This is a genomic window from Pseudomonas sp. TYF_14, assembly GCF_043105275.1.
GTDB classification, from domain to species: domain Bacteria; phylum Pseudomonadota; class Gammaproteobacteria; order Pseudomonadales; family Pseudomonadaceae; genus Aquipseudomonas; species Aquipseudomonas alloputida.
Map to the genome: position 1 here is coordinate 166578 of NZ_JBICLK010000089.1, position 51295 is coordinate 217872.

Sequence of the window (51295 nt, forward strand, 5' to 3'; positions counted from 1 at the left end):
CTGCGGCGCGGTGGCGCGGCCGAGGAAGGCACTGACCTTACGGTTGATGCGCGTCATCAGCGGGCTACTCAGCGGGCGCTCGATGTCGCAGAACAGGATCACGCGGGTAACGTCGGTTTCGTTCTTGACCCAGTGCACGTAGGTTTCGTCGAACATCACGTCTTCGCCATCACGCCAGGCGTACTGCTCACCGTCCACGTAGATGCGGCATGCGTCGGAGTTTGGCGTGGACAGCCCCAGGTGATAACGCAGCGAGCCTGCGAACGGGTCGCGGTGCGGGTTCAGGTGGCTGCCGCCGGGCAGCAGGGCAAACATTGCGCCCTTGACATTGGGGATGCTGCTGACCAGCTCGACAGTGCGCGGGCACAGGGTTTGCGCCGAAGGCAGCGGTTTGTCGTACCACTTCAGGTAAAAGCGCTTCCAGCCTTTCTTGAAGAACGAACCGAAGCCGGCGTCGTTATCTTTCTCAGCGGCACGGATATAGCCTTCGTCGAACAGGCGCATGGCCTCTTCACGAATTTCCTGCCAGTTGTCCTTCAACACGTCCAGCTCCGGGAAGCGCTGGCGATCCAGGTAGGGCTTGGACGGCACGCCGGAAAACAGGTACATCAACGCGTTATAGGGGGCGAACAGCGCCGAATGGTTGACGAACTGGCGCAACACCGGCAGGCGGGCCTTGCCGCGCAGGTGCACGAACAGCACGCTGCCGAAAAACACCAGCAAGACACCCGCCTTGGCTGCAAAGGAAAAGGTCATGCTTTCACTCCTTGGGGAAGAGCCAGGGCTGCGCTGCCTGCTCTCCAGAAAATCATCCTGCCATCATAAACCGATCCCGCCGCGGTAAAAACAACCCGGGCGGGATCGCATTCATGAAGATTTTGCAATAAACCAGGCCGCCGATTGTTGCGCCGGATCAGCGGGAAGGCTGATTACTGCTGGTTTTCCTGCTCGCTGAACATGTCGCTGAACAGCATGCTCGACAAGTATCGCTCGCCCGAATCGGGTAGGATTACGACGATGGTCTTACCCTGCATTTCCGGTTTTTCGGCCAGGCGCACCGCTGCCGCCATTGCCGCACCGCAGGAAATACCACAAAGGATGCCCTCTTCCTGCATCAGGCGAATCGCCATGGCCTTGGACTCTTCGTCGGTCACCGTCACCACTTGGTCGACGATCGACAGGTCGAGGTTTTTCGGCACGAAGCCGGCGCCGATGCCCTGGATTTTGTGCGGGCTGGGCTTGAGTTCTTCGCCGGCCAGGGTCTGGCTGATCAGCGGCGATGCCACGGGCTCCACTGCCACCGACAGGATGGCCTTGCCCTGGGTATGTTTGATGTAACGCGACACGCCGGTGATGGTGCCGCCAGTGCCCACACCCGCCACCAGCACGTCGATGGCGCCGTCCGTGTCGTTCCAGATCTCAGGGCCGGTGGTTTTCTCGTGAATGGCCGGGTTGGCCGGGTTTTCGAACTGGCCCGGCAGGAAGTACTGCTCCGGGTCGGAGGCGACGATTTCGTTGGCCTTCTCGATCGCGCCCTTCATGCCCTTGGCCGGATCGGTCAATACCAGCTCGGCGCCCAGTGCCTTCAGCACCTTGCGGCGCTCCAGGCTCATCGAAGCGGGCATGGTCAGCATCAGCTTGTAGCCGCGGGCGGCGGCGACGAAGGCCAGGCCGATACCGGTGTTGCCCGAGGTGGGCTCGACAATGGTCATGCCCGGTTTGAGCTTGCCGCTGCTTTCGGCGTCCCAGACCATGTTCGCGCCAATGCGGCATTTGACCGAGTACCCGGGGTTGCGCCCTTCGATCTTGGCCAGGATGGTCACGCCGCGCGGGGCGATGCGATTGATCTGCACCAGCGGCGTGTTACCGATGGAGTGGGCGTTGTCTGCAAAGATACGGCTCATGGCAGGGGTCCTTGGCATGAAAAAGCAGGGAAATGCCTCAAGGGTAAGCCTGCGGCGGTGGCCCGTAAAGCCTGTTCGAACTCAGCCCGGCACGTTGCGGTCAACCGCACATCCCGCCTTGGAGACAGCCTCATGAAAGCCCGCTATCGCTGGCCGCTGGTCGGCCTGGCCAGCCTGATCGTGCTGCTGGTGGCGCTGCACCTGGCCCTGCCCTACCTGGTGCGCGACTACCTCAACGACAAGCTGGCCGACATGGGAGACTACCGCGGCCAGGTAGCCGATGTGGACCTGGCCTGGTGGCGCGGTGCCTATCAGATAAACGGGCTGAAAATCATCAAGACCACCGGCAAGGTGCCCGTACCGTTTCTCGACGCCCCACTGATCGACCTCTCGGTGAGCTGGCATTCGTTGTGGTACGACAAGGCAGTGGTGGCGGAGGTGACCTTCGTGCATCCCGAGCTGAATTTTGTCGACGGTGGTAGCAAACAGGCGTCGCAGACCGGCCAAGGTACCGACTGGCGCCAGCAGCTGGAAAAACTCCTGCCCATCACCCTCAACGAAGTGCGTATCGACAATGGCGTGCTGACGTTCCGCAACTTCAATTCCAAGCCACCGGTCGACCTCAAGGCCACCCGGTTGAACGCCAGCATCCGCAACCTGACCAACGTGCGCGACCAGAAAGGCCGTCGCGACGCAAGTTTCGAAGGCACGGCGCTCATCGCAGGGGATGCGAATGTAGAAAGCCGTGCCACCTTCGACCCTTTCAGTGATTTCGACGATTTCGAATTCAGGCTTCGCGCCACCGGCATCGAGCTGCGCAAACTGAATGACTTTGCCAGCGCTTACGGCAAATTCGACTTCAATGCCGGGCACGGTGACGTGGTCATCGAGGCCCAGGCAGAAAACGGCCGGCTGAACGGCTATATAAAACCGCTGCTGCGTGATGTCGACGTGTTCGACTGGCAACAGGACGTCGAGGAAAAGGACAAGGGTTTCTTCCGCTCGGTGTGGGAGGCCCTGGTGGGTGCGACGGAGACGGTGCTGAAGAACCAGCCGAAAAACCAGTTCGCCACCCGGGTGGAACTCAGCGGCAGTGTGCGCCAACAGGATATCAGTGCCTTCGAAGCGTTCTTGCAGATCCTGCGCAACGGGTTTGTCCAGGCATTCAATGCGCGCTATGAGCAACCAGCGCCGAAGTCTGACTGAGACAGCGTGACGGGGCATTCAGGGACTGAATACCCGGTCTGCGTTTGCAGCCGCCTGGCCCCGCGTTATAGTCGGAAACAAATCCGGATTATGTGCTGCCTGTTCGGGCCGCTTCGCGGGTAAACCCGCACCTTCAACCCTGTACCGCGAAAAGGCCCGCACAGCCCTAAACAGAGGACAACCCCCCATGAAGTTCGAAGGCACCCGCGACTACGTCGCCACAGACGACCTGAAACTGGCGGTAAACGCGGCCATTACCCTCGAACGCCCGCTGTTGGTCAAGGGCGAACCGGGCACCGGCAAAACCATGCTTGCCGAGCAGTTGGCGGCCTCGTTCGGGGCGCGCCTGATCACCTGGCACATCAAATCCACCACCAAGGCCCACCAGGGGCTCTATGAGTACGACGCGGTCAGCCGCCTGCGCGACTCGCAGCTGGGCGTGGACAAGGTGCACGATGTGCGCAACTACCTGAAAAAGGGCAAGCTCTGGGAGGCCTTCGAGGCCGACGAGCGGGTCATCCTGCTGATCGACGAAATCGACAAGGCCGATATCGAATTCCCCAATGACCTGTTGCAAGAGCTCGACAAGATGGAGTTCTACGTCTACGAAATCGACGAGACCATCAAGGCCAAACAGCGTCCGATCATCATCATTACCTCGAACAACGAAAAAGAGCTGCCGGACGCTTTCCTGCGCCGCTGCTTCTTCCACTACATCGCCTTCCCCGACCGCACTACCCTGCAGCAGATTGTCGACGTGCACTACCCGAACATCAGCCAGTCGCTGGTCAGCGAGGCGCTGGATGTGTTCTTCGACGTGCGCAAGGTGCCGGGCCTGAAGAAAAAGCCGTCCACCTCCGAGCTGGTCGACTGGCTCAAGCTGCTGATGGCCGACAACATCGGTGAAGCGGTGCTGCGCGAACGCGACCCGACCAAGGCCATCCCGCCGCTGGCCGGTGCGCTGGTAAAAAACGAGCAGGATGTACAACTGCTCGAGCGCCTGGCCTTCATGAGCCGGCGCGGCAACCGCTGACAGGAGCAGGGCCATGCTGCTCAATCTGTTCAATGAGATGCGTGCGGCCAAGGTGCCGGTTTCGGTGCGTGAACTGCTCGACCTGCACCAGGCCTTGCAAAAGCGCGTGGTGTTCGCCGACATGGACGCGTTCTACTACCTCGCCCGCGCCATCCTGGTGAAGGACGAACGCCACTTCGACAAGTTCGACCGTGCCTTCGCAGCCTACTTCAAGGGCCTGGAAAACCTCGACCGGCATATCGAGGCGCTAATCCCCGAAGACTGGCTGCGCAAGGAATTCGAGCGCTCGCTGACCGATGAAGAACGCGCACAGATCCAGTCGCTGGGCGGCCTGGACAAGCTTATCGAGGCATTCAAGCAGCGCCTCGAAGAGCAAAAGGAACGCCACGCTGGCGGCAACAAGTGGATTGGCACCGGCGGCACCAGCCCATTCGGCTCGGGTGGTTTCAACCCCGAGGGCATCCGCGTCGGTGAAGCCGGCAAGCGTCAGGGCAAGGCAGTAAAAGTCTGGGACCAACGCGAGTACAAGAACCTCGACGACCAGGTCGAGCTTGGCACCCGCAACATCAAGCTGGCCCTGCGCCGGCTACGCAAGTTCGCCCGCGAAGGCGCCGCCGAAGAGCTCGACATCGATGGCACCATCGACCACACCGCGCGTGATGCCGGGTTGTTGAACATCCAGATGCGCCCCGAGCGGCGCAACACCGTGAAGCTGCTGTTGCTGTTCGACATTGGCGGTTCGATGGACGCCCACGTCAAAGTCTGCGAAGAGCTGTTCTCGGCCTGCAAGACCGAGTTCAAGCACCTGGAGTATTACTACTTCCACAATTGCGTTTATGAGTCGGTGTGGAAGAACAACCTGCGCCGCACGTCCGAACGTTTTTCCACCTTCGACCTGCTGCACAAGTACGGCGATGACTACAAGGTGGTGTTCGTCGGTGACGCGGCCATGGCGCCCTACGAGATCACCCAGCCCGGTGGCAGCGTGGAGCACTGGAACGAAGAAGCCGGGTATGTGTGGATCCAGCGTTTCATGGAAAAATTCAGGAAGGTCATCTGGATCAACCCGTACCCCAAGCAGGCCTGGGATTACACCGCGTCGACCCATCTGGTGCGCGACCTGATCAAGGACAAGATGTATCCGCTGACCCTGCAAGGGTTGGAGGACGGGATGCGCTACCTGTCCAAGTGAGGTTGCCTGCACCGGCCCTTTCGCGGGCTCGCCCGCTCCCACAGCCCCACATTCACAACCTTCAAATGCAGTGCTATCCCTGTGGGAGCGGGCAAGCCCGCGAAAGGGCCAGCAGCCTTACGACCAACGCCCCAGGTAAAGCTGCTGCTCACGCCAGGCCTCGTCCTGCACCACCGCCCTGAACCGTACCACAGCCCCCGGCATGCACTGCGCCAGTTGCGCCAGCGCCAGCGGCGTCAGCGCGCCCAGCCGCGGGTACCCACCAATGGTCTGCCGGTCATTGAGCAACACGATCGGCTGCCCGTCCGGCGGCACCTGTACCGCACCCAGCGGGATCCCTTCGGAGATCATCGGCGCCCCTTGGTACACCAACTGCGGCCCCAACAACCGGATGCCCATGCGGTCGGCCCGACTGTCCAGCGTCCACTCCCGGTTGAATGCCTCGAACAGGCTGGTACCGCTGAATTCACCGATCTGCGCGCCCATCACCAGGTCGAGCACCGGCTTTGGGACGAACTGTGGGCACAACGCGTGCGGCACTTCGCGCAGGGGTGCACTGCTACCGGTAAAAGCCAATGCCTGGTGTTTAGCCAGCGCAGCCCCCTGGCCATCGATGCCACCCAGTGCTTCACGTACCACGGTGGCACAACTGCCCAGCACCTCCTCGCCCAGAAACCCACCCGGTGCCGCCAGATACGCCCGCACACCCACTTTGGGCTGCTTCAGGGTCAAGCGCTGCCCCTTGGCCAGGGCAAAGCTGCGCCATGGCGCCAGGGGCTGATCATCGACACACGCATCCAGGTCGGCACCGGCCAGGGCCAGCACGCAATCCTGTTCAGCCACCACGCAAAAACCACCCAGTGCCACCTCGACCACCGGCGCCCCCAACGGGTTGCCCAGCAGCCAGTTGGCCCAGTGCATCGCCACCCAGTCCAGCGCCCCGCCCTGGGTCACGCCAAGGTGGCGCACGCCGAAGCGCCCGGCATCCTGTAACTGGCACAACGGCGTACTGGCCTCGATCATCAACTGCTTCATCCCTGCGCCTCCACATCACCACCCATGGCCAGGAATTCGCTGCGCGAAACCGGCACGAAGCGCACCCGGTCACCGGGTTGCAAAAGGCTGTAACCCTCACGCTCACGGTCGAACAACCGCACCGGGGTGCGCCCGATCAGGTTCCAGCCACCCGGCGATACTGCCGGGTAGGCCGCCGTCTGGCGCTCGGCAATACCCACGCTGCCCGCCGCCACGCGCTTGCGTGGGGTACTCAGACGAGGGCTGGCCAGGCGCTCGTCGACCAGGCCCATGAAGCCGAAACCCGGTGCGAAGCCCAGGGCAAACACCGGGTAATCACGTTCGCCGTGCAAGCGAACAATCTCCGCTTCACTCAAGCCGCTGCGGGCTGCCAGCACAGGCAGCTCGGGGCCGACACTGGCGTCGTACCACACCGGGATCTCGTGTCGGCGGCCGCCACTGCCTGTGTCAGGCTGCAAGCCGTCCAGCGCCTGAGCGATTCGCGCCCTGGCCTCGGCTGGCGGCAGGGCAGACTGCACCATCAGCGTGGTATAGGACGGCACCAGGTCCAGCAGGTGCTCACCGAACGCAGCGCTCAAGCGCCGGTTGGCGGCAAGCATCCATGGCATGTTGGCCTCATCGATACGGTCGAACAGGCGGACCATCAGGCTGTCGATGGCGACCACTTCGATTCGCGGCCTCATCACGCCTCCAGCCCATCGAGAGCCTGGCGAATCTGCCGCACCGCTGCCACCGAACTGTCGTTGTCGCCATGCACGCAGAGGGTGCGGGCGGCAAGCTGCAAGGCACTGCCATCGTCAGCCAACAGCGTTTCGCCTCGGGCCAGACGCACCGCCTGCTCCACCACCCGTGCCGGGTCGTGATGCACCGCGCCCGGCAGGCGCCGCGACCGCAGATGGCCGCTGGCGGTATATGCGCGGTCTGCGAACGCCTCGAACCACAGCGGCACGCCGATATCATCGCCCAGTGCCTGGGCGGCACGGTTGTCGGCGGTGGCCATCAGCATCAACGGCAGGTTGCCGTCATAGGCCGCTACGGCCTCCAGTACGGTACGCAGCTTGAGCGGGTCGGCCATCATGTCGTTGTACAGTGCGCCATGGGGCTTCACATAGGCCACACGACCACCCAGCACCTTGCAGATACCCTCCAACGCACCGATCTGGTAATGCAGCAGGTCACGGATTTCTTCCGGGCTGCAGGCCATGGAACGGCGGCCGAAGCCGACCAGGTCCGGGTAGGCCGGATGAGCGCCGATCGTCACCCCGTGCTCCAGCGCCAACGTCACCGTGCGACGCATGATACCGGGGTCGCCAGCGTGGTAGCCGCAGGCGATATTGGCGCAATCGATGTAAGGCATGACCTCGGCGTCCAGGCCCATGCGCCAGCTGCCGAAACTCTCACCCATGTCGCAATTGAGTAGCAGGCGTTCCACCACGCGGTCTCCCTTGTCGTTGTGCATAGGCCTACCTTACCGCGCTTGCAGCTGTTTGCCGCGGGTTTCAGGCAAGCTCAAGGCCGCCACGATCACAATGCCGTAGGACACCGCAGAAAACACGCCGATACCCAGGCCCAGCGGAACATTCTGGCCGAGCATGCCGATCATCAACGGAAACAGCGCGGCAATGACCTTGCCGATGTTGTAACAGAAGCCCTGCCCCGAACCCCGAATGCGCGTGGGGAACAGTTCGGTCAGAAACGCCCCCATGCCGCTGAAGATACCCGAGGCGAAGAAGCCCAACGGGAGGCCCAGCCACAGCATCACGCCATCGCTGACCGGCATCTGCGTGTATAACAGCACAATGACGAAGGAGCCCACGGCGAACAGGATGAAGTTCTTCTTGCGCCCCAGCAGGTCGGACAGATAAGCACTGACCACATAACCCATGTACGAGCCGACGATCACCATGGCCAGATAGCCCCCCGTGCCCAGCACACTCAGGCCGCGTTCGTTCTTCAGGAAGGTTGGCAACCACGAGGTGATGGCGTAGTAACCGCCGAGTGCGCCGGTGGTCAGCAGGGATGCCCGCACGGTGGTCCAGAGCATGCCCGGCGCGAAGATTTCGTAGAAGCGCGAGGGTGCCTCGGTGTTTTCCACTGCCTTGGCCTTACGATAGACCTCAGGGTCCTTGACCAGGCGGCGAACGAAGATCACGAAGATTGCCGGTACCAGCCCCAGCAGGAACAACGCACGCCAGGCCTGCTCTGCCGGCAGCCAGGAGAACAGCAGCGCATAAAGGATGGCCGTGAGGCCCCAGCCAATTGCCCAGCCGGACTGCACCATGCCCACCGCCTTGCCGCGGTCCTGGGCGCGGATCACTTCGCCTATCAACACCGCGCCGGCGGTCCACTCGCCACCGAAGCCAAAGCCCATCAGGGTTCGGGCAATCAGCAATTGCTCGTAGTTCTGAGCGAAGCCGCACAGGAAGGTGAAGAAGGCGAACCACAACACCGTCAGTTGCAGGGTACGCACCCGGCCGATGCGGTCGGAGAGGATACCGGCCACCCAGCCTCCTACAGCCGAGGCGATCAGCGTGCTGGTGTGGATCAACCCGGCTTCGGTGGTGGTGATACCCCACAGCATGATCAGCGTAGGAATGACGAAACTGAGCATCTGTGTGTCCATGCCGTCCAGGCCATAGCCAATCTTGCAGCTCCAGAAGGTACGTCGTTGCTGTTTGTCGATGTCGCGGTACCAGGCGAAAGGCCCGGACGAACGGAGGGAACTGACCTGCTGTTGCACGCCGGTGGGGTTCATGGATGCCTCGGCTTGTTGGTATTGTTTTATGGGCGACATGAAGCGTCGCGGCCTGGGCGTCATTGTTCAGAGGCCGCCTCGCCTGCGTCCAACGAAAAAAACCGCCGGTCTGGAACAAGAAAAACTGATCATGAACCTTCGCTTCCTCGAAACCTTCGTCTGGGTCGCCCGGCTCAAGAGCTTCCGCCTGACGGCAGAAAAGCTGTTCACCACCCAGGCTTCGGTATCCAGCCGTATTGCCGCACTGGAGGCTGACCTGGGCGTGAAGCTGTTGCTGCGCGACTCCCGCGGCGTCAGCCTGACCCCGGAGGGCGGCAAGGTGCTGGAATACGCCGAACGCATGCTGGAAACCGCCAAGGCCATGAAGCAGTCGCTGGACAGCGACCGGGCCAAGGTCGGACGCATTCGCATCGGGGTAATGGACACGGTGATCCACACCTGGATGAGCGCGCTGGTGGCGGAGCTGACCGAGCGCTACCCGCAGGTGGAAATCGAACTGGTGGCCGACACCGCGCTGAACTTGCGCGAGCAGCTGCAGAAGGGCTTTCTTGACGTGATTTTGCAGACCGACTTGCTGCGCGAGCAATCGATCCGCAGCCTCGACCTGGCGCGCTACCCAATGGGCTGGGTGGTGGCCGCAGGCGCCCACCAGCACCGGGACTATGCGTCGCTGGCCGAACTTGGGCGCGAGCGCATCATCACCTTCTCGAAGAATTCACGGCCGCACCAGGAGGTGCTGAGCTTGCTGCAGGCTGCGGGGGCAGAGGCGCCGCGGTTGAATTGTGTGAATTCGGTGGCGGCGATTACCCGGCTGTTGCGCGATGGTTTTGGCATTGGCGCGCTACCGCCGGCGCTGGTGGATGCCGAGTTGGGCCGGGGCGAGCTGGTGCTGCTGGAAGGGTTGCAGCCGCCGCCGAGCCTTGAGCTGGTGGTGGCGTGGCAGACCGGGGTGGCGTTGGTCGATGAGGTGGTTGGGGTTTGCAGGCAGGTGTTGGAGCGGTATGCGCGGGATGTGGGGGGGCAGCGGATCGTGCTGGTCTGACCAACAGTCTCTGCCTGTACCGGCCCTTTCGCGGGCTTGCCCGCTCCCACAGGCACAACCTGGCCCGCCAGGCCTGTGATGATCCTGTGGGAGCGGGCAAGCCCGCGAAAGGGCCGGTACAGGTACAGCAGAACTTAGCGCCAGCTCTCTTTCACCACCCTGCGCCGCCCGCCCAGGATCAGCCAGCCAATCCCCAACAACACGCTTTCGACCACAAAGGCCAGCACAAAACCGGCCCCCACACCCCAGCCAATCGCCTCGGGCACCAGCAGAATCTGGTAGCTGTAGCCATTGAGGGTTTCTTCACGCAACTGCGGGTCGGCCTGTACCAGCACATGCCAGGTACGCTCAGCCCATGACCCTTGCAGCACCTGCCATTCGTTTTCCAGCAGTTCGTTGCGGATCATCAGGCTTTCGATGCTGTTGGCATCACTGTTGAACACCGGGTCGTCGCTGCTGCGGTAGTGCTGCAGCAGCGCCTGCAAGTCGCCCTTGAAAAAGCGCTCGGCCGTTTGCCGGAACCCATCGAGCGCCTCGCGCGATTCGAACAGGTGCGCCTCGACCCGCTGGCTATAGTCCTTGACCAGCCCCGGGACCTGGATACCGGCCAGCAGGCCGAAGGTGAACAACAGCAATCGCAGGTAACTTCTGAACATGCAGCGTCCTTAGCTCTGGCCGTGCGCCACGCACTCGCCGTGCCGCCACAGGGCCCACTGACCCGGCGCGTAGCGGTGCCAGGTCTCGTTCTCGGTCAGGGCCTCGGTGGCAATCACCGTGACCACGTCGTTGGGGGTGGTTTCGGTATGAAAATCGACGATCAGGTCGACATCCTTCAACCGTGCGGCACCAAATGGCGCACGGCGTGTAATGTGCACCAGCTTGGTCGAGCAAAAGCAGAACAGCCAGTCGCCGTCGCTGAGCATGCAGTTGAACACCCCCAGATCCCGGTAGCCGGCACAGGCTTCGACCAGCACGGGCAGCAGCTGTTCCACCGGCACCGGTTCGGGGAAGGCGCTGCGGATGCGGTTGAGCAAGTCGCAGAAGGCCGCTTCGCTGTCGGTGTCGCCCACTGGCCGGTAGAAACTGGCCAGGCCCTTGAAGTCACCCAGCTGGCCGTTGTGCGCGAAGCACCAGTTGCGGCCCCACATTTCCCGCACGAACGGGTGGGTGTTGGACAGGCATACCCTGCCGACGTTGGCCTGACGGATATGACCGATCACCACTTCACTTTTGATCGGGTAGCGCTGCACGAGGTTGGCCACTTCCGACTCGCTGCTCGCGGCCGGGTCCTGGAACAGGCGCAGGCCGCGGCCTTCGTAAAAGCCTATCCCCCAGCCGTCACGGTGCGGGCCGGTTCGCCCGCCCCGCTGCATCAGGCCGGTGAAGCTGAAAACGATGTCGGTAGGGACGTTGGCACTCATGCCCAGCAGTTCGCACATAGGCGTGTCTCCGTTTACAGACGAGGCTCGACCCGGCCTGCGCCACGCGTAGCGGCTGGCGGCAAGTCGTCACGGTAACGATCGCTGCGCTCGGCAGCCAGCGGCGCATGGGTGCCGAGCTGGTCATCCTCGGCCTGCTGACGCCTGGCGGCGGCTTCGGCCTGCTCACGGCGTGCGTGCGCGCGCTTTTCCAGCGGCCAGCGCAGCAGCACGAAGAGGAAGTACAGGCCGAAGGCGATCATGCCGTACATGGCGAAGTCGGACACAGCGCGCCAGGCGTTGTTGCCGACCTTGAAAGCGACATCCAGCGCAGTGATGGCGATTGCAGGGGCGAAGCTGTCCTTGACCGGGTCGACGATGGTCGGGGTCAGCAGCAGCACCGCCAGCACCACCCGTAGCGGTTCGCGCAGCCAGCGCCACATCCAGCCGGTGAGCTTGAAGCCCACCAGCAGGCACCCTAAGGCGGCTACTGCGTACAAGCCCCAGGCGAAGGTGTAGTCGTTCTCGGTCATGGTGTTCGTGCAAGCCAGGCAAAGAGATGCCTATGATAAACACTTTTCCGGGCGCAGACAGTGTTTGCCTGTGCCGGCCTCTTCGCGGGTAAACCCGCTCCTACCTCGGTGCGATCCCTGTTGGAGCGGGTTTACCCGCGAAGAGGCCGGCACAGGCAACTCCAATCAAGAGACCTTCAATGCCAACCAAGCCCCAACCCCCGATTGCCCAAGCCGACCAGGCCACCGACCCGTATGCCTGGCTGCAACAGCGCGACACCCCCGAGGTACTCGCTTACCTGCAAGCTGAAAACGCCTACCAGGAAGCCTGCCTGGCCGACCAGGCACCGTTGCGTGAGCGCCTGTTCGAAGAAATCAAGGGCCGCATCCTGGAGACCGACCTGTCATTGCCGGCGCCCTGGGGCCCCTACCTGTACTACACCCGTACCACCGCCGGCGACGAATATCCGCGTCACTACCGCTGCCCACGTCCGGCCGACGACTCGAACACCGTCGATGAAAGCCAGGAGCAACTGCTGCTCGACCCCAACGCCCTGGCCAACGGCGGTTTCCTCTCCCTGGGCGCGTTCAACATCAGCCCCGACCACCGCCTGCTGGCCTATAGCCTCGACACCAGCGGCGACGAAATCTATACCCTGTACGTCAAAGACCTGGATAGTGGCAGTGTCACTACCCTGCCCTTCGACGACTGCGACGGTAGCCTGACCTGGGCCAACGACAGCCAGACGCTCTTCTTCGCAGAGCTGGACGACACCCACCGCCCATGGCGCCTGCGTCGCCACACCTTGGGCACCGACGCCGCGCACACCGTGTTCGAAGAGCCAGATGGGCGTTTCTTCCTGCACTGCTACCGCACCAGCTCCGAGCGCCAGCTGGTGCTGCTGCTGAACAGCAAGACCACCAGCGAGGCCTGGGTGCTGGACGCCGAAACCCCGCAGGCGCCGTTCACCTGCCTGGCGCCGCGCGTCGAAGGCCACGAATACTTCCCCGACCATGGCCAACTCGACGGCCAGTGGCGCTGGTTCATCCGCACCAACCAGGATGGCATCAACTTCGCCCTGTACCACGCGCCAGCCGCGCCAGTGCCAAGCCGCGAACAGTGGCAGGTGCTGGTGGCGCACCGCGACGCGGTCATGCTCGAAGGCCTCAGCCTGAACGCCGGTGCCCTCACCCTGAGCCTGCGCGAAGGCGGCCTGCCGATCATCGAAGTCCGCCCGCAGGGCTTGCCGGCCTACCGCGTCGAACTGCCAGACGCAGCCTACAGCCTGTACGTGCAGGACAGCCTTGAATTTGCCAGCACTCGCATACGCTTGCGCTACGAAGCGCTCAACCGCCCGGCCCAGGTGCGCCAACTGACGTTGCCCACGGGCGCCCAGGTGGTGCTCAAGCAAACCCCGGTGCTCGGTGCATTCGATGCCGATGACTATGTCAGTGAGCGCCTGTGGGCAACCGCAGCGGACGGCACCCTGGTGCCGATCAGCCTGGTACGCCGCCGCCAGGACCTGGGCAAGACCGTGCCACTGTACCTGTACGGCTATGGTGCCTATGGCGAAAGCCTCGACCCCTGGTTCTCACATGCGCGCCTGAGCCTGCTGGAGCGCGGCGTGGCCTTTGCCATCGCCCACGTGCGAGGTGGTGGTGAACTGGGGGAAGCCTGGTACCGTGCCGGCAAGCAGGAGTACAAGCACAACACGTTCAGCGACTTCATCGCCTGCGCCGAGCACATGATCAGCCAGGGCGTGACTGCCGCCGACCGCCTGGCCATCAGTGGTGGCAGCGCTGGCGGCCTGCTGATCGGCGCGGTGCTCAACCTGCGCCCGGCGCTGTTCCGCTGCGCCATTGCCGAAGTGCCGTTCGTCGACGTGCTCAACACCATGCTCGACCCGGAGCTGCCGCTGACCGTGACCGAGTACGACGAATGGGGCAACCCTGAGGAGCCGGAGGTGTATGAACGGATCAAGGCTTATGCGCCGTACGAGAACCTGAAAGCGCAGGCCTACCCGGCGATGCTGGTGGTGGCGGGCTACAACGACAGCCGCGTGCAGTATTGGGAGGCAGCCAAATGGGTGGCGAAGTTGCGCACACTCAAGACCGACAGCAACCTGCTGCTGCTCAAGACCGAGATGGGGGCTGGGCATGGCGGGATGAGCGGGCGGTACCAGGGGTTGAAGGATGTGGCTCTGGAGTATGCGTTCGTGTTTGGCGAGCTGGGTATTCTTTGAGATAGCGGGGGGCGGGTTGCACCCCCCAGCCCCCTCAGCTCGCACCCGTCAATCATCCTCCACAACCGGCTTCGGCGGCTCCGGCCGCAACCCGGGCAATGGCTGATCCTTCGGCGGGCCGGGCACTGGCATCGGCGGCAACAGTGGCGCCCCCGGCTGGCTGTCGTAAGCCTTGGGCGGTGTACTCGGGGTTATCTGCGGGTATGGCGTGGGCGTAGGCGTACCCGGTGCACCAGGCACTGGCGTATTGAGACGAGGTGGCGTGCTGGCAGCTTCTGCCAGGGGCAGGCCAGCCATCAACAGCGCGGCGAGGATCGCGTGAAACATCAGCAACCTCCTGTCGGGAACCTTTCTACAGGCTACGCCTAAATCAACGCTTTCGCCTGTCCGCCTGACCTGCAAGCGCGCTAGACTCAATGGCATAACCGTCACCTGCCTGATCAGAACAAAGGAAACACCATGAGCTCCACCTCTTCTGCCGCCGCTACCGCGCGCCTCGACCGCATCCTGGCCGATGCCAAGCGCGACAAGGAAATGGGCTACCGCGACAAGGCCCTGAGAATGTACCCGCACGTGTGCGGTCGCTGCGCCCGCGAGTTCGCTGGCAAGCGCCTGAGCGAGCTGACCGTGCATCACCGTGACCACAACCACGACAACAATCCTCAGGACGGCTCCAACTGGGAGCTGCTGTGCCTGTACTGCCACGACAACGAGCACTCGCGCTACACCGACCAGCAGTACTTCAGCGAAGGCTCCACCAGCACCCCGAGCATTGCCAAGGCTACGCACAACCCGTTTGCCGGGCTGGCGGGCATGCTGAAGAAAGACTGACCATCGATTCGCCCCCCGCTGTTACCGGGCAGCCCGTATAATCGCGCTTTTTTCGCGAAGGGCCCCGGTACGTGGCAAACAAACGATACAGCTGCATCGGCCTGTTCAACCCCAAGTCGGCAGAAAACGTCGGCTCTGTGATGCGCGCCGCGGGCTGCTATGGCGTCAATTCGGTGTTCTACACGGGCAAACGCTATGAACGCGCGCGTGACTTCGTCACCGACACCAAGCGCGTGCACTACGACATCCCGCTGATCGGCATCGACGACCTGCAGCGCATTATTCCGTTGGGCTGCACGCCCGTGGCGGTGGAACTGGTAGAGGGTGCGCGGCCATTGCCGGACTACACCCATCCGGACCGGGCCATTTACATCTTCGGGCCAGAGGACGGCTCGTTGAGCGAAGACGTGCGGGGATGGTGTGAAGAGACTATCTACATCCCGACCGAGGGCTGCATGAACCTGGCGGCGACGGTGAATGTGGTGTTGTATGACCGCATGGCCAAAGGGCTGAATACCCGCTCAGGGCCCAAGTTCAAATAACAAGGCCATGCGGCGAAGCTTGGGCTGTCAAAGGCCGGGACAGGCGCCAGGGATGCCTTGGGCCTGTATGAAAAGCCTTGAGACGAAGGTCAGGCAAGGCTTTTCATACGGGCCTTAGTGCAACACCTTGCTCTGCAGCACATCCGAACCCCGCCCCAGCACGTTCTCGCTGATCTGCACGAAGTCTTCGGTACTGACGCTGGGCAGGCGCATCAGCCCACGTACCACATCGTCCAACGAACGTTTGGCCTGGGTGTGAATGCGGATCTCCTTGTCCAGCGCCTGCAACAGCATCACGCCGCGGGCCACCTGGGCCGGGCTTGCGCGCTCACCCTTGAGCCGGTTGACCTTGGCGCCCTGCTTGCTCAGACGCGCCTGCCAGACCTGGTAGCGGTCATCACTCATCCCGCCCGAGCGGCGTAGCAACTCGTTGGCGTAATAATCGGTCAGGCTCTCTACCAGCCAGTCACTGCCGTCACGCCCGTGAATCTGCGCGAACAGTTGCACCAATTCGCGCAGCAACGGGCTATTGCCGTTTTCGCTGACCATGGGCCGGGCACTGTTCAGGTACAACGAGCCCTGCGCAGCCATAGCCCCTCGCCACATGCCGTCACGCGCCCCGACCAACAGCAGCTTGGGCGGGTTACGCGGGAACACAGCTTGTAGTTGTGGCCAGACGAATGTGAGCAAGGTCAGGCTGTCCATGCGCCGCATGCCCTGCCCCACCGGCGCGGCCACGGTCACTTCGGTCTCGCCCAGGCGAGCGCGGCGGCTGCCCAGGTCGCCGGCAAGCATCCAGCCGGTCGGGCGATCGAACAGGCGCGACACGTTGTCGATGCGAAACTTCCCCTTGCCGATGCGCGGCCAGGACGTTTCGATGCTCTTCCAGCCCTCGGGCAGGTCGAAAGCCAGGCGCGCCACCAGCTCGGTACCATCCTGCTGGTCGAGGCGCGCAGGGGGTATCAGCTGGTCGCCGAGGAACAGGGCCCAGTGCGGGGTGATGCGTGATGAATAGGCGCCGCTGGCCAGCTTCTGGTCCAGTTGCACACGGTAGCTGAGGCTGGTCTTGCCGGCCGCTGGCTGCCAGATACCACGTTGCCCCTTCAGCTGCCATTGCCCATCAGCCTGGAAGCCGCTGTAGGCCCCAGCCTTGCCCAGGTCGAAGTCCAGGCTGCGCACGGCGCTGCCTTCGGCCAATGTCACGCGGACCTCGGCCTGGCCGCTGGCAGGCAGCAAGCGCACCTGGTAGTCGAGGTCGACCTTTTTCGCCCAGGCCGGCGAACTGGCCATCAGGCCCAACAGCAACATCAGGTGGCAACGCATACAGAAACTCCTTGTTTCCCCGAGGCAGCGGGCCGCGCCGGTCAGCTGGCGCGAAAGATCAGGTGGTCTTCCCAGTCGTCTTCGTGCACATCGTGTTCACTGAGCATACGTCCCGACTGGGAAATGCGCTGTTCATGAACCTGTTGCCGGTCGCCACAGACCAGGTGATGCCAGGCCGGCAAGTCCTTGCCCTCACTGACCAGGCGGTAACCGCAGGTACTCGGCAGCCACTTGAACTGGTCGGCCTTGCCCGGGGTGAGCTGGATGCAGTCTGGCACTTGGGCGAAGCGGTTGGGGTAGTCGCTGCACTGGCAGGTATTCAGGTCCAGCAATTTGCAGGCGATGCGCGTGTAATAGACGCTGTTGTCGTCTTCGTCCTCGAGCTTTTGCAGGCAGCACAGGCCGCAGCCATCGCACAGCGACTCCCACTCTTGCTGGCTGAGCTCTTCAAGGGTCTTGCGCCGCCAGAACGGCGCGTTTTCAGCGATCATCACACAGGGTTCCTGCCTTCATCTTGGGGGCCACGGCGCGCGGCGGCGCCAGTCTAGAGCCTGGCCTTCGGCAAAGCCAGACCGCTTGTCAGTCGCGACGGCACGCAGTAGCGTGCGCTTTTCCCGTCCGTTCGCAGGAGCCGCCATGAGCGCCAACCCCCGCATTGCCGATTACGCCATCAACGAGCAGTTCATCAACCGCTGGTCGCCACGCGCCTTCACCGCCGAGCCGATCAGCGAAGAAACCCTGCTGAGCTTCCTCGAAGCCGCCCGCTGGGCACCTTCGGCCTATAACTCGCAGCCTTGGCGCTTCCTTTATGCCCGCCGCGACACGCCGAACTGGGAGCGTTACCTGAGCCTGCTGGTGCCCTTCAATCGCAGCTGGGCGCAACAGGCGTCGGCGCTGGTGCTGGTCATTTCCAAGACCACGTTCGCGGCCCCGGGCGCTACGGAAGAAAAACCGGCGCTGTGGCACACCTTCGACACGGGCTCTGCCTGGGGGCACCTGGCCCTGCAGGCCAGCATCAGCGGCTGGCATACCCATGGCATGGCCGGCTTCGATCAGGACCTGGCACGTCAGGAACTGAAGATTCCCGAGGGTTACGTACTGCATGCCATGGTGGCGATCGGCAAGCTGGGGGACAAGGCCAGCCTGGATGAAGCCCTGCAGGCGCGTGAAGTGCCGAGCCCGCGCAAGCCGCTGAGCGAGCTGGCTGCTGAAGGCGATTTCAGCCTGTAAGGTTTGTGTTGGCAGGTGCTGGCCTCTTCGCGGGCAAGCCCGCTCCTACGGGGGGTATCACCACCCTGTGCTGGAGCGGGTTTACCCGCGAAGAGGCCGATACAGGCCACAGCGATCAGTAGCCCCGGGCGAAATCGACTTCACCCCGCAACCCCTGCCCCGCTTCATAAGCCCGCACATTCTCGACAAACAAGCGCACCATCGCTGTCGGCGAGGTGGGCGCCGAGCTGTGCCCGGTCAGCAGCAAGCCCCAGGCGGTCCAGAACGGGTGTTGCTTGGGCAACGGCTCCTGGCGGCACACATCGATCACGGCACCAGCCAGATGGCCCTCTTTCAACGCCTCGACCAGGTCGGCATCGACCACCGCCACACCACGCCCGGCATTGATGAACAAGGCCGAGGGCTGGAAGCATTTGAACAGCGCGGCGTCATACAGGTCATGAGTCGCCGGGGTATCCGGCAGCAGGTTCAGCACGTAGTCGACCTGGCCGACCATGCGCGGCAGGTCGGCCAGCGCCGCCACCTCGACGAACGGGGCCTGTTCACGGGCGCTGCTGGCAACCCCGTACAGCTCCACACCAAACGGCTGCAGGAACTCGGCCACACGCTGACCAATGTCGCCCGCCCCCACAATGAGGACCTTGCGCCCTTCCAGGCTGCGCCCCGGGCGGTCATCCCAGCGCCGCTCGACCTGGCTGACCAGGCGCGACAGCACCTCACGCTCATGGCCTAGCATATAGGTGAGCATGTACTCGGCCATCACCTGACCAAATATGCCAACTGCGCGGCTCAGGCGGTAATCACGCGGCAGGCCGTCGGCCAGCAACGGCGTGATACCGGCCCATGTCGACTGTATCCAGCCCGGCTTGTGGCCTTGGCGCAGCAGACTGGCCAGCAAGTCCGGCTGGCCCAGCCACACCGGGCACTGCGGTGCCTGGCGGGCCAGTTCGGCAGAGTCGCCGCTGGTCACAACGTCCACGTCAGGCGCGGCTACGCGCAAAAGCCCGGCGTATCGAGCATGGTCATGCTCAGCGATCAGTACGCGCATGGTCAGACGGGGTCGTTGCGGCGCAGCAGCTCTTCGGGCAGGTGCTCGATGTACTCATCTTCCAGCGGCGGCATCTGCAGGTGGTAGCCTTGGCTTTCGAGGTTCTCCAGCACCTTGGTGATGTCCTCGCGGGCCAGTTTGCGCTCAGGGGTGAGCACCAGGTCGAAAGCGTGCACGGGGGTGCCGAAGAACGGCAGCAGGCCTTCAGGCACGCGTTCCAGGCCGTCAGCCTTGAGTACGTACAGGTACATTTCGTTCTTGCGTGGGCTCTTGTAGATCGAGCAAATGCGTTTCATCGGGTTTCTCCGGCACCTGCCAGGTTGTCCAGCAGGGCCTGGCCCATGCGCTCACGGCGCCAGCCGCGCAGCGAATCGGGCAGTTGATAAGGGCCATTGGGGTATCCGCTCTTGAGCAGCGCCTCCAGGGCTTTCTTGCGCAGCATCAGCTCGGGTGCAATCCCCAGGCGCTCGCCTTCGGCCTGGCCGATGGCACGCAGCTGCTTGAGAAGGCCAGCAGCCTCGATCGGCAGCGGCTCAGGCAAGGGCGCAGGCCATTGCTCGGCCGGCAGGCTGGCGGCGCGCTTGATCAGCTGGATGAGGAACTCACCGTCCTGACGAATGGTGCGCGGGTGCATCTCGTCGATCTTGGCCAAGGCCGACAGGTTGTTCGGCTGGCTTTTGGCCATGGGCCACAGCGAGTGCTCCTTGAGGATACGATTACGCGGCACATCGCGGTTGCGCGCTTCGCGTTCGCGCCAGGCGCACAGCTCACGTAGCACTGCCAGTTGTTGAGGCGCCAGCTTCCAGGCCAGCTTGACGTCGCGGTACAGGCTTTCGGGCTCGACTTCACGGCGCAACGCAGCCACCAGCTCGGCGCCGTCTTCCAGCACCCAGGCATACTTGTCGTCACTCAGCCGCGGGCGCAGCACGGTGAAAAGCTCGGCCAGGTGCACGGCATCTTCGGCAGCGTAGCTGACCTGGGTTTCCGAGAGCGGGCGTTGCAGCCAGTCGGAACGGGTTTCGCCTTTGGGCAATTCGATGCCCAGCACTTCCTGCACCAGGCGCGAATAGCCCATCGAGAAGCCCAGGTTCAGGTAACCGGCGGCCAGCTGAGTGTCGAACAGCGGCTGAGGCAGCTTGCCGGTCAGGCGCAGCAGCACTTCGAGGTCTTCGCTGCAGGCGTGCAGCACCTTGACCACAGCGCTGTCTTCCAGCAGGTCGGCCAAGGGTTGCCAGTTGCCGATCAGCAGCGGGTCGATCAGGAAGGCGCGTTGGCCGTCGCCGATCTGGATCAGCCCGGCTTTCGGGTAGAAGGTGTCTACCCGCATGAATTCGGTGTCGACGGCGACGAAGGGCAGTTGGTGCCAGTCGCGGCAGTGTTCGGCCAGGCTCTGGTCGTCACGGATCCAGTGAATTTCGATGGCCACAAGGCTCTCCCACTAACATTGGCGCGCAGTATATACGGCGCGGGCACTGCGGGTGAAACTGTCCCGCTTTTCGGGGGCAGTCCACCCTGTGGGAGCGGGCGCGCCCGCGAATGAAGGCAACACGGTGTATGGCCCGGGTTTGCCCGGGTTCGCGGGCGTGCCCGCTCCCACAGGGCTTCAGCGCTTGGCCGCCAGCCAAGGCCGGCAACCGGCAAACATGTCCAGCGACTGCTGGTAGAGCTCGGTATGTACCTGCAACAGGCCAAGCATCGAGTGGAACAGGTTGTCCTGGGACAGCGGGGCATCGCTGAGCCGTGCCAGGCAGTCGGTATCGACGCCGAAGTCCTCCTTGTAGCTGTCGGAGAACCAGGTCAGCAGTGGTATGTGCTTCTGCTGCTCGGGAGCGATGGCGTAGGGCGTGCCGTGCAGGAACAGGTTGTACTCGCCCAGCGACTCGCCGTGGTCGGACAGGTAGATCATCGCGGTATCGACCTTGTCTTGCTTGCTGCGCAGGGTATCGATCAGCGAGGCCAGCACCTTGTCGGTATAGGCCAGGGTGTTGTCGTACCCGTTGATGATTTCCTCCTCGCTGCACTGGTTCAACGCGTTGCTCTGGCACACCGGGGTGAAGCGCTCGCCATCACTGGGGTAGCGCTTGAAGTACTCGGGGCCGTGGCTGCCCATCTGGTGCAGCACCAGCACGGTGTCCTTGTCGAGGTTGTCGATCAACGCGTCCAGGCCTTGCAGCAGGATCTGGTCATGGCATTCGCCATCGGCGCACAGCTGCGGGTCCTTGAGGTTGCTGACGTCGATGAACTGCACGCGATCGCAGGTGCCTTTGCAGCCCGACTGGTTGTCACGCCACTGCACGGCCAGGCCGGCACGCTGCAGGATGTCCAGCAGCCCTTCGCGGTTCTTCGCTACGCGGGCATCGTAGTCCTTGCGCTTCATGCCCGAGAACATGCAAGGTACCGAAACCGCCGTTTCCGTACCGCACGAGTGCACGTCGGAAAACGCCAGCAGGCCCTGCTCCCTGGCGAGATTGGGCGTGGTATCGCGGTCATAGCCCAACACGCCGAAATGGTCTGCCCGGGCACTTTCCCCGACCACCAGCACGGTCAGCGACTTGCGCTCATGTTTTAGCCAGGCCGCATCACGCTTGGCATCTTCGCCATAATGCTGGAACGGGCGCGAGGCCGTACCGACACGTTCGTCGACATAACCAATGGAGGCCCCGACGATATTGCTGGGGGTGAGCATCAGACGCAGTTCATGGTGATTGCGAAACAGCGACGACAGCCCTTGATAATTGACCAACGCGACCGAGCCGATGGTCACCACACAGGCACCACTGACCACCAACTTGCCCAGCAGCTCGCGGTGCCACGGGCGGTAGGCGATCTGCGCCTTCCACAGCAGCACCGATGGCAGCACACCCAGCAGCAGGATATACGCGGCAAACTTGAACGACATCAAGTCGCGCACCTCCGCAATATTGGTCTCGGCCATATTACGGAACATGCCGGCGTCAATAAGTACGCCGTACTGGTTCATGAAGTAAGCCACGCCCGCGCCACTCATGAACAACACGATAAGTACCGGCTTCAATACATACCGGAAGGCAAGTAACGTGAGGACAAGATTGAAGGCGAAAAGCATCAGCACAGCAAACGCCAGACTCAGCCACAACCCCGACAGGCCGGCAGGAACCGCCGCTTGCAGATGCTCCCAGAGGAACATGTTGAAGCCGATCAGCAGGTAAAGACTGGCCAGCAGCGTGACCCATTCAGTCCGCAGGGATTTGAAGTTGAGCATTAGCGTTCGCAATCAAGAGTTATTATCACCCCCAGGCCAAATGGCACTGTGGGAAAGTTGGGCGAACTCTAGAAAGCAGGTCATCAATTTTTTGTGAAAAAGTCGGTAACAATTTCGTGAGGGCGCGTCTTTTACCAATTATCTCAAAACCATTCAGCTGCCATTCAGCCTGAACCGCCGTCACAAGCCTGCGCAAAGACAGCTATCCTCAATGGTCAGGACCTTACCGACAACCCTGACAGAGGTGAAGAAATGCCAGTTCCGCACGATCTGCTCGCTGACCTGCACGTTACCGCTGATGCATTCCAGGCACTCATAGAGAAGGATCAGGACCTGCACAAACTGCACAAGGAGTACAACGCCAAGGACAAGGAGGTGGTAGCCGCCGAAGGCAACGGCACCAACGACGAGGCCGTCAACCGCCTGCGCAAGGAAAGGTTGCTGATCAAGGACAAGATCGAACGGATCATTCATCCGCCCAAACCCTGACAGGCATCTATTGAATCCACCGGCCTCTTCGCGGGCAAGCCCGCTCCTACACCGTCGTAGGAGCGGGTTTACCCGCGAAAGGGCCTGCGGCCCTCACACAGCAACCAGCGCTTTCAACGCCCCATCCAGGTCCTCGACCAGGTCACGGTAATCCTCGATACCTACCGACAACCGCAGCAGGTTCTCGCTGATCCCCATCACCCCTTTCTGCTCTGGGCTCAGCGAGCAGTGCGACATGCTCCAGGAGTGGTTGATCATGCTCTCCACCCCGCCCAGCGAGTCGGCCAGCACAAAAATCTGCAGCGCCTCCACCAGGCGGTTGAGCGCGGCGCGGTCGCCTTTCACTTTCATCGCCACCACCGCCCCGCCACTGCGCATCTGGCGTTTGCACAGTTCATGCTGCGGGTGGCTTTCCAGCCCCGGGTAATACACCTGCTCGACCTGCGCGTGACCTTCCAGGAAGCGCGCCACCTGCAGGGCATTGGCGCACTGGCGCTCCATGCGCACATCCAGGGTCTTCAGACCGCGCAGGGCCAGGTAGCAGTCGAACGGCCCCTGCACCGCACCAATCGCCATGCTGATACGGCGCAGGCGTGCCAGCAACGCATCGTTGGCCGCCACCACCACACCGCCGGTGAGGTCGGAGTGGCCACCGATGTACTTGCTGGCCGAGTGCATCACCAAGTCCACGCCCAGGGTGATCGGGCGCTGGTTCCACGGCGAGCAGAAGGTGTTGTCGATGCAGGTGAGGATGCCCTTGGCCTTGGCCAGGTCGCACACCGCCTTGATGTCGACCAGGTGCAGCAACGGGTTGGTTGGCGACTCGATCCAGATCAGCTGGGTTTCCGGCTTGATCGCAGCCGCTACGGCTTCAATGTCGTTGAGATCGACATAGGTGGTGGTCAGCCCGGAGGTGCGGCTGCGGTAATCTTCCATGATGCGGAACGTGCCACCGTACACGCCGTTCATCACCACCACGTGGGCATCCTTGGGCAGCAGCTCAAGCACGGTTGCGGTGGCATTGACCCCCGAGGCGCAGGCCACAGCGCCCACGCCTTCTTCCAAGGCAGCGACACAGGTTTCGTAGGCATGCCGGGTGGGGTTGCCGACGCGGCTGTAGGAATATTCCGGCTTATCGTCCAGGCTGCGCTTGGTGAACGAAGTGGCGGTGACGATGGCCGGAAAAATGGCGTTATCGGCAACGCTGAACTGCTCGCCGGCGTGAATGGTACGGGTGGCGAAATTGCGCGGCTTGTCGGACATGGTCAGGCCCATTGGCAGAATGAAAGCTGCAACTATCGCACAACCCAAATCATCTGGCCTTGGGGTAATCTGTGAAATATTTTTCTGCACGGCCAGCGCGCGATATGGACAGTTTCGACCAGCACATTCTTACCCTGCTACAGCGTGATGCCTCGATCTCGCTGAAGGACCTGGCCGAGGCCGTCAACCTGTCCACCACACCGTGCTGGAAGCGGGTCAAGCGCCTGGAAGAATACGGCTACATCCTCGGCCGCGTCGCCCTGCTGGACCCCGAACGGCTGGGGTTGGGGCTCACCGTGTTCGTCCAGCTCAAGACCCAACGCCACGACAGCGCCTGGCTGGAGCAGTTTGCTGCGACCGTGACCGGGTTCGAGGAAGTGATGGAGTGCTACCGCATGTCCGGGGACTGGGACTACATGCTGCGGGTGGTGGTGGGTGATATTGCGGCGTATGACCGGTTCTACAAAAAGCTGATTACCCGTACCGAAGGGCTATCGAACATCACCTCCAGTTTTGCCATGGAGCAGATGAAGTACACCACGGCTTACCCGGTGCATCGCGCCTGACCGGTGCTGGATTCTTCGCGGGCAACCTCACAGGATCACCTCAACCTCAAGCGCTGTGGGGTCCCGTAGGAGCGGGTTCACCCGCGAAGAGGCCGGTACAGCCCCCCCATCAATCCGAGGCCAGCACCGCCGCAATGCGGTTCCCCGCCTTGGCCTTTTCGACCTTGATCGCCACGAATTTCGAGGTCGGGGTATAGGTCCCCTCACCATAACTTTCCAGCGGTACCAACGGGTTGGTTTCCGGGTAATACGCCGCCGCCTGCCCCTCGGGCACGTCATACGCCACCAGGCGGAACCCCGACACCCGCCGCTCCACGCCATCCTCCCACAACGACACAAGGTCCACCTGCTCACCCGGTTCGAAGCCCAGGCGACGGATGTCCGCCTCATTGACGAACACCACCTCACGCAGGCCGAACACCCCACGGTAACGGTCGTCCAGGCCATACAGGGTGGTGTTGTACTGGTCGTGCGAACGCAGGGTCTGCAAAATCAGGTCGGGCTTGTCACCACGGGCCAGTACCTTGGCGTTCACCAGTTCCTCGGGCAGCGCGTGGGGCATGAAGCGGGCCTTGCCCGTGGCCGTGCGGAAGTTGCGATCGGCGGCATTGTTGCCAAGGTGGAACCCGCCGGGGCTGTTCAAACGTTCATTGAAACCGGTAAAGCCCGGAATCACGTCAGCGATCATGTCGCGAATGCGGTTGTAATCGGCCACCGCATGCTCCCAGTCGATCGGCTGGTTGCCCAGCGTGGCCTTGGCCATACCGGCAATGATCCAAGGTTCCGAGCGCATATGCGGCGAGCGCGGGCGCAACTGGCCGTGGGAGATGTGCACCATGCTGAAGGTGTCCTCCACGGTCACGCCTTGCGGCCCTTCGGCCTGCAGGTCGATTTCGGTACGGCCCAGGCACGGCAGGATCAGCGCATCGCGGCCGGTGACCAGGTGCGAGCGGTTGAGCTTGGTGGAAATCTGCACGGTCAACGCGCAGTTCTGCAGCGCCGCGTGGGTGCGCGCGGTGTCCGGGGTGGCTTGGGCAAAGTTGCCGCCCAGGCCGATGAACACCTTGGCCCGCCCCTCTTCCATAGCCTTGATGGCCAACACCGCGTTGTGCCCATGGGTACGCGGCACACTGAACTGGAAGCGTTGTTCGATGGCATCGAGTAGCGCCGCCGACGGCTTCTCGTCAATGCCCATGGTACGGTCACCCTGCACGTTGCTGTGGCCACGCACCGGCGACAGGCCTGCGCCGGGTTTGCCGACGTTGCCACGCAGCAGCTGCAGGTTGACGATTTCCTGCACGGTCGGCACCGAATGGCGGTGCTGGGTGACGCCCATGGCCCAGCACATGATGACCCGCTCGGCCTTGCGGTACATGCGGGCGGCCAGCTCGATCTCGGCCAGGGTCAAGCCCGACTGTTTGACGATGTGCTCCCAGGACGTGGCGTCCACCGCCGCCAGGTAATCGTCGACGCCGCTGGTGTGCTCGGCGATGAAGGCATGGTCGAACACCGCCGGCTTGCCCTTGGCCTGCGCCTCGCGCTCCCATTGCAACAAGTACTTGGCAATACCGCGCATTGCCGCCATGTCCCCACCCAAGGCCGGGCGGAAGTAGGCGCTGGAGGTCGGCTCGGAGCCGTTGCTGAGCATTTCGAACGGGTGCTGCGGGTGCTGGAAGCGCTCAAGGCCACGCTCTTTCAGCGGGTTGAAGCAGACGACCTGGGCGCCACGCTTGACCGCTTCGCGCAGGGGTTCGAGCATGCGCGGGTGGTTGGTGCCGGGGTTCTGCCCGATGACGAATATCGCGTCGGCCAGCTCCAGATCGTGGAACACCACGGTGCCCTTGCCCACCCCGAGGGTTTCCGACATGCCCGCGCCGCTGGCTTCGTGGCACATGTTCGAGCAATCCGGGAAGTTGTTGGTGCCGTAGGCACGCACGAACAGCTGGTAAAGGAACGCCGCTTCGTTGCTGGCCCGGCCCGAGGTGTAGAATTCGGCTTCATCCGGCGACTGCAGCGCACGCAGGTGCCTGGCGACCAGCTCGAAGGCCTCCTGCCAGGTGGTTTCGACATAGTGGTCGGTGGCGGCGTCGTAGCGCATCGGGTGGGTGAGGCGGCCCTGGTATTCAAGCCAGTAGTCGGTCTGCTCCTTCAGCGCGCTGACGCTGTATTTGGCGAAGAAAGCCGGGTCGACCGAGCGGCCGGTGGCTTCCCAGTTGACCGCCTTGGCGCCGTTTTCGCAGAACTTGACCATGTCGCTTTCCGGCGACTCGCCCCAGGCACAGCCGGGGCAGTCGAAACCGCCGTTCTGGTTGGTCTTGAGCATGGCCCGCAGGTTCTTGAAGGCGTTGTCGCTGCCCAGCCAGCTCTTGGTCACGCTTTTGAGCGCCCCCCAGCCGGCAGCGGCGCCCTTGTAGTCCCTGATGTGTTCGTCCTGGCTCATGCGATGAATCCTCACGCTTCGATGCTTTTTTCCAGCCTATGGAGCGTGGGAAGGGGCGTCCAATCGAAAGATCTTACGGCGTGATAAGCGGTTTCGATCATGGCTGCCAGAGGCTGTCCAAGGCGATAGAGGCCATCGATCAACCGGTCAGGCAAAGCAATTTGACGGCCTTGCGGCCAGGTTATAGCTTGGAGTCATGTCCCAACCCATTCGAGTGCGAACGTGGAACAGAACAGCCGGGCCCTGATCGACGGCTTCAACCGGAAAATCGATTACCTGCGGATGTCGGTCACCGACCGCTGTGACTTCCGTTGCGTGTACTGCATGGCCGAAGACATGCAGTTTCTGCCGCGCCAGCAAATCCTCAGCCTCGAAGAACTGTTCCAGGTGGCCGAACGCTTCGTCGCGCTGGGCACCCGAAAGATCCGCCTGACGGGTGGCGAGCCACTGGTACGCCAGGGCATCGTCGACCTGTGCGGGCGCATCGCCGCCCTGCCCGGCCTGCGCGAGCTGTGCCTGACCAGCAACGGCTCGCAACTCGGGCGCCTGGCTCAGCCGCTGTTCGACGCCGGGGTGACACGCCTGAACATCAGCCTGGATAGCCTGGATGCCGACCGTTTCAAGCAGCTGACCCGCACCGGCGACCTAGCCCAGGTAATCGCCGGCATCGACGCCGCACGCCAGGCCGGTTTCAAACGCACCAAGCTCAACTGCGTGGTACTCAAAGGCCGCAACGACCATGAACTGGTCGATCTGGTGCGCTTTGCCATCGAACGCGAGCTGGACATCACCTTCATCGAGGAAATGCCGCTGGGGGTGATAAGCGAGCATGAACGTGGCGAATCGTTCTGCTCCAGCGATGAAGTACGGGCACGCCTGGCCGAGCAGTTCACGCTGGTCGAATCGACCGAGTCGTCCATGGGGCCGGCCCGCTACTGGCGCCTGGCCGAAGCCGCGAACACCCGGGTCGGCTTCATTTCCCCACACAGCCACAACTTCTGCGCCACCTGCAACCGCGTGCGCCTCACCGTCGAAGGCCGCCTGCTGCTGTGCCTGGGCAACGAACACTCGGTAGACCTCAAGCACGTGCTGCGCGCCCACCCGGGCAACCCCGAACGCCTGGAAAAGGCCATTCGCGACTCGCTGCACCTCAAGCCCTATCGCCATCATTTCGAAGTCGGTGGCGATGTGCAGATCCTGCGCTTCATGAACATGACCGGCGGCTGAGCAGCCGTCTCTGGACTTCCATGATCGTCCCACCCTCCACCGATGTGTTGCGCGTGCTGTTCACCCTCAAGGGGTCGATCGTCAAACGCATTGCCCTGCGTTGCCTGATGGTGACACTGCTGGCCGCGCTGATCGTGCTGGTCGAGCGGCATTACCCGGCGTATTTCTACCCGGTCAGCGCCACGCCGTTCACCTTGCTGGGCCTGTCGCTGTCGATCTTCATGAGCTTTCGCAACAACGCGTGCTATGACCGTTGGTGGGAGGGGCGCAAGGCCTGGGGCAAACTGATTATCGAAACCCGCTCGTTCGTGCGGGAAAGCGTGGTGATTACCGACGAAACACTGCGCACCGAACTGCTGCGCAACCTGTGTGGTTTCGCCCATGCACTCAATGCCCGGCTGCGTAACGAGGACGAACGGGCAGCTGCCAGGCCGTGGCTGGCCCGGGCCGATGCGATCAGCCCGCACAATGTGTGCGACGGCATCCTGCGTGAAATCGGCGAACACTGTTCACGGTTGGCCGCACAGCAACAGATCAGCGAATGGCGCTACAACCTGCTGGAGCAGCGCCTGGTGGGCCTGACCGAAGTGCAGGCCACCTGTGAGCGGATCAAGGGCACTCCCTTGCCGTTCCCCTACACGCTGCTGCTGCACCGTACCATCTATATTTTCTGCCTGCTGCTGCCGTTTGCCCTGGCCGAGCCACTGGGCTGGCTGGCACCGCTGTTCACCACCATCGTGGGGTACACGTTCTTCGGGCTGGATGCGATCGGCAACGAGCTGGAAGACCCGTTCGGGCGCGATGAGAACGACCTGCCGACCGATGCCATGGTGCGGACTGTGGAGCGCGATGTGCTGGCCGGATTGGGGGAACAGCAGCTGCCTCCCGCCTTGTTGCCGGTGGGGTATGTGTTGAGCTGACGGTGGGTGGTAGCCTGTTCTGGCCTCTTCGCGGGTAAACCCGCTCCTACATCGGCAACAGGTGTTTGACGAAGTTGCATGGCCGGTGCCGTGCATCCAGCTGCTCGGCCAGAATGCCTTCCCAGGCGGTGCGGCAGGCTCCGGTCGAGCCCGGCAGGCAACATACCAACGTGCGGTTGGACAACCCGGCCAACGCCCGGCTCTGCACGGTCGAGCTGCCAATATCGAGAATCGACAATGCCCGGAACAACTCGCCGAACCCATCGATACGCTTGTCCAGCAGGCACTCGACCGCTTCGGGTGTGCTGTCGCGCCCGGTAAAGCCGGTACCTCCGGTGATCAGCACCACCTGCACCTGTTCATCGGCAATCCAGCTGGCCACCTGAGCGCGGATCTTGTACAGGTCGTCCTTGAGCAGCGCTCGTGCCACCAGCCGGTGACCGACCTCGACCGAGCGGTTGGCCAGCAGCGCGCCGGAAGTATCGTTGTCGTAGGTACGGGTGTCGCTGACAGTCAGCACGGCGATGTTCAGCGGTACGAAGACCGCATCAAGTTGGACGCGCACGGTGAAGCTCCTTGAAGGGCATTTTCACCACGCTAGAGGCATACCCCCAGAGGCGTCCAATCGATATGACGTACCGGCCGATCAATGACATCTATCGCAGACGTGGGTTAAGGTCTGCATAACCAGACGCCAGGCACTTCCATGGACATCAAGCAGCTCAAGTTCCTCATCGCCCTCGACCAGACCCGCCACTTCGGCCAGGCGGCGGCGCTGTGCCATATCACCCAGCCGACGCTGTCCATGCGCCTGCGCAACCTGGAAGACGAACTGGACCTGGTGCTGGTCAAGCGGGGCCAGCGCTTCGAAGGTTTCACCGAGGCCGGCGAGCGCATCCTGGCCTGGGCCCGTACCCTGCTCGCCGCCCATGACGGCCTGCAGGCCGAGGCTGCCAGTTGCCGTGGCCAGGTGGTCGGCAGCCTGCGCCTGGGCACGGTGCCGCTGGCCAGTTTCAACCCCATGCACCTGCTGCTGCCCCTGCGCGAAAAATACCCCGAACTGCACTTTCAGCTCAGCTCGCTGAGCTCGGAACAGGTCATCGACGGCCTCAGCCGCAACCAGCTCGACCTGGGTATCTGCTACCTGGACCAGGTCAACACCAGCTTTTTCGAAGTGATCGAACTGGGCACCACCACCATGGGCCTGCTGCACGATACGCGGCACTTCCAGTTCACCAGCGACCGGCTGCGCTGGGACGAGCTCGGCGATATTCCGCTGGGGCTGCTGAGCAAAGGCATGCACTACCGCCAGTCGCTGGACCTGAGCTTCCGCAGCCGTGGTCTGGAGCCCAATGCGGTGCTTGAGAGCGACTCGAGCTTCCAGCTTATCCAGGCCATCAACACCGGCATATGCTGCGCGATCATGCCACTGGACTGCGGCCTGGAAGACCTCAGCGAGCACCTGCGCATCGTACCGGTGGCAGACGCCGCCATCCACAGCCCGGTCGGGCTGCTGCTGCGCCGCAGCGAGCCGCGCTCGGCGATTGCCGAGCAATGCTTTGCCGAGGCGCGGGGGCTGTTTCAGGCCAGCTGATCGGCGGTAGCCTGGCGGTACTGGCGCGGCGTAAAGCCGGTCAGCTGCTTGAACTGGCGGCTGAAGGCGCTGTGGTCGGTGTAGCCGCAGCGCATCGCCACTTCAGTGATCGGCAGCTCCGAATGCAGCAGGCGATGGGCATGCTCCAGGCGCGCCTTGTGGATCATCTGCCGGGGCGTGAGGTGGAACACCCGCTTGCAATAGCGCTCCAGCTGGGCCACGGAAATACCGGCAATGCGGGTCAGCTCGCTCATGCTGATCGGCTGGTGAAAATGCTGGCGAATGTGCTCGTCCACTGCGGCCAGGCGCTGGTAGGCGGGGTGGCTGTCAGCGGCTGACTGCAAGTCGACCGAGATGCCGACCAGGCCGATGATTTCGCCGGCAGGGTTGTACAGCGGGCGCTTGTGGGTCAGGCACCAGCCGGGCTCACGGCTGCCGTAGAGGTGCAGCTCCAACTGGTCCTCCAGCACCAGGCCTTCCTTGAGAACACGTCGATCCTGCTCGGTATAGCCGGGGCCAAACTGTGCCGGAAACACTTCGGCGCTGGTCTTGCCCAGCAGCGGTTGCAGGCGCTTGAGGCCACAGCGCTGGACCAGTGTGTTGTTGGCCAACGCATAGCGGGCGGCAGAATCCTTGATGAAGATTGCGGCGTTGGGGATGGCGTCGAGCATCGGCAGCAACAGCGATACGCCGGCGAGCAGGGCCTCGAGGGTGGCGGGGCGGTGCTGGTCGAGGGACTGGTAGAGGGTTGCCAGGGGGGTGTCGGTCATCTGTCGGTTCTCTGCTGGCTGGGCCGGCCTCTTCGCGGGTGAACCCGCTCCTACAGGGCCCCCACAGATTTCGAATTCTGCGCCGTACCTGTAGGAGCGGGTTCACCCGCGAAAGGGCCGGCACTAGCACTGCATCTCTCAAACCCTTATCCGGTATGGCTTTGAGCCTATCCCCACGCTTTGCGGCTTACCACTGTTTTTCTGCAACTGTGCCGATTTCGTCATCCCCCTTGCAGAAAACCATCAAGAACCGCCGCCCTGATCGGTCCACTCTATGCCCCACGCAAGCCGCCCAAGTCCTACAAGAGCGCGGCCCAAAAAGCCGCATCTCGTGACATCAGACCTGCCTATCCAATAACCAACAAAAAGGCGAACCCATGTCAGGCAAATTCAAAAAACAGTTATCACTGCTGGACCTCACCTTCATCGGCCTAGGCGCCATCTTCGGCTCCGGCTGGCTGTTCGCCGCCAGCCACGTGTCGGCCATCGCCGGCCCGGCCGGCATCCTCTCCTGGTTTCTCGGCGGGTTCGCCGTACTGCTGCTAGGCATCGTCTACTGCGAGCTGGGCGCCGCCCTGCCACGTGCCGGCGGCGTGGTGCGCTACCCGGTGTACTCGCACGGTCCACTGTTGGGCTACCTGATGGGCTTCATCACCCTGATCGCCTTTTCCAGCCTGATCGCCATCGAAGTGGTCGCCTCACGCCAATACGCCGCCGCCTGGTTCCCTGGGCTGACCAAGGCCGGCTCCAGCGACCCAACCGTGCTCGGCTGGCTGGTGCAGTTCGCCCTGCTGGGGCTGTTCTTCTTCCTCAACTACCGCAGCGTGAAAACCTTCGCCAAGGCCAACAACCTGGTCAGCGTGTTCAAGTTCATCGTGCCGCTGCTGGTGATCGGCGTACTGTTCACCTTCTTCAAACCGGAAAACTTCGAGGTCCAGGGCTTTGCCCCGTTCGGCCTGTCCGGGGTGGAAATGGCGGTATCCGCCGGTGGCATCATCTTCGCCTACCTGGGACTGACGCCGATCATTTCGGTGGCCAGCGAGGTCAAGAACCCGCAGCGCACCATCCCGATTGCGCTGATTCTTTCGGTGTTGCTGTCCACCGCGATCTACGCCTTGCTGCAACTGGCCTTCCTTGGCAGCGTGCCGACCGAAATGTTGGCCAACGGCTGGGCCAGCGTGACCAAGGAACTGGCCCTGCCCTACCGTGACATCGCCCTGGCGCTGGGTGTGGGCTGGCTGGCCTACCTGGTGGTGGCCGACGCAGTGATCTCGCCAAGCGGCTGCGGCAACATCTACATGAACGCCACCCCGCGCGTGATCTATGGCTGGGCGCAGACCGGCACCTTCTTCAAGTACTTCACCCGCATCGATGCAGAGTCCGGCATCCCGCGCCCGGCCCTGTGGCTGACATTTGGCCTGTCGGTGTTCTGGACCCTGCCGTTCCCGTCGTGGGAAGCGCTGATCAACGTGGTGTCCGCCGCCCTGGTGCTGAGCTACGCCGTGGCCCCGGTGAGCGTCGCCGCCCTGCGCCGCAATGCACCACACATGCCGCGCCCGTTCCGGGTCAAGGGCATGGCCGTACTCGGCCCGCTGTCGTTCATCATCGCCGCGCTGATCGTGTACTGGTCGGGCTGGAACACCGTGTCGTGGCTGCTGGCCCTGCAGATCGTGATGTTCGTGCTGTACCTGCTGTGCAGCCGTTTCGTACCCACCCAGCACCTTTCACTGGCCCAGCAAGTTCGCTCGTCGGCATGGCTGATCGGGTTCTATGCGCTGACCATCCTGCTGTCGTGGCTGGGCAGCTTCGGCGGCTTGGGCGTCATCGGCCACCCATTCGACACCGTGGTCGTGGCGGCCTGCGCGCTGGGCATCTACTACTGGGGCGCGGCCACTGGCGTGCCTGCCCACCTGGTGCGCCTGGAAGGCGAGGACGAAAGCGAAGCCTGCGCTGAAACCACTACCGGCCGCCCTGCTGCCGTCGCTTCCTGATCTTTTACGCAAGGGACAAGCCCATGAAACAGATTCACGTCATCGACTCCCACACTGGCGGCGAACCGACCCGCCTGGTGATGAAGGGCTTTCCGCAACTGCACGGCCGAAGCATGGCCCAACAGCGTGACGAACTGCGCGAGCTGCACGACCGGTGGCGCCGCGCCTGCCTGCTGGAGCCACGCGGCAACGATGTGCTGGTTGGCGCACTGTACTGCCCGCCAGTGTCGGCCGACGCCACCTGCGGGGTGATCTTCTTCAACAACGCCGGTTACCTGAACATGTGCGGCCACGGCACCATCGGCCTGGTCGCCTCGTTGCAGTACCTGGGCCTGATCGCACCGGGTGTGCACAAGATCGACACCCCGGTCGGCCAGGTCAGCGCCACCCTGCACGAAGATGGCGCCATCACTGTCGCCAACGTGCCCTCCTACCGCTACCGCCAGCATGTGGCGGTGGACGTGCCCGGTCATGGCGTGGTGCGCGGCGACATCGCCTGGGGCGGCAACTGGTTTTTCCTTGTGTCCGAACACGGCCAGCGCATCGAGCTGGATAACCGCGAGGCGCTGACCGAGTACACCTGGGCCATGCTCAAGGCCCTGGAAACCCAGGGCGTCACCGGCGAAAACGGCGCGCCCATCGACCACATCGAGCTGTTCGCCGACGACCCCAACGCCGATAGCCGCAACTTCGTGATGTGCCCCGGCAAGGCCTACGACCGCTCCCCGTGCGGCACAGGCACCAGCGCCAAGCTGGCCTGCCTGGCCGCCGACGGCAAGCTTGCCGAAGGCCAGACCTGGGTGCAGGCCAGCATCACCGGCAGCCAGTTCCATGGCCGCTACGCGCGCGACGGCGAACGCATTCGCCCGTTCATCACCGGCCGCGCCTACATGACCGCCGACAGCACCCTGCTGATCGACGAACAAGACCCTTTCGCCTGGGGCATCTGACCCCGGTCTTTTCCCGACTGAACTTTGCCAGGAGTGACAACAATGAATGACAACATCTTCACCGGCACCATGCCTGCCCTGATGACCCCATGCACCGCCGAGCGCAAGCCGGACTTCGACGCCTTGGTGCGCAAGGGCCGCGAGCTGATCGAGGCCGGCATGAGCGCGGTGGTGTACTGCGGCTCGATGGGTGACTGGCCGCTGCTGACAGAGGCCGAGCGCCAGGAGGGCGTGGCGCGCCTGGTGGCGGCCGGCATCCCGACCATCGTCGGCACGGGCGCAGTGAACACCCGTGAGGCGGTTTCGCATGCTGCACACGCCGCCAAGGTTGGCGCCGCCGGCCTGATGGTCATCCCCCGCGTGCTCAGCCGCGGTGCTTCGCTGATCGCCCAGAAGCACCATTTCTCGGCCATCCTCGCTGCCGCACCGAAACTGCCGGCGGTGATCTACAACAGCCCTTACTACGGCTTTGCCACCCGCGCCGACCTATTCTTCGAACTGCGCAGCCAGTTCCCCAACCTGATCGGCTTCAAGGAGTTTGGCGGTGGCGCCGACTTGCGCTACGCCGCCGAGCACATCACCTCCAAGGATGACGATGTCACCCTGATGGTCGGTGTCGACACCCAGGTGGTGCATGGCTTCGTCAACTGCAACGCCACCGGCGCCATCACCGGCATCGGCAATGCGCTGCCGCGCGAAGTGCTGCAACTGGTGAGCCTGAGCAAACAGGCCGCCAAAGGCGACGCCCGTGCCCGGCGCCTGGCGCGCGAGCTGGAAGCGGCGCTGGCGGTGCTGTCGTCGTTCGATGAAGGCTGCGACCTGGTGTTGTATTACAAGCACTTGATGGTGCTCAACGGCGACACCGAGTACAGCCTGCACTTCAACGAGACCGACGTCCTGACCGACGCTCAGCGCAACTATGCCGAACAGCAGTACGCGCTGTTCCGCAGCTGGTACGCCAGCTGGTCGGCTGAGCAGAACATCGCCTGAGCAGCCACTGCTCTCCCTGTGGGGGCGGGCGTGCCCGCGAATCAGGCGACCCGGTGCATGGCACCGGCTTCGCCGGTGTTCGCGGGTGAACCCGCTCCTACAGGGGTCGTAATCCCCCCATGCATCTGCATTAGATTTCCAAGGAGGCTCCATGACCCTCACAGGCAACCTGCTGATCGGCCAGAAGCCGGTAACCGGCAGCCGCGAGGCCATCCGCGCGATCGACCCGGCCACCGGCCAGGCGCTGGAACCGGCCTACCTCGGCGGCACAGGCGAACACGTGGCCCAGGCCTGCGCGCTGGCCTGGGCGGCATTCGATGCCTACCGCGAAACATCGCTCGAACAACGAGCAGAGTTCCTTGAAGCCATCGCCACACAGATCGAGGCCCTCGGCGATGCCCTGATCGACCGCGCCGTGATCGAAACCGGCCTGCCCAAGGCGCGCATTCAGGGCGAGCGTGGTCGTACCTGCACCCAGCTACGCACCTTTGCCGGTACAGTGCGGGCCGGCGAATGGCTGGACGTGCGGGTCGACAGCGCCCTGCCTGAGCGCCAGCCCCTCCCCCGCGCTGATTTGCGCCAGCGCCAGGTGGCCCTGGGGCCAGTCGCCGTGTTCGGCGCCAGCAATTTCCCGCTGGCCTTCTCGGTGGCCGGTGGTGACACCGCGTCGGCATTGGCCGCTGGCTGCCCCGTGGTGGTCAAGGCCCACAGTGCCCATCCCGGCACCAGTGAGCTGGTCGGCCAGGCAGTGGCGCAAGCGGTGAAGCAGTGCGGCTTACCGGAGGGTGTGTTCTCGCTGCTTTATGGCTCGGGCCGTGAAGTGGGCATTGCCCTGGTCAGCGACCCACGTATCAAGGCCGTTGGTTTCACCGGCTCGCGCAGCGGTGGCATGGCGCTGTGCCAAGCCGCCCAGGCGCGCCCGGAGCCCATCCCGGTGTATGCCGAAATGAGTTCGATCAACCCGGTGTTCCTGTTCGACGCCGCCCTGCAAGCCCGTGCCGAAGCACTGGCACAAGGTTTCGTCGCCTCGCTGACCCAGGGCGCCGGTCAGTTCTGCACCAACCCTGGCCTGGTAATCGCCCGGCAGGGGCCGGCACTGCAGCGGTTCATCACTGCAGCCGCCGGTTACGTGCAGCAGGCCCCCGCCCAAACCATGCTCACCCCCGGCATTTTCAGTGCCTACCAGGCCGGTATCGCAGCCCTGGCAGACCACCCCTGTGCCCAAACCATCGCCAGTGGCCAAACCGATCAGGGCCCCAACCAGTGCCAGGCACAGTTGTTCGTGACCCAGGCCGACGCGTTTCTTGCCGACCCGGCGTTGCAGGCTGAAGTGTTCGGTGCAGCGTCGCTGGTCGTTGCCTGCACCGACGATGAGCAGGTCCGCCAGGTAGCCGAACACCTGGAAGGTCAGCTGACCGCCACCCTGCAACTGGACGAGGCCGACATCGACAGCGCTCGCGCCCTGCTCCCCACCCTTGAGCGCAAGGCCGGGCGCATTCTGGTCAATGGCTGGCCGACCGGCGTCGAGGTGTGCGATGCCATGGTCCACGGCGGGCCGTTCCCGGCCACTTCCGATGCCCGCACCACCTCGGTGGGCACCGCGGCGATCCTGCGTTTCCTGCGCCCGGTTTGCTATCAGGACTTCCCCGATGCGCTGCTGCCGCAGGCATTGAAACACGGCAACCCGCTGCAGCTGCGGCGCCTGCTTGATGGTAAACGGGAAGGCTGAGCATGCTCGAAACCGCTGAAACCGATATTGCCGTGGTCGGCGCAGGCATCGTCGGCGTCGCCTGTGCCTTGCAACTGGCCCGCCAGGGCCGTCGGGTAACCTTGGTCGACCGCCAGGCACCCGGCCTTGGCGCGTCCTTCGGCAATGCCGGGCACCTGGCAACCGAGCAAGTGTTCCCGATTGCCGACCTGTCGATCCTCAAGCGCCTGCCTCGCATGCTGCTCGACCCGATGGGCCCGCTGCGCCTGGACTGGAAATACCTGCCCAAGGCCATGCCGTGGTTCACCCGGCTGCTGCTCAACCTGCGCCCGGCGCCGTTCCAGCGCAGCGTGGCGGGCATCCGCACGCTGAACGAAGGCAGCCTGGGCGCCTGGCAACGGCTGTTGGGCTCGATCGGGCGCAGCGAGTTGTTTCAAGAGGATGGTTCGTTGCTGGTGTTCGAGATGCCTGAGTCACGCCAGGCGTTGGAGGCGTTGCGCACACGCATGCAACAGCAGGCGGTGCCGGTGGACTTCTGGTCGGCCGAAACCGTGCGCGAAGCGGCGCCGCAACTCAGCCCGTCACTGTTGGGCGGGCTGTTCTTCCCGCGCACCGGGCACTTCATCGACCCTTATCGGGTGGTGTGCGAATTGTTCGAAGCGGCCAAGGCCAGTGGGGTGCGCTTTGTCCAGGCGCAGGTCGATGGCGGGCAGTTGCACAGTGCCGGCGTGGGCCTTGCCAGCGACCAGGGCATGCTCAATGCCCGCCAGGTGCTTGTCAGCTGTGGCGCCCATTCTGCAAAACTGACTGCCGCGCTGACAGGCACGCGGGTGCCGCTGGATACCGAACGCGGCTACCACCTGATGTTGCCGGGTGAGCACCAGCGCCTGCCGTTTGCAGTCACCTCGCTTGAGCGCAAATTCATCATGACGCCCATGGCCGAAGGCTTGCGCCTGGCGGGCACAGTGGAGTTTGCCGGGCTGCAGGCACCGCCGAGCATGCAGCGGGCGTGGCAGTTGCACCGGTTGAGCAAGGGCTTGTTCCGGCACGACTTGAGCGCCGAAGGGGCAACGCCGTGGATGGGTTTCAGGCCTTCGTTACCGGACTCATTGCCCGTGATCGACAGGGTGTGCGATGGGCGGGTGCTGTTGGCGTTTGGGCATCAGCACCTGGGGTTGACCCAGGCGGCGGTGACGGCGGAATGGGTGGGGCGGTTGGCTGAGCAGGCTGGTGGGCCTGAGATGGCTGCATACCGACTGGATCGGTTTTAGCCTTTACCGGCCTCTTCGCGGGCAAGCCCGCTCCCACAGAGAGGGTGCAGTATCTGAAACCTGCGGTGTCTCTGTGGGTGCGGGCTTGCCCGCGAATGGGCTGCAAAGCAGCCCTTCCAAGCCTCAGCGGTAACGCTCGAGCCAGTGCGCATAAGGCGCTGGCAAGGTCCAGGAGGCTTTTTCCACCCCCAGCTCCTTGGCCGCAAAGTAAGCCCAGTGCGGGTCGGCCAGGTGCGCGCGCCCTACAGAAACCAGATCCAGCTGGTTGGCCTGCAATGCGGCCTCCGCCAACTGCGGCGTACCAAAGCCCCACGCCGACGTCACGGGCAGCTTCGCTTCGCGGCGCACGCGCTCGGCAATCGGCCCCATGAACGCTGGCCCCCAGGGGATGTGGGTGTCGGGAATGGTGAAGCCGACACTCACGCTCAGCAGGTCGAGCCCACCGGCCTTGAAGCGACGGGCCAGTTCGATCGACTCTTCCAGGGTCTGCTCATCGCGGCCATCGTATTCCAACACACCAAAGCGCGCCGTCAGCGGCAGGTTCTCCGGCCACACTTCGCGCACGGCGGCCAGTGTCTCCAGCAGGAAGCGGCTGCGATTTTCGAAGCTGCCACCGTAGGCATCGGTGCGCTTGTTGGAGTGCTCGGAGAAGAAGCTCTGGCCCAGGTAGCCATGGGCAAAGTGCAGTTCTATCCACGCGAAGCCGGCGTCACGCGCACGGCGGGCGGCATCGACGAAGTCCTGCTTGACCCGGGCGATATCGTCCAGCGTCATTTCGCGTGGCACTTTCGGCAGGTGCGCGCCAAAGGCAATGGCAGACGGGGCAATGGTCTCCCAGCCGCGCGCATCGTCGGCGGCAATGTGGTCATCACCCTCCCACGGGCGGTTGGCGCTGGCCTTGCGCCCGGCGTGGGCGATCTGGATACCCGGCACGGAGCCGGCAGCCTTGATGGCCTGCACCACCGGTACGAACGCCTGAGCGTGGGCATCGCTCCAGATACCGGCGCAACCGGGGGTGATACGCCCTTCCGGCGCCACAGCAGTGGCCTCGACCACCAGCAAGCCGGCACCACCACGGGCCAGGCCGGCCAGGTGAACGTGGTGCCAGTCGTTGATCATGCCGTCTTCGGCCATGTACTGGCACATCGGCGGAATGGCAATCCGGTTACGCAGGGTGACGTCTTTGAGGGTGTAGGGTTCGAACAGTGCGGACATGGGAAACTCCGGGTTCATTTGAATACTGTTGTTCGATCATAATCGAACTATGGCAATTAATGAAACCCCCGTTATCATGTCAACCATGCGAGCCTATAAACATCCCAACCCCGACGACCTCATTCTTGAACGCCTGCTCTATGCGCTCAGCGACCCCGTGCGCCTGGAAATCGTCCGCCACCTGGCCGGCGTGGCCGAGGCCAGCTGTGGCGAGCTGGACGGAGGCCGGCCGAAGTCGAGCATGTCCCACCACTTCCGTGTGTTGCGTGATGCAGGGCTGGTGCAAACCCGCAATGTGGGGACTACCCATATGAATTCGCTGCGTAGCGAGATGCTGGATAAGCGGTTCCCGGGGTTGCTGGAGTGCATACTGCGCCAGCAGTGATACCTGTGCAGGCCTCTTCGCGGGTGAACCCGCTCCTACCAGGGATGGCGATAAGCCTGAGTGTTGTGCTGGGCTTGCCAACAAAAAAGCCACGAGGTCTCCCCCGTGGCTTTCTTTCACAACAATGGCCGGTTACAGCGCCATGTCGTTCTCAGGCTTGCTCTCGACCGGCTTGCTTGCCGCACCACCGAATTCAACGCTGGCGTCGATCACCGGCGGTTTACCCAGCTGCAGCACTTCAGCGGTGTAGTTCCACTCTTTCTGGGTGGCCGCTGCCGAGTCGTTCAGCTTGGTGCCGTAGCTCGGTACGATTTCCTTGATCTTGGCCTGCCACTCCGGGGAAGCGACCTTGTCCTTGAACACGGTTTCCAGCACGTTCAGCATGATCGGCGCAGCGGTCGAAGCACCTGGCGAGGCACCCAGCAGACCCGCGATGGTGCGGTCTTCGGAAGCCACCACTTCGGTACCCAGCTTCAGCACGCCGCCCTTGTCGGCATCACGCTTGATGATCTGCACACGCTGGCCGGCCTGCCAGAGGCGCCAGTCTTCCTTCTTGGCATTCGGGAAGTAGGTGCGCAGGGCTTCGAAGCGGTCATCGTCAGACAGCATCAGCTGGCCAGCGAGGTACTCGACCAGCGGATACTGGTCGATACCCACCTTGGTCATCGGCCACACGTTGTGGGTGGTGGTGCTGCTCAGCAGGTCCAGGTAAGAACCGTTCTTCAGGAACTTGGTCGAGAAGGTAGCGAACGGGCCAAACAGGATGACGCGCTTGCCGTCCAGCACGCGGGTATCCAGGTGCGGGACCGACATGGGTGGCGCACCGGTCGAAGCAATGCCGTAGGCCTTGGCCATGTGCTGCATGGCCACGGTCGGGTTCTCGGTCACCAGGAACGAGCCGCCCACCGGGAAGCCTGCGTATTCCTTGGCTTCCGGGATGCCCGACTTCTGCAGCAGCTTCAGCGCGCCGCCGCCGGCACCGATGAACAGGAACTTGGCGTCGGTGGCCGACTCGGTACCGTCCTTCAGGTTCTTGTACTCGACGTGCCAGGAGCCGTCCTTGTTGCGGGTGATGTCCTGCACTTCGCTGGACAGCTTCAGCTCGAAGCCTTTCTGGGTCTGCAGGTGGCCAACGAACTGGCGGGTGATCTCGCCAAAGTTGACGTCGGTGCCGATTGGCGTCCAGGTCACGGCCAGCTTCTGGTTCGGGTCGCGGCCTTCCATCATCAGCGGGACCCACTTGGCGATCTGCGCGTGGTCCTCGGAGTACTGCATCGGACGGAACAGCGGGCTGGCCTGCAGTGCGTCGTAACGCTTCTTGAGGAACTTGATGTTGTCGTCGCCCCACACGAAGCTCATGTGCGGGGTGGTGTTGATGAACGAGTGCGGGTTCTTCAGCACGCCCTGGCGTACCTGCCACGACCAGAACTGGCGGGAAATCTGGAAGGCTTCGTTGATTTCGATGGCCTTGGAGATGTTGACGTTGCCGTCTTTGTCTTCCGGGGTGTAATTCAGCTCGGCCAGCGCGGAGTGGCCGGTACCGGCGTTGTTCCAGCCGTTGGAGCTTTCTTCGGCCACGCCATCCAGGCGCTCGACCATTTCCATCGACCAGCTTGGCTCCAGCTCGTGCAGCCACACGGCCAGGGTCGAGCTCATGATGCCGCCGCCGACCAGCAGCACGTCTACTTTCTTGGTTTCTGCAGCGTGCGCTTGCATGACGCTTGCAGCGACCGCCAGACCCAGCAAGGTCTTGCCAGCTTTCTTGAACATTGATCAATTCCAGTCAGGAGAACAGAGTGAGGGCCTGTGGCTGGCCCCGGTAAAGCGTGTTCTTCAGCGCAGGCTTTTTGTTGATCATTGTTCAGCAGCCAGAGAACCAGAAAACGGCTCGGCCTTTGGTCGAATTGACCGACAAGGCTGAATCGTTTTTCCGATTGTATCTGAAATGCCAGCACAAACAAATTGCAGGCAGACGCGTCAAGGCGACCGGTTGCCCCAGCGGCAGTTTGTCACGTCACAAACAAAAACCCCCGGCCATGTGTATGACCGGGGGCCTTGGATCACGCCGCAAGCGTCGCGATCAGGGTACCGCCAAGATTACTGCTGCTGAGGCAGTTTATCGATCGGGCCGCAGCCACCGATGATCTTGGAGATGGAAACCGAAGGGTGGAACAGGTAGTCGTAGGTGCAGTTTTTCGGTTGGTTGTAAACTTGGCCAGTGCAACCCGACAGCAGGGCAACACCCGAAACGACAGCAACGGCAACGGTGGCCTTGAACAGCTTTTTCATTACTCAGTCCTTTAAATGAATCATCTTCGACCATCGTCTGATGGCCGCGGAATCATACAGACTCCAGGCATTGGATCCAAGCCGCACTTGGCACAGGTTCTTTGCAACTGTGCAACAACAGGTTGAAAAGCGCGCCGTTGGCGACGATAGTTCAGCGCACTGCCTTCGCAATGCCCAACAGGAACTCACCATGCTTGGCGTCACCGACTACGGCGCATTCGTCATCGCCTTCCTTATTCTTCTGGCCATCCCCGGCCCGGGCAATTTCGCCCTGATCACCGCCACCGGCAAGGGCGGTATCAAGGCAGGCCTGGCCGCGACCTGTGGCGTGATCGTGGGCGACCAGGTGCTGCTGTGGCTGGCGGTAGCCGGCGTCGCCACCCTGCTGGCCACCTACCCTGCCGCCTTTCATATGGTGCAGTGGGCGGGGGCTGCATACCTGGCCTACCTGGGCCTGCGCATGCTGCTGAGCAAACCCGGTGGTGCAGCGCACACCTGCCGCATGGACAACGGCCATTACCTGCGCCAGACCATGATGATCACCCTGCTCAACCCCAAGGCGATCATGTTCTACATGGCGTTTTTCCCGCTGTTCGTCGACCCGGTGAAGCACCAAGGGCTGGTGACGTTCGGTTTCATGGCGGCGACCGTGGCGGTGGTGACCTTCCTGTATGGGCTGATTGCCGTGGTGCTGACCCATCAACTGGCCGAGCGCATGCGCGCCAACCCGCGAATTGCCAATATGTTCGAGCGGCTGGCGGGGGCTTGCCTGGTGGGATTCGGCATCAAACTGGCGGCGATGCGCTGATCCCAAGCCCGACAGTGTCCAGGCACACCTGACAGCAAAAAAAGCCCCCGGCAACTCAGGGTTCCCGGGGGCTTGTTCACTCAGCCATTAGCCAATCAATTGGTTTCCAGCTGATACGCCTTGCTCACGAACAACGCCGCAAACAGGCTCTTGCCTTCCTTGAAGGTGTACTGCTCTTCGAAACTGCCGTCTTCGACCAGCTTCTGCCCGATGGCGCACTCCGAGTCGCTGTGGTTCTTGGCCTTGGCGCCAAAGTCACTGCTCCACGACGACAGCCCAACCTCCTGGCAGAAGGCTGCGAACTTCGCCTTGGGGACTTGCTGCTGGTATTCGCTGAAAGCCTCTTTCAGCGATTTGAAGCCACTGTAGCTCACCGAGTAGTTCTCGACCTTGGCCTTGCGGGCAAAGCCGCTCACCGCTTCAGCCAACACCGCCTGGCCGGTGTACGGGCTGTACGCGCCAATCAGCATCGCGCTCAGGGCACTCTTGAGCTGGGTTTCGACATCGTCCAGTTCCGGCAGCGACTGGAAGTCGGCCTTGCGCACGATCTCCCCCACCTTGGAGCCGTCGTTGCGGTGGGTGACCACGAACGCCATCGAGCCTTCGCCATCGCTGGAGCGCTTGATGGTGAAGTCCAGGTCGACCGTGGTACCAAAGTCACCGGTACTGCTGACCAGAAACGCGCCGGTTACTGGCTGGCGCACCGCCATGTTGGCGCCCCAGGTGAAGTTTGACGGGGCGGCCCGACCATTGGCGGCCAGCTCGGCACGTGGCTGAACTTCGTCGCTGACATCCGCCACCAGCACGACTTCGGCCCCCTTGCTGGCAACGTAAGGGTTGCCCATCTGCATGCCCAGCAACTGGATATGAATGCTGCCATCCTTGCTGTCTCCGTCATGGGCCAGCTTCAGCGCATCAGCCTTCAGGTACACCCCGGCCACATTGCGGCTGACATTGAGCTGGTACTTGGCCCAGCCCGCCAGGCCTTCTTCAGCCGAACCACCCTGTACGGACTCCATCAAGCCCGACAGGCCGCGCATGAACTGCTGGGCGCCATTGGTCTGCGCCGCCGCCACGCGGATCTCCGGGTCGGCTACCGTCAGGTTGCCGGAAAACGCCGAGTAGGAAATGTCCCCCTCAGACAGCACATCCTCAAGGAAATAGCGCTCCTTGAAGTCGTCGTAGTAGGCCAGCGCAGCCTTCTTGCCCGAGCTGGCGACCATCGCATAGCCACCACCGAGCACCAGCACTGCTGCGGCCACACCGCCAATCAGCAGCTGCTTCTTGTTCATCTGTTTGATCATGGTGTTTGCCTCACTGGACCATGGCGGAAGCGTTGTTCCAGTCGTTCACGTACTGTTGGGAGACCTCGGGGGTCCAGCTGAAATCGATACCGGCGTTGGGGAATTCCTTGGCCAGCACAGCGCCGAACGACACGCGGTCGGCACAGTGGTCCTGTTTGCAGGCCTCCGGCTCACCGGCACTGTAGGCACGGTAGGTAGGCACGGCGCGGCCGTCGTCCAGCGGGTAGTACGGCGTGGCGTTGGCCACCTGGGTCACGTACCAGCCTTCGCTGTATTCCTCGTCCGCAACCAGGCGGCCGTTGCTCGGGAAGTCGATGCTGTAGAAGTCACCTTTCTTGCCGGTGACGTGCACCATCATCGGCACTACGCTGGCCGAGGTCGCAGGGTTTTGCTGCTCCAGTGGCGAAGCGAAGCGCACCTTGATACCGGCCATCTGCGCCAACGCCTCGGTTTCGCGCCCCTTGAAGTCGCTCATGCCGTCCTGCAACTGCTGGTAACGCTCCAGCACACGGGTGTGCACGCGGGCCAGCTCCTGTTGGCGCTGACGCTGCTCACGCACACGCTGCTGCTCGCGCTGTACCGCCCAGTTGGCACCGTCGCGCACATCGAAGAACAGGCCTTGGCGGTTGATGCCGATGCGGTTGCGGGTGATCTTCTGCGCGTCGTTGCCCCAGATGTTGTTCGAGATCGCCGACAGGTCTTTGATGATGAACAGGTTGGCCACATCGGTGGTGGTCGGCGAGGTGGTCTTGATCAAGTCGAAGATTTCCAGCGCAGCTTCCTTGTACTTGGTCGCGTCCAGGGCAAACGACTCGTCCGGGGTGACCGCGACGTAGTAAGGGTCGCTGCCGAACGGGCGGAGCACGCCGTAGCTGGAGCGCGTGAACGTCAGGTACACCTTCATCTGCCGGCCTGGGATCTCGCCGACCAGGAACGCGGCCTGGTCAGCTTGCGGCGTGAGATAAGAAACGGCCTTGTCCTTTACCGCAGGCTCAAGGTGCTTGTTGAAGATCAAACCACTCGGGTGAGCATAAACGCGGGTCCAGTTATCACCCCGGTAGGTACCCACAGCCTTCCAGCTGATTTTGTCGAAGCTGCCTTCACCAAAGCCGGACGCTGGGCACGGCATGGCCGGGGTGGTGCCGAACGACAGGGTGTCGCCATCGCCGATGATCGAGGTACTGAGCACCCATTTGCAGCCGGTGCCGTCCGTTACCTGCATCAGGTTGCGGTTTTCCAGGACCACCGAACGACCGAAGTCCGAAGTGGGGGCTGCGGCGACTGCTGTGGCAGGTGCCGGAGCGGGCGGCACAACAGGGGCTGCGGCCGGGGCTTCGGGGGTTGGGGCTGGCTCTGCGGCTACGGCTGGCGCGGGGGCTGGAGTGGGTTCTGCCTGCGCAGGTGCGGCTTCGACCACTGCCGGGGCCGCTGCAGCAGCAGGGGCTGGGGCTGGGGCCGGAGCAGGTGCCGGTGTCGGTGTCGGTGCAGCAGCAGCCGGTGCTTCTGGCTGCGCAGGTGCCGGAGCGGGGGCAACTGCTGCAGCCGGCGCCGGGGCGGCAGTGGCAGGCGCAGCAGCCAGAGTTACCAGCCCCAGGTTGCTGGCATTGCCCGAGCCGCTGGCGTACAGGTTGCCCTTGGCATCGACCGCCTTCCAGCTCACCTTGGCGGTCGAGCAGTCCTTGGCGAACACGAACGGCAGCTTGGTCAGCAGGCCCGACAGCAGTTCCTGGTTATCCCAGGCCGGGCGGGTAATGGTCAGGTCGACCTGGGGTTTGCACCAGGTGGTGGCATCCCCGGGCACTTCGACCTTGATGTTATCTTTCTTGGAAAAGGCCAGCTCGTGGGCGAACGCCTGCGGTACCAGACCACAAGCGCCGATCACAGCCAGCGCGAGCGCGTGCTTTTTCATGGAGTTCCTCAGATCAGTTCCCAGGTGCCGTTGGCTTGTTTGCAGAAGGTGTTCTGCTCTTGTTCGGTCTGGCCGCTTTGCGATTTCAGGCTGACGGTGACCGGGCGGCAGGCCGCTTCGGCGGCAACGGTCTGGGTTGGCAGCGACTGCACCGAGTCCAGGTCGAAGCCTTGGGTTTCCTTGCTGGCGGCAACGTCCAGCTCGTCCAGGTTGACGGCTGGCGTTACACGCTTGGCAACCGCTTGCGCCTTGGGCTCGACGTAGTTCTTGTGCACATAGCCCACGGTCACACCCTTGCGCCCGACCAGAATCCAGTCACCGGTGGAGCCCACGGCGGTGAATTCGGTGTGGTTCTTCAGGCTGCCGACCTTCTCACCAGCCTGGTTAGGCGCGGCACGCACGTTGAGGTTGTCGCTGATGGTCACATACGGCTCGTTGATCAGCTTCATCGACGGCACCGCCTGGATCTTCGGCGCGCGCTTGACCTCGACCTGCTTGGTCTTGGTGTATTCCTTGCCCGGCACGATCTGCGCGGTGGCGCCGGAGTGGTCGGACTTCCAGGTCACTGGCTGGGCACTGGCAGTGGCTTGCTGCTGGCTCAGCACTTCCTGCGTACGCAGCGCCAAGGCTTGCTGGTCCTTTTCATCGAGCATGTGGCCGATGCGGTTGCCCACGTAGGCGCCAATGCCACCTGCGATCAGCGCGGCGGCGATCTTGCCGTTGCCACTGCCCATGGTCGAGCCGATGGCCACACCGGCCAGGCCACCGATCACGGTGCCCGCTTGCTCTTTGCTGATCCCGAGCTGTGCACAGGCCGTGGTAGAGGCGATGGCGACCGCCAGAAGGGACGCGACGAATTTCTTACGCAAGTGGAGCACTCCATTTTCGGTGGGGCGCACAGCCGCGTACCGCAGCCAATGGTTGGCGGCAGCATTCGAGTTTGTGCGGGGTTTTCAGAAAGTGTGCAGCACTGGCCGCAGACGACAATTCAGCCGTCCAGCGAGGGGCGCAGGGGGAGACCAGTACGGCGCAAAGCATCCAACGAATCCATGTCAGGAAGAGTTCATCGCCCAGCGCGCGTAATCATTACGGCGTGTGGCCTGGGCGTGAGTGGCGTATCAGAGCGCCGCATTGTAGCCCAAGGTGCCATTGTCAGTTCAAGACAAAATGTTGCAGGAAGCCTGTCTGATTGATTAGTAGAAATCCGTCCTACACCTTCTACTCAGAATTATCCCCTTCCTTGTAGGGCGTTTCCCAAACATACTGCCAACCCGCTCAAACGGTTGCGACGGATTCGGTCGCGCTCTAGTCTCGGCTCGTCGTTGCAAAATCAACGGCCGGCTTTGACAGGCCGACGATTTCCCGCACACGTGCACTGTTTATGGCGGCTGTACGTGGGGCACCTTCGTGTGCGCCGAGTTACTCCGGGATCCTCGGTCTGTCAACCCATGTACAGCTGCCACCCTCTTGTTTGACAGCAAGCTTGCGGCAGCTCCAATGATCCTGGAGATGTTTATGCGCAAGATGGTCCCTGATCCACCCCTCGATACCACCCAGTTCCTGCAAGACACTCTGGTCCAGTCCTCAGAGTACGTACTCTGCGCCCTGTCCGTGGCCCGCCAATCCGTGCAACTCAAACCCACCGCCCACAGCTCGATCGTGATGCAGGCCGTGATCCATGAAATGGAAGCGGTACAGGGGCTGGTCGAGTCGGCGTTGGTGCAGTTGCAGATGCGGTCGCATTTACCCACAGAGCCTCACACCTTGCATTAGCAGGTCAGGCCTCTTCGCGGACACGCCCGCTCCCACAGGGTCACCACAGCCGTCACGCACTGCACAGTACCTGTGGGAGCGGGCGTGCCCGCGAAGAGGCCAGCCCAGGCAACCCAAAATCCAGGGAAACAAAACAATGCCCACCGACAACACAAAAGAACCCACCACAGTCGGCAAGACCTGCTTCTACCAAGGCGAAAGCAACACCCACCCGCTGTTCCGCATCGAACCCGGCATCCCCTGCCAGGACGCCCGCGAACAGGCCTCCGAACTGATGGGTTACGTGCGCGACCTGATCATCACCGGCCTGATGGACGGCGACCAGAAACTGATCTGGGCCTCGCATTACCTGAGCGCAATGGCCAAGGCGCTGCTGGATGATGCTGAGTTGGGGATGATGAAAAAGTAAGTGCGAGGAAGCCCTGGAAACGCAAAATATCCCGGGGCTTCACCGGTCGCATCATGTCGCAAGCGCACCTAAGCGAGCCCCCACGCTGTCAGCTGGAGTGCGACATTCTCTACCGCCATGTAGTCCATTTCCCAAACGCTCAGCAAACCCGCGCTATCCGTTGCCAGCGCTCCGCTCGCGCCCTAGCCTCATCACGTCGCGGTCAAACCAAGCGCCGACGATGGGAGGCGAACATCGTTGCAGGCGTATACACCCGTTGCGTAATGGGCAGCCCACTCCGTTTAAAAAGCGGCAGGCCGACTCGGCCGCTCACTCAAACGAGCAAAGGAAATTTTTGATGCTTTACGAGGTAGAAAATGATGAGCAAAAAAATTTCGCCGCAAGACATGCCAATCCTTGATCTGAATTTGAGCAAAACAAAACGCTTCGAGGCCTCCCGGTTTCTCGACAGCCCGGAAACCATCGCGGCATTTCTGGCAGAAGCGATGAAGGCTAATGATGCTCAGACCCTGATGCATGCATTGGGTGAAGTGGCAAAAGCCAAGGGCGTGAATCAGTTTGCGCAAGACGCAGGTGTCAATCGAGAGTCTCTTTATGAAACGCTGAAGGGCGGAGAAAAGACTCGTTTCAATACTGTTCAAAAACTGAGGGTTGCCTTAGGTGTAGAGCTCACGGTCAGGCCGCTCGAGAAGCTTCCGGGCTCTTGATTTAACCGCTCGGGCAATTAGCATGCTGGCTGTAAATCTTTGCCTTCCATAACGAAAAAGCCCCCGGAAGCTTTCGCTTCCAGGGGCTGGATCTTGTATGGAGGAGAGATAGGGACTCGATTCTACAGACCTCAACGCCCTGAAATCCTTGAATATATTGGCCTTCAGGCATACTTTACGTACTATTTCTACGTACAATCACTACCTGGAGCCGCTTCAATGGCCAATAACCTCGAACTATAGGGCGGCACCTGGCACGGGTGGCCGTATTGGTGAACCTTGGAGATGCAATTGAGAAGGCACGCCAGGACTACCGCAACCAGCCCCGCTACACAAACTGGAACGTACCGTTTGAAGGCTACCCGCAGTAGCTGGAGTTCTCGTCAGTCGTGGCTGATCGAGATATGTCGCCGGCTGCAGCTGCGTAACGCTAGCTGATAGTATTAGTCAACCTCATAGGGATGACCGAAAGCAGGAGCGGCCAAGTGGACTGGAAAGAGATGGCTAAGAACAACCGGATTTTGGCCTTGATTCTTTATATAGGAGCGGGGCTAACCGGCCTGGGAGCGATTGCTGGCGCCTTAAATTCAATATTCGACTTGGCACAACGGGTTGACATCTCCGATGAGAACAACTGGCTGCCTAGGGTCTATGTTCAAGTTCTTGATTGGTTATCTTTAGCAGCCACCATACCCGTATGGCTGATGCTGCCGATCTTTGCCTTAGCTGTTGCGTCAGTTTACCTGCTAGTACGGCAACGAACGCAACTGAGCAAACTGTCCAAGGAGCTAGATGAGTTAAAGAGACCCAGCATGGCGGACTTAGATTCCTCTGACGAGCGTGTGCTGTTCTGGGTGAAGCTAATCTATGACAATACCTCAACTGGCCTAGGGCCAACTCCTGCCATTGTCGCTGAGGCTGCGAAAATGCCGCTGAGCAATGTTGAGGCTTCCGTGGATGTCCTCAAGCAGGCTGGCCTTATTAGGCTCAAGAAGCTTAAGAGCGACCCTCTCGACCTAACTGCAAAGGGGCGCGATTATTTCAGATCGCTGGAAGTCCTATCCCGGTACGACTCTTTCGAGATAAAACTGCTTAACAGGCGTGTATAGCACCCACTACTCAGCAGCTCCCCTCCCGCCCAGATAACTAATTGTCGATCTAACCAGTATCTAATCGCCCTCGGGCGCCTGTTCATGCTCTCGCACACCCTCACACGCCTACAGGCCCCTAGAATCAAGGGGGTGCAGGGATTGGAGTTAAGAACTTGCTCCTTTAGTCAGATTTTTCACGACTTCTGTACAGGAATCCCACTACAGGGCGTGCCCCTCAGGAAAACACTGATCTGCACCACAGCCCCTACAGGGAGATTTATCCAATTCTGGATATATCTTTACCGCCTGAGACTTTCCCTCACTTTTGTGGGGATCTTCTAGCCCGCCACTGTGCGGGCTTTTCTTCGCCTTCAGGAAAGCGACTCTGTATTCAATTGAGTAAGGTCTAGGGCATACATCCAGTGCATACAGAAATGTTTGAAAATCCGTGTGCATTAGGGTTGCTTACGATAATGCACACAGACACAATGGACACATCTAGAGGCAAATGCACACGAGGACACGCACATGGCTAACATCGGTTACATCCGGGTATCTACAGCAGATCAGAATACTGATCGTCAGCTTGATGGCATCACCTTGAACAAACGATTTGAGGACAAGCTGTCAGGGAGCACCACTGACCGCCCTCAGTTGCTCGCCATGATTGA

The 51295-nt window shown here is 62.5% G+C and carries 51 protein-coding genes (1 of these 51 running past the window's edge); 25 read left to right on the top strand and 26 right to left on the bottom strand.

Going from position 1 to position 51295, the window contains the following annotated elements; translation table 11 throughout:
- Together ACF8O8_RS26315 and cysK are read right to left on the bottom strand one after the other, a co-directional pair.
- A protein-coding gene (locus ACF8O8_RS26315) for an aspartyl/asparaginyl beta-hydroxylase domain-containing protein (RefSeq protein ID WP_003254653.1) crosses the window boundary here: on the bottom strand, window positions 1–756 show its 5' portion. 180 nt of this gene lie to the left of the window's left edge; the window shows 756 of its 936 coding nt (coding positions 1–756); its start codon is at window positions 754–756; the stop codon falls past the left edge of the window.
- Between the two features lie 173 nt (window positions 757–929).
- Window positions 930–1904: a cysteine synthase A gene (gene cysK / locus ACF8O8_RS26320; RefSeq protein WP_003254654.1), complete on the bottom strand. Its 975-nt coding sequence runs from the start codon at window positions 1902–1904 to the stop codon at window positions 930–932.
- Between the two features lie 132 nt (window positions 1905–2036).
- On the opposite strand from cysK, the gene ACF8O8_RS26325 reads away from it, so the two are divergent.
- The 3 genes from ACF8O8_RS26325 (at window position 2037) to ACF8O8_RS26335 (ending at window position 5335) form a co-directional block, all read left to right on the top strand.
- The gene (locus ACF8O8_RS26325; RefSeq protein ID WP_392510764.1) at window positions 2037–3110 is read left to right on the top strand and encodes a DUF748 domain-containing protein; all 1074 of its coding nucleotides are present in this window, start codon (window positions 2037–2039) and stop codon (window positions 3108–3110) included.
- Window positions 3111–3297: 187 nt separating this feature from the next.
- Window positions 3298–4143, top strand: coding sequence for a MoxR family ATPase (locus ACF8O8_RS26330; protein ID WP_003254658.1), 846 nt, complete (start codon window positions 3298–3300; stop codon window positions 4141–4143).
- Between the two features lie 13 nt (window positions 4144–4156).
- Window positions 4157–5335, top strand: coding sequence for a VWA domain-containing protein (locus ACF8O8_RS26335; RefSeq protein WP_392510765.1), 1179 nt, complete (start codon window positions 4157–4159; stop codon window positions 5333–5335).
- A 117-nt stretch (window positions 5336–5452) separates the two neighbouring features.
- On the opposite strand, the gene ACF8O8_RS26340 is transcribed toward ACF8O8_RS26335, so the two are convergent.
- Genes ACF8O8_RS26340 through ACF8O8_RS26355 form a run of 4 tightly spaced genes read right to left on the bottom strand, consistent with a single transcriptional unit; the run spans window position 5453 to window position 9125 of the window.
- On the bottom strand, window positions 5453–6370 hold the full coding sequence (locus tag ACF8O8_RS26340; protein WP_392510766.1) for a biotin-dependent carboxyltransferase family protein: 918 nt from the start codon (window positions 6368–6370) through the stop codon (window positions 5453–5455).
- The gene (gene pxpB, locus ACF8O8_RS26345) at window positions 6367–7053 is read right to left on the bottom strand and encodes a 5-oxoprolinase subunit PxpB (protein WP_392510767.1); all 687 of its coding nucleotides are present in this window, start codon (window positions 7051–7053) and stop codon (window positions 6367–6369) included. The genes ACF8O8_RS26340 and pxpB overlap by 4 nt, the downstream gene beginning before the upstream one ends.
- On the bottom strand, window positions 7053–7829 hold the full coding sequence (locus ACF8O8_RS26350; protein ID WP_392510768.1) for a 5-oxoprolinase subunit PxpA: 777 nt from the start codon (window positions 7827–7829) through the stop codon (window positions 7053–7055). The genes pxpB and ACF8O8_RS26350 overlap by 1 nt, the downstream gene beginning before the upstream one ends.
- A gap of 9 nt (window positions 7830–7838) precedes the next feature.
- Complete coding sequence (locus ACF8O8_RS26355) at window positions 7839–9125, bottom strand: MFS transporter (protein ID WP_161774978.1); 1287 nt, start codon at window positions 9123–9125, stop codon at window positions 7839–7841.
- Between the two features lie 130 nt (window positions 9126–9255).
- Between ACF8O8_RS26355 and ACF8O8_RS26360 the strand changes: the two genes are divergently transcribed.
- Complete coding sequence (locus ACF8O8_RS26360; RefSeq protein WP_003254668.1) at window positions 9256–10167, top strand: LysR family transcriptional regulator; 912 nt, start codon at window positions 9256–9258, stop codon at window positions 10165–10167.
- 134 nt (window positions 10168–10301) lie between these two features.
- Here the strand turns inward: ACF8O8_RS26360 and ACF8O8_RS26365 are convergent, their stop codons facing one another.
- The 3 genes from ACF8O8_RS26365 to ACF8O8_RS26375 are packed head-to-tail and all read right to left on the bottom strand — an operon-like array spanning window position 10302 to window position 12118.
- Window positions 10302–10823 (bottom strand): DUF2937 family protein, encoded by a 522-nt coding sequence (locus ACF8O8_RS26365; RefSeq protein WP_012051506.1) that lies wholly within the window; start codon window positions 10821–10823, stop codon window positions 10302–10304.
- A gap of 9 nt (window positions 10824–10832) precedes the next feature.
- On the bottom strand, window positions 10833–11606 hold the full coding sequence (locus ACF8O8_RS26370) for a class II glutamine amidotransferase (RefSeq protein ID WP_010955250.1): 774 nt from the start codon (window positions 11604–11606) through the stop codon (window positions 10833–10835).
- A 14-nt stretch (window positions 11607–11620) separates the two neighbouring features.
- Window positions 11621–12118 (bottom strand): MFS transporter, encoded by a 498-nt coding sequence (locus tag ACF8O8_RS26375; protein ID WP_392510769.1) that lies wholly within the window; start codon window positions 12116–12118, stop codon window positions 11621–11623.
- Between the two features lie 179 nt (window positions 12119–12297).
- Here ACF8O8_RS26375 and ACF8O8_RS26380 point away from each other — a divergent pair, with 179 nt between their 5' ends.
- Window positions 12298–14340 (top strand): S9 family peptidase, encoded by a 2043-nt coding sequence (locus tag ACF8O8_RS26380; protein WP_392510770.1) that lies wholly within the window; start codon window positions 12298–12300, stop codon window positions 14338–14340.
- Window positions 14341–14388: 48 nt separating this feature from the next.
- Here ACF8O8_RS26380 and ACF8O8_RS26385 read toward each other — a convergent pair whose 3' ends face one another.
- The gene (locus tag ACF8O8_RS26385; protein ID WP_049586991.1) at window positions 14389–14667 is read right to left on the bottom strand and encodes a hypothetical protein; all 279 of its coding nucleotides are present in this window, start codon (window positions 14665–14667) and stop codon (window positions 14389–14391) included.
- A 132-nt stretch (window positions 14668–14799) separates the two neighbouring features.
- Between ACF8O8_RS26385 and ACF8O8_RS26390 the strand changes: the two genes are divergently transcribed.
- Together ACF8O8_RS26390 and ACF8O8_RS26395 are read left to right on the top strand one after the other, a co-directional pair.
- The gene (locus tag ACF8O8_RS26390; RefSeq protein ID WP_003254676.1) at window positions 14800–15171 is read left to right on the top strand and encodes a YajD family HNH nuclease; all 372 of its coding nucleotides are present in this window, start codon (window positions 14800–14802) and stop codon (window positions 15169–15171) included.
- Window positions 15172–15242: 71 nt separating this feature from the next.
- On the top strand, window positions 15243–15713 hold the full coding sequence (locus tag ACF8O8_RS26395) for an RNA methyltransferase (protein WP_010955253.1): 471 nt from the start codon (window positions 15243–15245) through the stop codon (window positions 15711–15713).
- Window positions 15714–15827: 114 nt separating this feature from the next.
- Here the strand turns inward: ACF8O8_RS26395 and ACF8O8_RS26400 are convergent, their stop codons facing one another.
- The gene (locus ACF8O8_RS26400; RefSeq protein WP_350298185.1) at window positions 15828–17036 is read right to left on the bottom strand and encodes a hypothetical protein; all 1209 of its coding nucleotides are present in this window, start codon (window positions 17034–17036) and stop codon (window positions 15828–15830) included.
- Between the two features lie 41 nt (window positions 17037–17077).
- Window positions 17078–17527, bottom strand: coding sequence for a YcgN family cysteine cluster protein (locus ACF8O8_RS26405; RefSeq protein WP_014590031.1), 450 nt, complete (start codon window positions 17525–17527; stop codon window positions 17078–17080).
- Between the two features lie 145 nt (window positions 17528–17672).
- On the opposite strand from ACF8O8_RS26405, the gene ACF8O8_RS26410 reads away from it, so the two are divergent.
- Complete coding sequence (locus tag ACF8O8_RS26410; protein ID WP_014590030.1) at window positions 17673–18266, top strand: nitroreductase family protein; 594 nt, start codon at window positions 17673–17675, stop codon at window positions 18264–18266.
- Between the two features lie 115 nt (window positions 18267–18381).
- Here the strand turns inward: ACF8O8_RS26410 and ACF8O8_RS26415 are convergent, their stop codons facing one another.
- The 4 genes from ACF8O8_RS26415 to ACF8O8_RS26430 form a co-directional block, all read right to left on the bottom strand.
- Window positions 18382–19314, bottom strand: a complete 933-nt coding sequence (locus tag ACF8O8_RS26415) for a D-2-hydroxyacid dehydrogenase (protein WP_392510773.1) — start codon at window positions 19312–19314, stop codon at window positions 18382–18384.
- A 2-nt stretch (window positions 19315–19316) separates the two neighbouring features.
- Window positions 19317–19610, bottom strand: coding sequence for a YcgL domain-containing protein (locus ACF8O8_RS26420; protein ID WP_010955258.1), 294 nt, complete (start codon window positions 19608–19610; stop codon window positions 19317–19319).
- Window positions 19607–20740, bottom strand: a complete 1134-nt coding sequence (gene rnd / locus ACF8O8_RS26425) for a ribonuclease D (protein WP_010955259.1) — start codon at window positions 20738–20740, stop codon at window positions 19607–19609. The genes ACF8O8_RS26420 and rnd overlap by 4 nt, the downstream gene beginning before the upstream one ends.
- Window positions 20741–20917: 177 nt before the next feature.
- The gene (locus ACF8O8_RS26430) at window positions 20918–22555 is read right to left on the bottom strand and encodes a phosphoethanolamine transferase (protein ID WP_392510774.1); all 1638 of its coding nucleotides are present in this window, start codon (window positions 22553–22555) and stop codon (window positions 20918–20920) included.
- A 252-nt stretch (window positions 22556–22807) separates the two neighbouring features.
- On the opposite strand from ACF8O8_RS26430, the gene ACF8O8_RS26435 reads away from it, so the two are divergent.
- Window positions 22808–23044 (top strand): YdcH family protein, encoded by a 237-nt coding sequence (locus ACF8O8_RS26435; protein WP_392510776.1) that lies wholly within the window; start codon window positions 22808–22810, stop codon window positions 23042–23044.
- Window positions 23045–23137: 93 nt separating this feature from the next.
- Here the strand turns inward: ACF8O8_RS26435 and ACF8O8_RS26440 are convergent, their stop codons facing one another.
- Complete coding sequence (locus ACF8O8_RS26440; protein WP_392510777.1) at window positions 23138–24319, bottom strand: trans-sulfuration enzyme family protein; 1182 nt, start codon at window positions 24317–24319, stop codon at window positions 23138–23140.
- Window positions 24320–24411: 92 nt separating this feature from the next.
- On the opposite strand from ACF8O8_RS26440, the gene ACF8O8_RS26445 reads away from it, so the two are divergent.
- Window positions 24412–24873, top strand: coding sequence for an Lrp/AsnC family transcriptional regulator (locus ACF8O8_RS26445; RefSeq protein ID WP_392510778.1), 462 nt, complete (start codon window positions 24412–24414; stop codon window positions 24871–24873).
- Between the two features lie 109 nt (window positions 24874–24982).
- Here the strand turns inward: ACF8O8_RS26445 and ACF8O8_RS26450 are convergent, their stop codons facing one another.
- Window positions 24983–27313: an FdhF/YdeP family oxidoreductase gene (locus ACF8O8_RS26450; RefSeq protein WP_392510779.1), complete on the bottom strand. Its 2331-nt coding sequence runs from the start codon at window positions 27311–27313 to the stop codon at window positions 24983–24985.
- Between the two features lie 222 nt (window positions 27314–27535).
- Between ACF8O8_RS26450 and moaA the strand changes: the two genes are divergently transcribed.
- Both moaA and ACF8O8_RS26460 read left to right on the top strand, forming a co-directional pair.
- Entirely contained in the window at window positions 27536–28540 is a 1005-nt protein-coding gene (gene moaA, locus ACF8O8_RS26455) for a GTP 3',8-cyclase MoaA (RefSeq protein WP_003254695.1), read from the top strand.
- A 20-nt stretch (window positions 28541–28560) separates the two neighbouring features.
- On the top strand, window positions 28561–29460 hold the full coding sequence (locus tag ACF8O8_RS26460; RefSeq protein ID WP_392510781.1) for a bestrophin family protein: 900 nt from the start codon (window positions 28561–28563) through the stop codon (window positions 29458–29460).
- Window positions 29461–29506: 46 nt separating this feature from the next.
- On the opposite strand, the gene moaB is transcribed toward ACF8O8_RS26460, so the two are convergent.
- Window positions 29507–30025 carry a molybdenum cofactor biosynthesis protein B gene (moaB, locus tag ACF8O8_RS26465; protein ID WP_003254698.1) on the bottom strand — a complete coding sequence of 173 codons (519 nt, stop codon included), beginning with the start codon at window positions 30023–30025 and terminating at the stop codon, window positions 29507–29509.
- Window positions 30026–30166: 141 nt separating this feature from the next.
- Between moaB and ACF8O8_RS26470 the strand changes: the two genes are divergently transcribed.
- Window positions 30167–31054, top strand: a complete 888-nt coding sequence (locus tag ACF8O8_RS26470; RefSeq protein ID WP_010955266.1) for a LysR family transcriptional regulator — start codon at window positions 30167–30169, stop codon at window positions 31052–31054.
- On the opposite strand, the gene ACF8O8_RS26475 is transcribed toward ACF8O8_RS26470, so the two are convergent.
- Window positions 31042–31824, bottom strand: a complete 783-nt coding sequence (locus tag ACF8O8_RS26475; RefSeq protein WP_049588297.1) for an AraC family transcriptional regulator — start codon at window positions 31822–31824, stop codon at window positions 31042–31044. The two genes, ACF8O8_RS26470 and ACF8O8_RS26475, sit on opposite strands and share 13 nt — an antisense overlap.
- Window positions 31825–32201: 377 nt before the next feature.
- Here ACF8O8_RS26475 and ACF8O8_RS26480 point away from each other — a divergent pair, with 377 nt between their 5' ends.
- The 5 genes from ACF8O8_RS26480 (at window position 32202) to ACF8O8_RS26500 (ending at window position 38734) form a co-directional block, all read left to right on the top strand.
- On the top strand, window positions 32202–33815 hold the full coding sequence (locus ACF8O8_RS26480) for an APC family permease (RefSeq protein ID WP_392510784.1): 1614 nt from the start codon (window positions 32202–32204) through the stop codon (window positions 33813–33815).
- 23 nt (window positions 33816–33838) lie between these two features.
- A complete protein-coding gene (locus tag ACF8O8_RS26485; RefSeq protein WP_392510785.1) occupies window positions 33839–34765 on the top strand; it encodes a 4-hydroxyproline epimerase in 927 nt (308 codons plus the stop codon).
- A gap of 42 nt (window positions 34766–34807) precedes the next feature.
- A complete protein-coding gene (locus ACF8O8_RS26490; protein WP_010952391.1) occupies window positions 34808–35755 on the top strand; it encodes a dihydrodipicolinate synthase family protein in 948 nt (315 codons plus the stop codon).
- Between the two features lie 151 nt (window positions 35756–35906).
- On the top strand, window positions 35907–37484 hold the full coding sequence (locus ACF8O8_RS26495; protein ID WP_392510786.1) for an aldehyde dehydrogenase (NADP(+)): 1578 nt from the start codon (window positions 35907–35909) through the stop codon (window positions 37482–37484).
- A gap of 2 nt (window positions 37485–37486) precedes the next feature.
- Entirely contained in the window at window positions 37487–38734 is a 1248-nt protein-coding gene (locus ACF8O8_RS26500; RefSeq protein ID WP_392510788.1) for an NAD(P)/FAD-dependent oxidoreductase, read from the top strand.
- 123 nt (window positions 38735–38857) lie between these two features.
- Here the strand turns inward: ACF8O8_RS26500 and xenA are convergent, their stop codons facing one another.
- Window positions 38858–39949, bottom strand: a complete 1092-nt coding sequence (xenA, locus tag ACF8O8_RS26505) for a xenobiotic reductase XenA (protein WP_392510789.1) — start codon at window positions 39947–39949, stop codon at window positions 38858–38860.
- Window positions 39950–39998: 49 nt separating this feature from the next.
- Here xenA and ACF8O8_RS26510 point away from each other — a divergent pair, with 49 nt between their 5' ends.
- Window positions 39999–40334 (top strand): helix-turn-helix transcriptional regulator, encoded by a 336-nt coding sequence (locus tag ACF8O8_RS26510; protein ID WP_221101109.1) that lies wholly within the window; start codon window positions 39999–40001, stop codon window positions 40332–40334.
- Window positions 40335–40466: 132 nt separating this feature from the next.
- On the opposite strand, the gene mqo is transcribed toward ACF8O8_RS26510, so the two are convergent.
- The gene (mqo, locus tag ACF8O8_RS26515) at window positions 40467–42104 is read right to left on the bottom strand and encodes a malate dehydrogenase (quinone) (RefSeq protein ID WP_392510791.1); all 1638 of its coding nucleotides are present in this window, start codon (window positions 42102–42104) and stop codon (window positions 40467–40469) included.
- 327 nt (window positions 42105–42431) lie between these two features.
- Window positions 42432–42623 carry a YhfL family protein gene (locus ACF8O8_RS26520; RefSeq protein ID WP_003254720.1) on the bottom strand — a complete coding sequence of 64 codons (192 nt, stop codon included), beginning with the start codon at window positions 42621–42623 and terminating at the stop codon, window positions 42432–42434.
- Between the two features lie 190 nt (window positions 42624–42813).
- Here ACF8O8_RS26520 and ACF8O8_RS26525 point away from each other — a divergent pair, with 190 nt between their 5' ends.
- The gene (locus tag ACF8O8_RS26525) at window positions 42814–43431 is read left to right on the top strand and encodes a LysE family transporter (RefSeq protein WP_392510792.1); all 618 of its coding nucleotides are present in this window, start codon (window positions 42814–42816) and stop codon (window positions 43429–43431) included.
- Between the two features lie 95 nt (window positions 43432–43526).
- Here the strand turns inward: ACF8O8_RS26525 and ACF8O8_RS26530 are convergent, their stop codons facing one another.
- From ACF8O8_RS26530 to ACF8O8_RS26540, 3 genes are read right to left on the bottom strand one after another with little or no spacing between them, the layout of a single operon-like run.
- On the bottom strand, window positions 43527–44735 hold the full coding sequence (locus tag ACF8O8_RS26530) for a hypothetical protein (protein ID WP_392510793.1): 1209 nt from the start codon (window positions 44733–44735) through the stop codon (window positions 43527–43529).
- A gap of 10 nt (window positions 44736–44745) precedes the next feature.
- Entirely contained in the window at window positions 44746–46644 is a 1899-nt protein-coding gene (locus tag ACF8O8_RS26535) for a hypothetical protein (protein ID WP_392510795.1), read from the bottom strand.
- Between the two features lie 8 nt (window positions 46645–46652).
- Window positions 46653–47513 (bottom strand): SH3 domain-containing protein, encoded by an 861-nt coding sequence (locus ACF8O8_RS26540; protein ID WP_319903025.1) that lies wholly within the window; start codon window positions 47511–47513, stop codon window positions 46653–46655.
- Between the two features lie 646 nt (window positions 47514–48159).
- Here ACF8O8_RS26540 and ACF8O8_RS26545 point away from each other — a divergent pair.
- The 5 genes from ACF8O8_RS26545 to ACF8O8_RS26565 all read left to right on the top strand — a co-directional run.
- A complete protein-coding gene (locus ACF8O8_RS26545; protein WP_392510797.1) occupies window positions 48160–48417 on the top strand; it encodes a hypothetical protein in 258 nt (85 codons plus the stop codon).
- A gap of 136 nt (window positions 48418–48553) precedes the next feature.
- Window positions 48554–48826: a DUF3077 domain-containing protein gene (locus ACF8O8_RS26550; protein WP_392510798.1), complete on the top strand. Its 273-nt coding sequence runs from the start codon at window positions 48554–48556 to the stop codon at window positions 48824–48826.
- A 356-nt stretch (window positions 48827–49182) separates the two neighbouring features.
- A complete protein-coding gene (locus ACF8O8_RS26555) occupies window positions 49183–49533 on the top strand; it encodes an addiction module antidote protein (RefSeq protein ID WP_392510799.1) in 351 nt (116 codons plus the stop codon).
- Window positions 49534–50018: 485 nt separating this feature from the next.
- The gene (locus ACF8O8_RS26560; protein ID WP_392510801.1) at window positions 50019–50642 is read left to right on the top strand and encodes a hypothetical protein; all 624 of its coding nucleotides are present in this window, start codon (window positions 50019–50021) and stop codon (window positions 50640–50642) included.
- Window positions 50643–51152: 510 nt separating this feature from the next.
- Window positions 51153–51295, top strand: a 143-nt coding sequence (locus ACF8O8_RS26565) for a recombinase family protein (RefSeq protein WP_392510805.1), incomplete at its 3' end; no start/stop codon positions are given.

Bases quoted from the DNA above. Each gene is read 5' to 3' on its own strand.
- ACF8O8_RS26490 (WP_010952391.1), top strand. From the start codon at position 34,808: ATGAATGACAACATCTTCACCGGCACCATGCCTGCCCTGATGACCCCA.
- cysK (WP_003254654.1), bottom strand. From the start codon at position 1,904: ATGAGCCGTATCTTTGCAGACAACGCCCACTCCATCGGTAACACGCCG.
- ACF8O8_RS26500 (WP_392510788.1), top strand. From the start codon at position 37,487: ATGCTCGAAACCGCTGAAACCGATATTGCCGTGGTCGGCGCAGGCATC.
- ACF8O8_RS26410 (WP_014590030.1), top strand. From the start codon at position 17,673: ATGAGCGCCAACCCCCGCATTGCCGATTACGCCATCAACGAGCAGTTC.
- ACF8O8_RS26350 (WP_392510768.1), bottom strand. From the start codon at position 7,829: ATGCACAACGACAAGGGAGACCGCGTGGTGGAACGCCTGCTACTCAAT.
- ACF8O8_RS26365 (WP_012051506.1), bottom strand. From the start codon at position 10,823: ATGTTCAGAAGTTACCTGCGATTGCTGTTGTTCACCTTCGGCCTGCTG.
- pxpB (WP_392510767.1), bottom strand. From the start codon at position 7,053: ATGAGGCCGCGAATCGAAGTGGTCGCCATCGACAGCCTGATGGTCCGC.
- ACF8O8_RS26355 (WP_161774978.1), bottom strand. From the start codon at position 9,125: ATGAACCCCACCGGCGTGCAACAGCAGGTCAGTTCCCTCCGTTCGTCC.
- ACF8O8_RS26385 (WP_049586991.1), bottom strand. From the start codon at position 14,667: ATGTTTCACGCGATCCTCGCCGCGCTGTTGATGGCTGGCCTGCCCCTG.
- ACF8O8_RS26535 (WP_392510795.1), bottom strand. From the start codon at position 46,644: ATGAAAAAGCACGCGCTCGCGCTGGCTGTGATCGGCGCTTGTGGTCTG.
- xenA (WP_392510789.1), bottom strand. From the start codon at position 39,949: ATGTCCGCACTGTTCGAACCCTACACCCTCAAAGACGTCACCCTGCGT.
- ACF8O8_RS26335 (WP_392510765.1), top strand. From the start codon at position 4,157: ATGCTGCTCAATCTGTTCAATGAGATGCGTGCGGCCAAGGTGCCGGTT.
- ACF8O8_RS26475 (WP_049588297.1), bottom strand. From the start codon at position 31,824: ATGACCGACACCCCCCTGGCAACCCTCTACCAGTCCCTCGACCAGCAC.
- ACF8O8_RS26420 (WP_010955258.1), bottom strand. From the start codon at position 19,610: ATGAAACGCATTTGCTCGATCTACAAGAGCCCACGCAAGAACGAAATG.
- ACF8O8_RS26360 (WP_003254668.1), top strand. From the start codon at position 9,256: ATGAACCTTCGCTTCCTCGAAACCTTCGTCTGGGTCGCCCGGCTCAAG.
- ACF8O8_RS26390 (WP_003254676.1), top strand. From the start codon at position 14,800: ATGAGCTCCACCTCTTCTGCCGCCGCTACCGCGCGCCTCGACCGCATC.
- ACF8O8_RS26555 (WP_392510799.1), top strand. From the start codon at position 49,183: ATGATGAGCAAAAAAATTTCGCCGCAAGACATGCCAATCCTTGATCTG.
- ACF8O8_RS26485 (WP_392510785.1), top strand. From the start codon at position 33,839: ATGAAACAGATTCACGTCATCGACTCCCACACTGGCGGCGAACCGACC.
- ACF8O8_RS26430 (WP_392510774.1), bottom strand. From the start codon at position 22,555: ATGCTCAACTTCAAATCCCTGCGGACTGAATGGGTCACGCTGCTGGCC.
- ACF8O8_RS26330 (WP_003254658.1), top strand. From the start codon at position 3,298: ATGAAGTTCGAAGGCACCCGCGACTACGTCGCCACAGACGACCTGAAA.
- ACF8O8_RS26380 (WP_392510770.1), top strand. From the start codon at position 12,298: ATGCCAACCAAGCCCCAACCCCCGATTGCCCAAGCCGACCAGGCCACC.
- ACF8O8_RS26445 (WP_392510778.1), top strand. From the start codon at position 24,412: ATGGACAGTTTCGACCAGCACATTCTTACCCTGCTACAGCGTGATGCC.
- ACF8O8_RS26470 (WP_010955266.1), top strand. From the start codon at position 30,167: ATGGACATCAAGCAGCTCAAGTTCCTCATCGCCCTCGACCAGACCCGC.
- ACF8O8_RS26340 (WP_392510766.1), bottom strand. From the start codon at position 6,370: ATGAAGCAGTTGATGATCGAGGCCAGTACGCCGTTGTGCCAGTTACAG.
- ACF8O8_RS26405 (WP_014590031.1), bottom strand. From the start codon at position 17,527: ATGATCGCTGAAAACGCGCCGTTCTGGCGGCGCAAGACCCTTGAAGAG.
- ACF8O8_RS26545 (WP_392510797.1), top strand. From the start codon at position 48,160: ATGCGCAAGATGGTCCCTGATCCACCCCTCGATACCACCCAGTTCCTG.
- ACF8O8_RS26520 (WP_003254720.1), bottom strand. From the start codon at position 42,623: ATGAAAAAGCTGTTCAAGGCCACCGTTGCCGTTGCTGTCGTTTCGGGT.
- ACF8O8_RS26480 (WP_392510784.1), top strand. From the start codon at position 32,202: ATGTCAGGCAAATTCAAAAAACAGTTATCACTGCTGGACCTCACCTTC.
- ACF8O8_RS26370 (WP_010955250.1), bottom strand. From the start codon at position 11,606: ATGTGCGAACTGCTGGGCATGAGTGCCAACGTCCCTACCGACATCGTT.
- ACF8O8_RS26400 (WP_350298185.1), bottom strand. From the start codon at position 17,036: ATGCGTTGCCACCTGATGTTGCTGTTGGGCCTGATGGCCAGTTCGCCG.
- ACF8O8_RS26525 (WP_392510792.1), top strand. From the start codon at position 42,814: ATGCTTGGCGTCACCGACTACGGCGCATTCGTCATCGCCTTCCTTATT.
- ACF8O8_RS26450 (WP_392510779.1), bottom strand. From the start codon at position 27,313: ATGAGCCAGGACGAACACATCAGGGACTACAAGGGCGCCGCTGCCGGC.
- ACF8O8_RS26495 (WP_392510786.1), top strand. From the start codon at position 35,907: ATGACCCTCACAGGCAACCTGCTGATCGGCCAGAAGCCGGTAACCGGC.
- ACF8O8_RS26325 (WP_392510764.1), top strand. From the start codon at position 2,037: ATGAAAGCCCGCTATCGCTGGCCGCTGGTCGGCCTGGCCAGCCTGATC.
- ACF8O8_RS26375 (WP_392510769.1), bottom strand. From the start codon at position 12,118: ATGACCGAGAACGACTACACCTTCGCCTGGGGCTTGTACGCAGTAGCC.
- mqo (WP_392510791.1), bottom strand. From the start codon at position 42,104: ATGTTCAAGAAAGCTGGCAAGACCTTGCTGGGTCTGGCGGTCGCTGCA.
- ACF8O8_RS26550 (WP_392510798.1), top strand. From the start codon at position 48,554: ATGCCCACCGACAACACAAAAGAACCCACCACAGTCGGCAAGACCTGC.
- ACF8O8_RS26440 (WP_392510777.1), bottom strand. From the start codon at position 24,319: ATGGGCCTGACCATGTCCGACAAGCCGCGCAATTTCGCCACCCGTACC.
- ACF8O8_RS26415 (WP_392510773.1), bottom strand. From the start codon at position 19,314: ATGCGCGTACTGATCGCTGAGCATGACCATGCTCGATACGCCGGGCTT.
- ACF8O8_RS26460 (WP_392510781.1), top strand. From the start codon at position 28,561: ATGATCGTCCCACCCTCCACCGATGTGTTGCGCGTGCTGTTCACCCTC.
- ACF8O8_RS26510 (WP_221101109.1), top strand. From the start codon at position 39,999: ATGGCAATTAATGAAACCCCCGTTATCATGTCAACCATGCGAGCCTAT.
- ACF8O8_RS26435 (WP_392510776.1), top strand. From the start codon at position 22,808: ATGCCAGTTCCGCACGATCTGCTCGCTGACCTGCACGTTACCGCTGAT.
- ACF8O8_RS26530 (WP_392510793.1), bottom strand. From the start codon at position 44,735: ATGATCAAACAGATGAACAAGAAGCAGCTGCTGATTGGCGGTGTGGCC.